The 45,111-nt window shown below is 37.4% G+C and carries 47 protein-coding genes and 1 pseudogene; 7 read left to right on the top strand and 41 right to left on the bottom strand.

Going from position 1 to position 45,111, the window contains the following annotated elements; genetic code table 11:
- Window positions 1–201 precede the first annotated feature (201 nt).
- The 16 genes from RR45_RS07765 to RR45_RS07690 form a co-directional block, all read right to left on the bottom strand.
- Window positions 202–813: a superoxide dismutase gene (locus RR45_RS07765; RefSeq protein WP_031366065.1), complete on the bottom strand. Its 612-nt coding sequence runs from the start codon at window positions 811–813 to the stop codon at window positions 202–204.
- A gap of 177 nt (window positions 814–990) precedes the next feature.
- A complete protein-coding gene (locus tag RR45_RS07760) occupies window positions 991–1,851 on the bottom strand; it encodes a transporter substrate-binding domain-containing protein (protein WP_031366066.1) in 861 nt (286 codons plus the stop codon).
- Window positions 1,852–1,993: 142 nt separating this feature from the next.
- A complete protein-coding gene (locus RR45_RS07755) occupies window positions 1,994–2,725 on the bottom strand; it encodes an amino acid ABC transporter ATP-binding protein (protein ID WP_031366067.1) in 732 nt (243 codons plus the stop codon).
- Complete coding sequence (locus RR45_RS07750) at window positions 2,722–3,399, bottom strand: amino acid ABC transporter permease (RefSeq protein ID WP_031366068.1); 678 nt, start codon at window positions 3,397–3,399, stop codon at window positions 2,722–2,724. The genes RR45_RS07755 and RR45_RS07750 overlap by 4 nt, the downstream gene beginning before the upstream one ends.
- Complete coding sequence (locus RR45_RS07745) at window positions 3,380–4,039, bottom strand: amino acid ABC transporter permease (protein WP_031366069.1); 660 nt, start codon at window positions 4,037–4,039, stop codon at window positions 3,380–3,382. Before RR45_RS07745 ends, RR45_RS07750 begins: the two co-directional genes overlap by 20 nt.
- 148 nt (window positions 4,040–4,187) lie before the next feature.
- On the bottom strand, window positions 4,188–5,024 hold the full coding sequence (locus RR45_RS07740) for a transporter substrate-binding domain-containing protein (protein ID WP_031366070.1): 837 nt from the start codon (window positions 5,022–5,024) through the stop codon (window positions 4,188–4,190).
- Window positions 5,025–5,144: 120 nt separating this feature from the next.
- Window positions 5,145–6,005 carry a 16S rRNA (cytidine(1402)-2'-O)-methyltransferase gene (gene rsmI / locus RR45_RS07735; protein WP_031366071.1) on the bottom strand — a complete coding sequence of 287 codons (861 nt, stop codon included), beginning with the start codon at window positions 6,003–6,005 and terminating at the stop codon, window positions 5,145–5,147.
- Window positions 6,005–6,343 carry an initiation control protein YabA gene (locus RR45_RS07730; RefSeq protein WP_003137577.1) on the bottom strand — a complete coding sequence of 113 codons (339 nt, stop codon included), beginning with the start codon at window positions 6,341–6,343 and terminating at the stop codon, window positions 6,005–6,007. Before RR45_RS07730 ends, rsmI begins: the two co-directional genes overlap by 1 nt.
- Window positions 6,343–7,113 carry a regulatory iron-sulfur-containing complex subunit RicT gene (gene ricT / locus RR45_RS07725; protein WP_031366073.1) on the bottom strand — a complete coding sequence of 257 codons (771 nt, stop codon included), beginning with the start codon at window positions 7,111–7,113 and terminating at the stop codon, window positions 6,343–6,345. The genes RR45_RS07730 and ricT overlap by 1 nt, the downstream gene beginning before the upstream one ends.
- A gap of 70 nt (window positions 7,114–7,183) precedes the next feature.
- Entirely contained in the window at window positions 7,184–8,047 is an 864-nt protein-coding gene (locus tag RR45_RS07720; RefSeq protein WP_031366074.1) for a DNA polymerase III subunit delta', read from the bottom strand.
- Window positions 8,034–8,681 carry a dTMP kinase gene (gene tmk / locus RR45_RS07715; protein ID WP_031366075.1) on the bottom strand — a complete coding sequence of 216 codons (648 nt, stop codon included), beginning with the start codon at window positions 8,679–8,681 and terminating at the stop codon, window positions 8,034–8,036. The genes RR45_RS07720 and tmk overlap by 14 nt, the downstream gene beginning before the upstream one ends.
- Before the next feature lie 13 nt (window positions 8,682–8,694).
- Window positions 8,695–9,426, bottom strand: coding sequence for a CBS domain-containing protein (locus RR45_RS07710; RefSeq protein ID WP_031366076.1), 732 nt, complete (start codon window positions 9,424–9,426; stop codon window positions 8,695–8,697).
- Window positions 9,427–9,458: 32 nt separating this feature from the next.
- Window positions 9,459–10,127: an amino acid ABC transporter permease gene (locus RR45_RS07705; protein WP_031366077.1), complete on the bottom strand. Its 669-nt coding sequence runs from the start codon at window positions 10,125–10,127 to the stop codon at window positions 9,459–9,461.
- Window positions 10,128–10,145: 18 nt separating this feature from the next.
- Window positions 10,146–10,829, bottom strand: a complete 684-nt coding sequence (locus tag RR45_RS07700) for an amino acid ABC transporter permease (protein WP_031366078.1) — start codon at window positions 10,827–10,829, stop codon at window positions 10,146–10,148.
- An 82-nt stretch (window positions 10,830–10,911) separates the two neighbouring features.
- The gene (locus RR45_RS07695; protein WP_031366079.1) at window positions 10,912–11,718 is read right to left on the bottom strand and encodes a transporter substrate-binding domain-containing protein; all 807 of its coding nucleotides are present in this window, start codon (window positions 11,716–11,718) and stop codon (window positions 10,912–10,914) included.
- Window positions 11,719–11,799: 81 nt separating this feature from the next.
- Window positions 11,800–12,540, bottom strand: coding sequence for an amino acid ABC transporter ATP-binding protein (locus tag RR45_RS07690; protein ID WP_031366080.1), 741 nt, complete (start codon window positions 12,538–12,540; stop codon window positions 11,800–11,802).
- 238 nt (window positions 12,541–12,778) lie between these two features.
- Between RR45_RS07690 and yycF the strand changes: the two genes are divergently transcribed.
- The 3 genes from yycF (at window position 12,779) to RR45_RS07675 (ending at window position 15,813) form a co-directional block, all read left to right on the top strand.
- Window positions 12,779–13,486: a response regulator YycF gene (gene yycF / locus RR45_RS07685; protein ID WP_031366081.1), complete on the top strand. Its 708-nt coding sequence runs from the start codon at window positions 12,779–12,781 to the stop codon at window positions 13,484–13,486.
- On the top strand, window positions 13,476–14,918 hold the full coding sequence (locus tag RR45_RS07680) for an ATP-binding protein (RefSeq protein ID WP_031366082.1): 1,443 nt from the start codon (window positions 13,476–13,478) through the stop codon (window positions 14,916–14,918). Before yycF ends, RR45_RS07680 begins: the two co-directional genes overlap by 11 nt.
- A gap of 88 nt (window positions 14,919–15,006) precedes the next feature.
- A complete protein-coding gene (locus RR45_RS07675) occupies window positions 15,007–15,813 on the top strand; it encodes an MBL fold metallo-hydrolase (protein WP_031366083.1) in 807 nt (268 codons plus the stop codon).
- Between the two features lie 49 nt (window positions 15,814–15,862).
- Here RR45_RS07675 and RR45_RS07670 read toward each other — a convergent pair whose 3' ends face one another.
- Entirely contained in the window at window positions 15,863–15,982 is a 120-nt protein-coding gene (locus RR45_RS07670) for a DUF4044 domain-containing protein (RefSeq protein ID WP_003137598.1), read from the bottom strand.
- A gap of 172 nt (window positions 15,983–16,154) precedes the next feature.
- Between RR45_RS07670 and RR45_RS07665 the strand changes: the two are divergent.
- Window positions 16,155–16,412: pseudogene (locus RR45_RS07665) on the top strand ((4Fe-4S)-binding protein); the annotation flags it as partial.
- Window positions 16,413–16,451: 39 nt separating this feature from the next.
- Window positions 16,452–16,742 (top strand): GNAT family N-acetyltransferase, encoded by a 291-nt coding sequence (locus RR45_RS07660; RefSeq protein ID WP_084463461.1) that lies wholly within the window; start codon window positions 16,452–16,454, stop codon window positions 16,740–16,742.
- A gap of 222 nt (window positions 16,743–16,964) precedes the next feature.
- Here the strand turns inward: RR45_RS07660 and RR45_RS07655 are convergent, their stop codons facing one another.
- The 6 genes from RR45_RS07655 to coaE all read right to left on the bottom strand — a co-directional run bounded on the left by RR45_RS07655 (window position 16,965) and on the right by coaE (window position 25,212).
- Window positions 16,965–17,846 (bottom strand): class II fructose-bisphosphate aldolase, encoded by an 882-nt coding sequence (locus RR45_RS07655; protein ID WP_003137602.1) that lies wholly within the window; start codon window positions 17,844–17,846, stop codon window positions 16,965–16,967.
- Between the two features lie 209 nt (window positions 17,847–18,055).
- Complete coding sequence (locus RR45_RS07650; protein WP_031366085.1) at window positions 18,056–21,469, bottom strand: pyruvate carboxylase; 3,414 nt, start codon at window positions 21,467–21,469, stop codon at window positions 18,056–18,058.
- Window positions 21,470–21,587: 118 nt separating this feature from the next.
- Window positions 21,588–22,847 (bottom strand): FtsW/RodA/SpoVE family cell cycle protein, encoded by a 1,260-nt coding sequence (locus RR45_RS07645; protein WP_031366086.1) that lies wholly within the window; start codon window positions 22,845–22,847, stop codon window positions 21,588–21,590.
- A 301-nt stretch (window positions 22,848–23,148) separates the two neighbouring features.
- Window positions 23,149–23,295, bottom strand: coding sequence for a 50S ribosomal protein L33 (gene rpmG, locus RR45_RS07640; RefSeq protein WP_072353592.1), 147 nt, complete (start codon window positions 23,293–23,295; stop codon window positions 23,149–23,151).
- Window positions 23,285–24,490 (bottom strand): multidrug efflux MFS transporter, encoded by a 1,206-nt coding sequence (locus tag RR45_RS07635; protein ID WP_031366087.1) that lies wholly within the window; start codon window positions 24,488–24,490, stop codon window positions 23,285–23,287. Before RR45_RS07635 ends, rpmG begins: the two co-directional genes overlap by 11 nt.
- Window positions 24,491–24,633: 143 nt before the next feature.
- Window positions 24,634–25,212 carry a dephospho-CoA kinase gene (coaE, locus tag RR45_RS07630; protein ID WP_031366088.1) on the bottom strand — a complete coding sequence of 193 codons (579 nt, stop codon included), beginning with the start codon at window positions 25,210–25,212 and terminating at the stop codon, window positions 24,634–24,636.
- Between the two features lie 90 nt (window positions 25,213–25,302).
- Between coaE and RR45_RS07625 the strand changes: the two genes are divergently transcribed.
- The gene (locus RR45_RS07625; protein WP_031366089.1) at window positions 25,303–25,608 is read left to right on the top strand and encodes a DUF1827 family protein; all 306 of its coding nucleotides are present in this window, start codon (window positions 25,303–25,305) and stop codon (window positions 25,606–25,608) included.
- 58 nt (window positions 25,609–25,666) lie between these two features.
- On the opposite strand, the gene gad is transcribed toward RR45_RS07625, so the two are convergent.
- The 6 genes from gad to RR45_RS07595 all read right to left on the bottom strand — a co-directional run bounded on the left by gad (window position 25,667) and on the right by RR45_RS07595 (window position 32,723).
- Window positions 25,667–27,070: a glutamate decarboxylase gene (gene gad, locus RR45_RS07620; RefSeq protein WP_031366090.1), complete on the bottom strand. Its 1,404-nt coding sequence runs from the start codon at window positions 27,068–27,070 to the stop codon at window positions 25,667–25,669.
- Between the two features lie 8 nt (window positions 27,071–27,078).
- Window positions 27,079–27,621, bottom strand: coding sequence for an RpiB/LacA/LacB family sugar-phosphate isomerase (locus RR45_RS07615; protein ID WP_072353591.1), 543 nt, complete (start codon window positions 27,619–27,621; stop codon window positions 27,079–27,081).
- Window positions 27,618–27,794 (bottom strand): hypothetical protein, encoded by a 177-nt coding sequence (locus RR45_RS07610; protein WP_179295335.1) that lies wholly within the window; start codon window positions 27,792–27,794, stop codon window positions 27,618–27,620. The genes RR45_RS07615 and RR45_RS07610 overlap by 4 nt, the downstream gene beginning before the upstream one ends.
- Before the next feature lie 64 nt (window positions 27,795–27,858).
- Window positions 27,859–29,223: a cell division ATP-binding protein FtsE gene (locus RR45_RS07605; protein WP_072353590.1), complete on the bottom strand. Its 1,365-nt coding sequence runs from the start codon at window positions 29,221–29,223 to the stop codon at window positions 27,859–27,861.
- A gap of 82 nt (window positions 29,224–29,305) precedes the next feature.
- Window positions 29,306–31,606 carry a formate C-acetyltransferase gene (gene pflB / locus RR45_RS07600; protein WP_031366093.1) on the bottom strand — a complete coding sequence of 767 codons (2,301 nt, stop codon included), beginning with the start codon at window positions 31,604–31,606 and terminating at the stop codon, window positions 29,306–29,308.
- Between the two features lie 202 nt (window positions 31,607–31,808).
- Complete coding sequence (locus RR45_RS07595) at window positions 31,809–32,723, bottom strand: magnesium transporter CorA family protein (RefSeq protein WP_031366094.1); 915 nt, start codon at window positions 32,721–32,723, stop codon at window positions 31,809–31,811.
- A 336-nt stretch (window positions 32,724–33,059) separates the two neighbouring features.
- Here RR45_RS07595 and RR45_RS07590 point away from each other — a divergent pair, with 336 nt between their 5' ends.
- On the top strand, window positions 33,060–33,980 hold the full coding sequence (locus tag RR45_RS07590; protein WP_031366095.1) for an LCP family glycopolymer transferase: 921 nt from the start codon (window positions 33,060–33,062) through the stop codon (window positions 33,978–33,980).
- 30 nt (window positions 33,981–34,010) lie between these two features.
- Here RR45_RS07590 and RR45_RS07585 read toward each other — a convergent pair whose 3' ends face one another.
- From RR45_RS07585 to RR45_RS07530, 12 genes are all read right to left on the bottom strand, one after another.
- Window positions 34,011–34,925 (bottom strand): phosphodiester glycosidase family protein, encoded by a 915-nt coding sequence (locus RR45_RS07585; RefSeq protein WP_072353589.1) that lies wholly within the window; start codon window positions 34,923–34,925, stop codon window positions 34,011–34,013.
- A gap of 148 nt (window positions 34,926–35,073) precedes the next feature.
- A complete protein-coding gene (locus RR45_RS07580; protein ID WP_143188738.1) occupies window positions 35,074–36,450 on the bottom strand; it encodes a lipopolysaccharide biosynthesis protein in 1,377 nt (458 codons plus the stop codon).
- Between the two features lie 24 nt (window positions 36,451–36,474).
- Window positions 36,475–37,584 carry a polysaccharide pyruvyl transferase family protein gene (locus RR45_RS07575; RefSeq protein WP_031366098.1) on the bottom strand — a complete coding sequence of 370 codons (1,110 nt, stop codon included), beginning with the start codon at window positions 37,582–37,584 and terminating at the stop codon, window positions 36,475–36,477.
- Between the two features lie 29 nt (window positions 37,585–37,613).
- The gene (locus RR45_RS07570) at window positions 37,614–38,576 is read right to left on the bottom strand and encodes a glycosyltransferase (RefSeq protein ID WP_244148296.1); all 963 of its coding nucleotides are present in this window, start codon (window positions 38,574–38,576) and stop codon (window positions 37,614–37,616) included.
- Window positions 38,577–38,794: 218 nt separating this feature from the next.
- The gene (locus tag RR45_RS07565) at window positions 38,795–40,213 is read right to left on the bottom strand and encodes a hypothetical protein (RefSeq protein WP_031366100.1); all 1,419 of its coding nucleotides are present in this window, start codon (window positions 40,211–40,213) and stop codon (window positions 38,795–38,797) included.
- Window positions 40,200–40,919 carry a glycosyltransferase family 32 protein gene (locus RR45_RS07560; RefSeq protein ID WP_031366101.1) on the bottom strand — a complete coding sequence of 240 codons (720 nt, stop codon included), beginning with the start codon at window positions 40,917–40,919 and terminating at the stop codon, window positions 40,200–40,202. The genes RR45_RS07565 and RR45_RS07560 overlap by 14 nt, the downstream gene beginning before the upstream one ends.
- On the bottom strand, window positions 40,916–41,419 hold the full coding sequence (locus RR45_RS07555) for a glycosyltransferase (RefSeq protein ID WP_031366102.1): 504 nt from the start codon (window positions 41,417–41,419) through the stop codon (window positions 40,916–40,918). The genes RR45_RS07560 and RR45_RS07555 overlap by 4 nt, the downstream gene beginning before the upstream one ends.
- The gene (pssD, locus tag RR45_RS07550) at window positions 41,419–41,868 is read right to left on the bottom strand and encodes a PssD/Cps14F family polysaccharide biosynthesis glycosyltransferase (protein ID WP_031366103.1); all 450 of its coding nucleotides are present in this window, start codon (window positions 41,866–41,868) and stop codon (window positions 41,419–41,421) included. Before pssD ends, RR45_RS07555 begins: the two co-directional genes overlap by 1 nt.
- A gap of 1 nt (window position 41,869) precedes the next feature.
- The gene (locus RR45_RS07545) at window positions 41,870–42,556 is read right to left on the bottom strand and encodes a sugar transferase (RefSeq protein WP_031366104.1); all 687 of its coding nucleotides are present in this window, start codon (window positions 42,554–42,556) and stop codon (window positions 41,870–41,872) included.
- A gap of 24 nt (window positions 42,557–42,580) precedes the next feature.
- Complete coding sequence (locus tag RR45_RS07540) at window positions 42,581–43,345, bottom strand: tyrosine-protein phosphatase (RefSeq protein WP_031366105.1); 765 nt, start codon at window positions 43,343–43,345, stop codon at window positions 42,581–42,583.
- Window positions 43,346–43,399: 54 nt separating this feature from the next.
- On the bottom strand, window positions 43,400–44,095 hold the full coding sequence (locus RR45_RS07535; protein WP_031366106.1) for a polysaccharide biosynthesis tyrosine autokinase: 696 nt from the start codon (window positions 44,093–44,095) through the stop codon (window positions 43,400–43,402).
- Between the two features lie 9 nt (window positions 44,096–44,104).
- A complete protein-coding gene (locus RR45_RS07530) occupies window positions 44,105–44,884 on the bottom strand; it encodes a Wzz/FepE/Etk N-terminal domain-containing protein (protein ID WP_031366107.1) in 780 nt (259 codons plus the stop codon).
- Between the last annotated feature and the right edge of the window lie 227 nt (window positions 44,885–45,111).

The following is a 45,111-nucleotide window of genomic DNA, read 5'->3' as shown; positions in this document are numbered from 1 at the left end:
GGCTTGCCCTCCTTTTCTGTCAAGTTTTTACCATCTTATTTTCAATCAATCATATTTTTATCATTTAACGATTATATACAATTTCTTTATATTATTATTTTAACATAATTTTCATAGTTTTTAAATAAATATAATAAAAACACCTAAAAAAGCACACTCTCATTTATCTGAAAGTGTGCTTTATTATTACTGATTAGCGATTTACTTAGCTGCTGCGTAAAGCTCGTTGACTTTATCCCAGTTAACAAGTTCAAAGAATGCTGCGATGTAGTCAGGGCGAACATTGTGGTATTTGAGGTAGTAAGCGTGTTCCCAAACATCCAAACCAAGTACAGGTGTTTCACCATCTGTAATCGGATTGTCTTGGTTTGCTGTTGATATCACTTTAAGTTCACCATTAGCATCTACTACCAACCATGCCCAGCCGCTACCGAAACGACCTGTTGCAGCTGTTTTGAAAGTTTCTTTGAAGGCATCAAAGTCACCAAATTTAGCGACAATAGCTTCTCCGATGGCACCAGTTGGTGCACCACCAGCATTTGGTGCCAAGATTTCCCAGAAGAAACTATGGTTGACATGACCACCACCGTTGTTTTGAACAGCAGTACGGATATCATCAGGAACTGAAGCCAAATCTTTCACAAGTTCAAATGCTGATTTATCAGCCAATTCAGGATGTTTATCAATTGCAGCGTTCAAGTTAGCAACGTAAGTTGCATGGTGTTTGTCATGGTGCAATTTCATCGTTGCTTCATCGAAAAATGGTTCAAGTGCATCGTATGCGTAAGGTAGTTCTGGAAGTGTGTGTGCCATGTTGGTACCTCTTTCTTTAATTCTCTGATTGATGAGTTATGTTATACCTTCATTCTACCTCAAAACATAAGATAGCGCCAATATTTAGATTGAAAATTTTTGCTTATTAAGACTGTTAAAATAACATAAGAGAAAGACATTTCATCTTGCATTTTTAAACGATTTTAGGCTGCTATTTTACTGTTCCTTGCCTTCAAGGACTATGTCCTGAGCTGTAATATCACTGCCAAAGAAATCTTTCAAGGTTGCAGCATAATCTTTGGCAAAAAAGCTATCTTCCCCAAGTTTTTCAAGTTCCTGATTTGTCCAGTCAAGCAAGGATTGATTCCCTTTTTTGATTCCCGGGTTAATCGTTGAGACGTCACCTAGTTCTTTAATACCAACTTCGAACTCTGGATTTTCTTTAACCCAAGCGTACAAGTAACTATTATCATCTGCAATTGCATCTGCACGACCATCTTTCAGAGCTTGGAATTGTTGTGTTTTAGATTCGTACTTTTCAAGTATCACATCTGGTTGTTTGCTTGTAAAATAGGCTTCTGCTGTTGTCCCTTTATTAACAATGACTTTTTTACCTTTAAGCTGTGAGACTTCTGTAATAGGCTTTTCTTTAAGACTTGCCACTCCGATTGCGACTTTCATGTAGGGATTAGCAAAATCAATCACTTTTTCACGTTCAGGTGTTTTAGTAAAATTAGCAAGGACTAAGTCAACTTTATTAGACTTGAGGGCATCCACACGTTCTTCCGCATTGACAATGACATATTTCACCTTAACGCCTAAATCTTTTGCAATTTGATTGCCGAGATAGACATCATAGCCCTGATTCTTACCGTCAGCATCCAAATACCCATAAGGTGATAAGTCGCCAAATACTGCGATTTTAATTTCACCACGTTTTTTAATAGCATCGACACTTGAGGGATTCTTATCCTTCGTAGCATTGTCTTTTTTGTCTCCAGATGTACCACACGCAGCAAGCGAAAGAGCTACGCCTACAACTGCTAAAATACCGACTGCTTTTTTCCAAATTTTCATAATCTGATTCTCCATTTAAGATGTTGAGGCGACCGTTTTGAGCCTATGAAAAATAGGAAAAGGCGTAAGCGAACGAAGTTCGTGCGCACTTTTATCTTTTTTCATAGTCTCAAGGAGCCGAAACTCAATTTATATATTTTTATTAATAGGCTAAACTAGATAAAAATTGTTTAACACGAGGGTTATCTTCTGTTGTGAAGAAAGCTTCTGCATTCGTCTCTACGAGAATTTGACCTGTGTCCATAAAGATAACACGGTCAGCGACTTGTCTGGCGAAATTCATCTCATGTGTGACAATCAGCATGGTCATGCCTTCTGAAGCTAGCCCTTGAATCACGCTTAGGACTTCTCTCACCATTTCTGGGTCAAGGGAGGCTGTCACTTCATCAAAAAGTAAAACTTGTGGTTGCATGATAAGGCTCCTGACAATGGCTACTCGTTGTTTTTGACCTCCGGATAATTCACGGGGATAGCTTTCAGCCTTATCGGCTAGTCCAATCCGTTCCAAAAGGGCAATGGCTTCTGATGTGACTGCTGTTTTTTCACGTTTCTGAACTTTTAGGGGGCCTAATAAAATATTATCTAGCACGGTTAAATTTGGAAAGAGGTCATAGGACTGAAACACCATCCCAATCTCTGGTCTAATTTTCTGCCAAGCTAGCTCATTAAGTTCTAAAGTTCTATCGTTGAAACTAATTTCTCCACTGTCAATTGTCTCTAAACCATTGAGCGTACGAAGTAGCGTGGATTTGCCACTGCCGGAGGGACCTAGTAAAACGAGTACTTCTCCCTTGTCAATGGTTAGCGATACGCCTTTTAGTATGTCGTTTTTGCCGAATTTTTTATGAATATTCTGAGCTTCTAAAACACTCATGTGCGTGCCTTCCTTTCTAGGCGTTTAGCTAGTACTGATAAGGGCCAACAGAGGATAAAGTACAAGAAGAAAATGAAACCATAGACCCACAGCGAGGCTGTCGGAATTTTAATCGTGTAATTTTCTATGACTTGTTGGCCTACTTTAATCATTTCTGGGACGCCAATTATCAAAAGAATAGAGGTCGTTTTAATGACGCGTGTTACAAGATTCAGGGTTGCAGGAATTACAAGTGGTAAACCTTGAGGTAAATAAATATAGCGGTACTGTTGTCTTTTAGACAAACCAAGTGCACGTCCTGCATCGATTTGTGCTTTCGGAATGCTAATCAAAGCTGACCTAACGACATCACTCATTTCGGAGGAAATCCAAAGGACGAAGACGAGTACAGAAACTGTGAACTGGCTGATATCCGAATTTAAAGCTTCTGGTAGGATGTAGTAAAAAACAAATAGTAAAACCAGTAAGGGCATCATCCGAAAAATTTCCAAATATATCTTGAAAATCAATTTAATCACTCTTAAATTTGAGGTTCTGAGTATGCCAAATAGCACACCTAGTAGTAGACCAATAACCAGAGAAACAACTGAGATTTTAGCAGCTAACCACATACCACCCAAAATTCGGGACAAGTTGTTACCATCAAAAAAGATATTAAGACCCGAAGATGCCATGGCGAACTCTCCTTTCGATATAACTGATAATGAGTGACAAAGGCATTAAAATGACCGCATAAGAAATAACCAACATCAGTAAGTATTCTCGAGTCAAGTAATACATACCAATCAAATCCCGTGTCACATTGGTCAAATCCATAATCGCAATAGCTGAAAATACCGACGTTTCTTTCAGCAAGAAGAGCGTATTCGCACCAACAGCTGGGACACTATTGGCAAATCCTTGCGGAAAAATAATGAAACGTGCCAATTGTACTCTTGTCAACCCAAGCGCACGACCACTTTCCACTTGAATCCTTGCAACTGATTCAATCCCTCCTCGAAAAGCTTCACTCATATAACCACCACCTAGAAAGGCTAACCCGATAATGCCAACTGTTTCTTTTTCTAATTGAATGCCAATACGTGGCAAGCCATAATATAAGAAAAAGAGTTGAATCAATAAAGGTGTATTACGTGATATTTCTGTATAGGCACTGGCAATTTGCCGAAAAATTGGTAATCTAAAATAGATGACAAAACTCGAAATCAAACCAATAATTAAAGCAAGTACAATACCAATGCTTGCAAGTTTTAACGTGACGCCCATTGCATGTATATACTGTGGTAAAGCTTCGGACATCATTTGACTAGCCATATTCTCTCCTTAAACAGCATCATATTTTTACCATATTTCTCTTACCATTTTAACGCTGAATCAATGACTTAGTCTTAAAAATAGCAAAAGATCGTGATAGGAAATCCTAATCACGACCTTTTGCTATTTAACGCAAGTAATTCTTAACTCATTTCAAAGCTTCTACAGACGGTGTGTAATCGCCACCGTAAAATTTATCAGACAGTTCTTTCAAAGTGCCATCTTCCGATAAGGTTTTAATGGCTTTATCCATTTCACCTTTAAGTTTTTCTTGTGTGTCATCCAAGATGTAGTATTCATAGGTTTTAAATGTCGGATACTCTTTCAAATCAGGAATGTTGCTAGCAACTGTGACACCATGTGTCTTAGCTAAGTTTTCCGCTGCTGATTTTGAGGCGAATAGGAAGTCAATTTGCCCCGACTCAACCGCAGCCAAGCGGTCAGCTAGTGAGCGTTCTGAATAAGTCACTTCAATTTTTTTATCTGGGTATTTCTTATTCCATGCTTCAAAAATAGCACCATAGTTAGTTCCTGCAGGAATCTCTGTTTTTTTACCAATTAAATCTTTAATTGATGTGTAATTATTTTTCGTGCTTGAAAAGATAGCATTGACATTTTCAGAAATCGGATAAGTAAATAAATATTTCTTTTCCCGTTCAGGTGTTTTGCCAAAGTTATTGGCACCAATTTGACTACGGCCTGCATCTAAATCCGTTAAAATTGCTTCATCGGATACAATTTTATAGTTGAATTTGTAATCAGGCAATTTTTTATCAATGGCTTTCAACACCTCAATATCAAAACCTGTCAAGGTATTGCCATCTTTATAAGCATAAGGCTTAGAGTCTGCTGTTTGCGCCACTGTAATTGTTGTCGCTTTTTTAGATATATCCGTCGCATCCTTATTTGACTTACCACACGCTGCCAAAAATGCAACACTTAGTAAGCCGACAGCAGCAAGCGCTGCTACTTTTTTAAATCTCATAATCAAAAATCCCCTTTTCAAATTGATAAACCTCATTTTACCATAAAAATCATAAAGGACTGCTTTTAAAAACTGTATGACGACTTTTAAAAAAGAAATGACCAATTTTGATCATTTCCTTTATAAATCATGATAGCTTTGATAGAGTTCCTGACGAACCAAACCACGTATTTTTGCAACCTTTTTAATAGCTGCATTAGGTTTTTCACCAGTTTGAATCAAGGCCTCAACAGCCTCTAAATCTGTTAAATCAGATGTTTCATCCTGTTTGACCCCATCAGACCCACTCACAATAATTAAGCATTCACCCTTAATTGGATGCCTCTCTAACGATGCCAAAACTTCAGAAATACGACCACGTCGATATTCTTCGAAAAGCTTCGTCAATTCCCGCACAAAAGCCACCTCACGGTCACCGTAAACAGCCAATAAATTAGTCAGCGTTGCAGCCACTCGATGAGGCGACTCATAAAATATCTGACTTTCTGGATAAGCCTTTTTTTCGGTTAAAAAAGCGACTTGTTCTGACTTTTTACGTGGTAAAAACCCGTAAAAAATATGGGGTTGTGGTGCGATACCAGAGGCAATCAAGGCTGTAATCCCCGCACTTGCACCCGGCAGAGCAACGACATCAATCCCCTCAGAGATACAGGCTAAAACCAAGTCATGTCCTGGATCAGAAATTGAGGGTAAACCTGCATCAGAAACCTGAGCAATAGCTTTACCAGATGCTAAAAATTGCACCATTTTCGAAAGCTTCAAACCACTATTATGCTCATGAAAACTCTCTTGCGGTGTCTCAATCTCAAAATGATTGAGCAATTTTTGTGTATTTCGCGTATCTTCCGAGGCAATCAAATCAACTGTTTTCAAAATTTCGACCGCTCGAAAAGTCATGTCGTCCAAATTACCGATTGGTGTCGGCACGAGATACAGCGTCCCAGCTGATTTTGCACCCTTAAAACTTTGCTGAAAATTCATCATCTATATAAAATCTCCGCGCAATACAGACACGTCTCCCCTGGTTCCAAACGCTGACCATAAAAATCCCGACAAACATGAAAACCATCTTCGTAAATTTCTTGCAAATTTGACATAGGTACTTTTTTGGTCAATTTTTCATTCTTGTTTTCTGGACTATGTGGCTCTGAAAATTCAGTCAAACGGTCACGCAATCGCGCATTTTCCAAGCGTAGGCTTGTATTCTCTGTTAATAATTTTTGATAGTTGGTTTTAATATCACTGACTTGCGTGAGTGTTGCTACCAAACCTTCTTCAAGTTCAGATAGATGCTCAAAGAAAGACATTTTATCTGTCATCAAACCACCTCAATTTCTGAAACGTCATAATCCTGAATCTGATTATCCAACCGTGCCTTGACTGTATTAGATAAGATATTCAGACCGATTACCCGTGCTTGACCATCAACCGTCTTGATTGTATCTCCAAAATCCGGGAATTTTTTCCGTGCCTGACGGTAAAAATCATCTTCATAACTCAAGCAACACATTAAACGGCCACATAGACCATTTAACTTGCTCTGATTGAGCGATAAAACCTGATTCTTAGCCATCTTAATGCTGACGTTGGGAAATTCACCCATAAATTCTGAACAGCAAAGAGGACGTCCGCAAGGACCAATGCCGCCAAATGTTTTGGCAACATCTCGTGAGCCAATTTGACGCAATTCAATCCGAGTTTTAAAACTACTGGCTAAATCTTTTAAAAGCGCTCTAAAATCCACCCGATGTTCAGCCGTAAAGCTGATATATAATCGTTTGTAGTCAAGCGTATACTTGACTTCTATGACTTTCATATCAAGACTGTGATCTTGCACCAAACGCTTCACTGTTATCTTAGCAGCATCAGAATCCTGGGCAACCTTTTCAGCTAATTCAAAGTCTAGAGCATTAGCTTGAGAAACGATATAGCCATCACTTAATAGCTCAGGCGAAACCTTACGTACAATACGTCCCATCACCTTATATTTTTCAGTTTTAATCACTACAGTGTCAGCAATCTCATAATGACTATTACTTGAGACAAAAAGATTGTCCTCACCATGTGTCAATTTGATTTCGTAATTCATAATTTTCTTTCTTAATGCCCCAAAGCATTGTTAAATCATAAAATAAGAAACAACTACCTAGTCGTTCACCTTATCCTAAAATAATTTTTTCAAGACTGGCTTGAAAATTCACATTTGCACGCCAGTATTTTTGCGCCGTAAACACATTTTGCGCCCATTTAGGTTGGCGTCTTTTGACAAAAAAGATGGCAAGGATATTGAATGCCAAGCCTTGCAATCTTTTATCTTTAAACAAAGGCGCTAGCTGCATGATTTGCAGCAAAGCTTCATCAGCATCACTAGCCAAGGTCTTAGTGAATTTATCTAATTGCTTGACACTCTCTAAAAAAACCTTATCCGCTGCCAACGCTTCAGCCTCAGGCAAAGATGTCACAACCTCTGAAATGATACTAGCATCTGTCTTGAGTGTCCCTTTTTGCTCCAAATAGTTTTGAATCAACTGAGATTGACTTGGAAAAGTAATGATTTGGGCACGCGACTTAATGGTTTCAAGCACCATGTTCTCAGATGCTGTTAAAAGAAAGATGTAAATTTCAGACTCTGGCTCCTCAATAGACTTGAGTAAAGCATTAGCGGCATTTACATGAAGTTTTTCAGCCCCATCTATAATCACAACTTGGCGATTCGTTTCAAAACCAGACTGTGAAAAAGTAAGTAATAACTCTCGGATTTGCTGCGTTTTAATCGTTTGCCCATCAGGACTTACAAGATGTAAATCCGTAAAGTCATTAGCCGCAACAAGCCGACATTCTCGACACTGACCACAAGGTAGCCCATCTTTCAGGTCACCACAAAAGCGAGACTGAGCTAACCAGATTGCCATTTCCATAGCACCAAAGCCACCTGAAAACAAGAAAGCATGATGTAACTTGTTGTGCTTTAATACTTGAGAAAAACGAGCAAAAAGTTCAGGTTGTAATTCAGAAATGACCATCAAAAATCTCCGGGAACCTTATTTGTAAAGTGGATAATGTCGCTGCCACAACTTGATCAATCGCTTGTGAGGCATCTATCGTCACAATACGTTTAGGATTAGCTTTAGCAATGGCTTGATAACCAGCACGTACTTTTTGATGCATCTCTTGCGCTTCTAAATCAAGACGGTTAACTTCACGATCACCTGACATAACACGTGAAAGGCCAATCTCTGTATCAACATCAAAATACAGGGTCAAGTCTGGCAAGAGACCATCCGTTGCAAAATTGTTAATTGTTTCAACATCCGCTACGTCGATCCCACGCGCATAGCCTTGATAGGCCACTGATGAATCAATGAACCGATCAATGATAACGATTTTGCCTTCAGCTAAGGCGGGGCGTACTTTTTCATTCAGATGTTGTCTACGTGCAGCAGCAAATAAGAGCAACTCTGTTTTACCATCAATCGCAGTGTTTTCAGGTGCCAGTATAATTTCGCGAATATTCTCTGCAATCCGAATACCACCTGGTTCACGCGTCGTTAAAATATCAACGCCCATTTGTGTCAGTATCGGTAAAATTTGATGTAATATCGTTGTTTTTCCAGCGCCCTCGGGCCCCTCCAACGTGATTAAAATTCCTTTGCTCATGGTTTAAATTATATCATTTTTTTGCCAAAATTTGGGGCAAATCCGTGATATTGATTAACCCAATCACATCTACTGGGCGCACTTTATTATAGTCCGTTACCTTGGTAATCAGTAATACGACAGATTTTTGCCCGAGTTTCATTTCGTCAAGCAGTATTTTTTCTGCTTCAAAAATTGAGGCTGACGCTGGGATAAACCTCACAATTGCTTGCGATTGAGCTAACATATCTGACACTGACGGTTTTTTTGATAACGTTAATGCATGGACTAAGGCATTTGCCGTGATGATTTTACGCATGACAAATTTACCATTTCGAATGACTGGAAACTGTGTATGATGGTGGCGCTTAATCAAATCCATCACGGTATCAAAATCAGCAAATTCTGGCACAAAGATTACCTCTGATGCAAAGAGCTGGCCAACTGTTATCGGTTTAGTCAGGACCTCATAAACGTGTTGAATCAGTGTCACGACTTCTGGTTGAATGACAAAATAGTTGTTCGATAGCTTATGTTGCATCATGTTACGTAAATTATTAAACAATTCAAAGTCCATTGCATACTCACGCGCTCCGGGCATATAGGCCATGATGGCATCTGTTAGCTGGGACATCGGCATATATTTACCTGTTTTATTGAATTTTTTGTTGGCAAAAGCCTCTATTTTTTTATAAATTGCTATAAATTGTTCATTCAATGTGTTAGGTGTCGACTCTAGTTCCGACGGCATTTGTTTTTCTGTCATATAAAAAAGAACCTCTCGGTTCCATTTTAACATTATTCAAGTGAATTCGCCCAAGATTTCTGGAGCTTGCGTGATAATTGTGAAATCGCAAAATTGATAACGAAATAAATTAAAGCCACAAAGCCATAAATCATGAAAACTTGGCCAACTTGGAAATACTGCCCCATGAGAATCTGTGAATTACCGAATAACTCTTGTAAAGCAATAACTGAGTATAAAAACGAGGTATCCTTAATGACCGTCACAAACTGTGAAATAATGGCGGGCAACATTTTACGAACAGCTTGAGGCAACACGATATAAGTCAAAATCTGAGCATCTGAAAATCCTTGTGACTTACCAGCTTCAGTTTGACCTTCTGGCACACCATTCAAACCACCACGGATAATCTCCGCAAGGGCAGCTGTCGTAAAGACCGTAAAGGAAATAATACCCGCTGGCACTGACTTGACTTGGAAAATCAAGAAAACTACAAAAATCCATAACAGATTGGGGACATTTCTAACCACCTCAATATAGACACTCGCAATCAATTTGAAAAATGGATTTTTACCATTACGCATAACTGCTAATAATGTCCCAAGAATCGTTGAAAGAAAGATAGAAATAAAGGCGATAAAAAGTGTCAAGCTTAAACCTTGAAAGAGAAATCGAATATTGGTCGCCGTGAAAACCTGCGCCGCTTCTTGTGCTAAACTCATATGTCATATCCTCTCTTTCTAGCCGACACTATAGGCATTTTTATTTTTTTCTTCCATGCGACGCGCCAGAGTTGCAAGCGGGAAACATAGAGCAAAATAAAGCACACCAACTCCAACAAAGGCTGGAATATAGTTAACATTCATTGACGACCACGATTTAGCCGTAAACATAAGGTCAGCCCCTGAGATAATCGCAACTGTCGACGTATTTTTAATCAAGTTGACCACCTGATTCGTCAATGGCGGATAAATCATCCGAATAGCTTGGGGCAAAATAATCAAGCGCATGGTCCCACCGTATGTGAAACCTTGTGATTCTGCAGCCTCAGTCTGACCTTTAGGAACTCCTTCAATACCAGAGCGGATAACCTCTGCGATATAGGCACCGTGATATAGACCGACACAAATAATGGCTGTCCAAAATGCGGAAATAACTAAATCTTTATTTAGAAGTGGAAAACCATAATAGACCACAACAAATTGAATCAATAAAGGCGTATTTTGATACACCTCGACATACACTCGACTGATGCCACGTAAAATCTTATTTCGTGTGGCAGATAGCGAGCCGAATACCACACCTAATATCATGGCGAGTAGTAAAGCACCAATAGAAATCTCCAACGTATAGAGAAAACCATTTGCAAATTGACCAAAATCAGCAAAGAATGCCTGCCAACGTTCTAAAGCAAAAGGACTCATATTACACCTTTCTTTAATAAAAAAGCATTAAGCATGCTTTTTAATGTTCTAACCCATAATACTATCACACTTCAAACATCACTTATTTAGCGGTTGCATCTTTCAAATCATATTTATCAGTCATTTTTTTAAGCTCACCGTTTGCTTTTAGTGTCTTAATTTCTTTATCAAGATAGTCTGCTAATTCAGTGTTTGATTTTTTAGTTGCAATCCCGTATTCTTGACTAGCAAAGCCATCTCCCATAATTTCAGTCTTACTATCAACGTAGCCTGACAAAATTGATTTATCAACTGAGAAAGCATCAATACGACCTGATGTTAAAGCAGTTTTCAAAGTTGGATAATCAGACAACTCAGAATATTTGAAAGAGAGACCTTTTTCTTTACCCAATTTTTCAAGTTCAGTCTTAGTAGAGGCAGACTGTGCTACACCAATTGTCTTACCATCTAAATCATTAACTGACTTAAAGCCTGAGGCTTTATTCACTAAGAAGCCAATCTCATCTGTAAAGTAAGGTTTTGTAAAGTTATATGACTTTTGACGTTCAGGCGTAATCGTGAACGTAGCAATAACAGCATCAACTTGTTTATTATCAAGCAAAGGGCCACGTGTTTGAGCAGTAACTGGTACAAATTCAGCGGTCACACCAAGATCTTTAGCAATTTTTTTAGCTAAATCAATTTCAACACCTGTAAATTTATTTGTCTTAGGATCTTTATAACCAAAGTTAGGCACATCTTGTTTGACACCGATCACAATCTTGCCCTTTGATTTAATGTTATCTGTCGCAGATTTAGAACTGTCATCTTTTGATGCACCACATGCTGCCAATGTGACAGCAGCAAAAACGGTTGCGAGCATTGCTAATAGTTTAATTGATTTTTTCATTATAATTCTCCCTTTTTATCCCTTTTTTATTGGATTAAGTGACTTGTCTTGTATGACCTTTTAAAAGAACAAATCTCAAGTCTAATGGTTAATAATTTTACTCAGGAACTGTTTGGCGCGTGGTTCTTGTGGATTGTCAAAGAAACCAGCAACATCTGTCGTATCTTCTAACACTTCACCTGCATCCATGAAAATAATACGGTCAGCAACAGAACGTGCAAAGCCCATTTCATGTGTGACGACAATCATGTTCATACCTTCTTTAGCAAGACCTTGCATAACAGATAAAACATCACCAATTGTTTCTGGATCGAGTGCTGACGTTGGCTCATCAAATAATAAGAGCTTAGGATTCATAGCTAAACCACGTGCAATCGCAACCCGTTGCTTTTGACCACCTGACAATTGACCTGGAAAGGCATCTTTTTTATCCCACATATTCACAAACTTCAAATATTTTTCAGCGGTGACAGTCGCATCACGCAATTCGCGTTTGAGAACTTTTGTTGGTGCTAATGTAACATTTTCTAGCACGGTTTTGTGAGGATAAAGATTAAAATGCTGGAAAACCATGCCAACTTCTTTTCGAAGTTCAACGAGATCTTTTTTTGTCGCATGATCAACATGGTGACCATTCACGATCAATTCCCCAGATTCAATCCCTTCTAAAGCATTGATTGTTCGAATCAAGGTCGATTTCCCAGAACCAGAAGGGCCTAATAACACCACGACTTGTCCTTCTTCAATCTCTAAATTGATATCTTTCAGAGCATGATAATCGCCGTAATATTTCTGGACATTTTTAAACGCTATAAGCGGCATTTGAGACTCCTCATCTATCTATATTTTAGTTGTTTTTTGCTATACTCTGTGATTTTATAAAATCGACAATGAGATAACATGTCACAACTTATAACATGTGACTATTTTACCACTTAATTTCTGAATTGTCAAACAATTCTATTCATAAATTCCTCAAAAGCAATCGCACTATAGCCTCTTTTGATTGCTGAAATGATTAAAAAACGTTATAATAAAAGTAATAATGGAGAAATTATATATGAAAAAAATTCTTGTTGTTGATGACGAAAAGCCAATTTCAGATATTGTCAAATTCAATCTGACCAAAGAGGGCTACGAGGTCTTGACTGCTTTTGATGGTGAGGAGGCACTTGAAATTTTCGCTGCTGAACAGCCCGACCTCATTTTACTTGATTTAATGTTACCCCAAAAAGACGGTCTTGAAGTGGCACGCGAAATTCGAAAATCTTCAGAAGTACCGATTATCATGGTTTCTGCCAAAGACAGTGAATTTGATAAAGTGATTGGTTTAGAGTTAGGTGCGGACGACTATGTCACCAAGCCTTTTTCAAACCGCGAACTTTTAGCTCGCGTCAAAGCTAATTTACGCCGTTCCAATGTAGCGGCTGAGACGACATCAGCTAATGCTGATAAAAAAGAAATTCGGATTGGTAACATTACCATTGCACCAGAGAAATATGCGGCTTACAAAAATGATAAACATATTGACTTGACACACCGCGAGTTTGAACTTTTGCACTATTTGGCCCAACATGTCGGTGAAGTCATGACGCGCGAGCACTTGCTTGAGACGGTTTGGGGTTATGATTATTTCGGCGATGTTCGCACAGTTGATGTAACAATTCGTCGGTTACGTGAAAAAGTTGAAGATACACCAAGCCGTCCTGAGTACGTTGCGACACGCCGCGGTGTCGGTTATTATTTGAGTAATCCTAATGAAAAATAAACTCCCTTTTACAAGCACTATTTTATTTAAAGCGGTAATCTCACATTTACTGCTTTTTTCAGCTTTATTTGTTTGGAATGCGCATGGTTTTCTGACACGTGAAGCATCTTTTGTGCGGTTTAGTGTTTTTTACCTCAGCTCACTTCTGCTATTGGTCTGGTTTGCAACACGAATTTCCATTGGTTTAAATCAGATTTCTGATCAAATTGATGACTTCACCGAGCAAAAATATACTGTCAGGAAACAAATTCCCGGTCATACCGAAATCAATCAGCTCTATGATAAAGTCGTTAATCTCGGCGAGAAAACTGAGCATGCGCAAGAAAGACTAGAGTCTTCTAGTACCCGACTGAACGGTATCCTGACTTACATGACGGACGGCGTCATCGCCACAGATCGCCGCGGTAAAATCGTCCTCGCTAACACAGCAGCCCTAGAATATCTTAACGTCTCAGAAAAAAATCTTCTTTCTCGCAAAATCATTGATGCGCTTGATATTGCCTCTAACTATACCTTCCGAGATTTGCTTGAGAGTGAGCCTGAGATTATTATTGACTCCGAAAACGCCATGGGTGAATTTACGACACTACGCATTAAATTTGCTCTTTTCCGCCGGGAATCAGGGTTCATTTCTGGGGTCGTTGCTGTTTTACACGACGTCACTGAACAAGAAAAAAATGAGCGAGAAAGACGTTTGTTTGTTTCTAACGTGTCACATGAGTTGCGGACACCTCTAACCTCTGTTAAATCTTATCTGGAAGCGCTTGATGAAGGTGCTATCAATGACCCAGACATTGCTCCAGGCTTTATCAAAGTATCACTAAAGGAAACGGATCGAATGATTCGTATGATTCAAGATTTAGTGACCCTATCTCGTATGGACTCCGATACGATTGCCCTTGAAAAAGAAGTGATAAATTTCATCGCCTTTCTTCATTATCAACTCAATCGTTTTGACCAAATTGTCGGCAATAGTGATGAAAATGAAAAGCAGTTTAAGATTGTCCGTCAAATCCCACTACAACCAATTTGGATGGAAATTGATACCGATAAAATGGGGCAAGTCATTGATAATCTGATGAATAATGCTATCAAATATAGCCCTGCTGGTGGTCAGATTACTGTCAGTTTGGAGCAGACTAATACGCAAGTTCTCTTGCGCATTTCTGATGAAGGGCTTGGCATACCTAAAAAAGATCTCCCTAAAATTTTCGACCGTTTCTATCGTGTTGATAAAGCACGTAGCCGCGAACAAGGCGGTACTGGACTTGGTCTTGCAATCGTTCGTGACATCGTGAAGATGCACAATGGTTTCGTTTGGGCAAAGTCCGACGGCGAAACCGGTACAACTTTCACTGTCGTTCTCCCTTATGCACCACTTGAGGATGAGACTGATTCAGAGGTAGACGATTGGACTGGATTGACAGACTAGTCTGTCCTATACAAAACAAACAAAAAAACTACCATGATTCTTAAAAACACGTGAATCATGGTAGTCTACTTTTAGCAAGGATACGAAATTGACAAAAGAAAATGGATTTAAATACAGTATATTAGCCAGCGGTTCAACTGGTAATGTTACTTATATCGAAACGCCAGAGCGTAAAATTTTAGTTGATGCTGGACTTTCCGGCAAAAAAATTGAAGGTCTCATGAATGAAATCGGCAGAAGTTTAAGGGATGTCGATAGCCTACTTGTAACACATGAACATAAGGATCACGTGGCAGGGCTAGGTGTGCTTGCCCGCAAGTATAAAATGAATCTCTATGCTAATGAGCTAACTTGGCAAGCCATTGGGGATGCCTGTGGCAAGATTGATACGACTCAAAAACATATTTTTGAAATGGGCAAAATGCTAACATTTGGTGATATTGATATCGAAAGTTTTGGGGTTAGTCATGATGCTGCTGCGCCTCAATTTTACAAATTTATGAAAGATGGTAAAAGCTTTGTCATGTTAACAGACACTGGCTATGTGAGTGATCGGATGCGGGGAACAATCGAGAATGCAGATGCTTACCTGATGGAATCTAATCACGATGTCGAAATTCTGCGGATGGGTAACTACCCTTGGCGGTTAAAACAACGGATTCTTTCAGATCACGGCCATTTGTCAAATGAAGATGGGGCAAGTACAGCGCTCTCTGTCATCGGGACGCAAACTAAGAAAATTTTGTTGGGTCACCGTAGTCAGGAAAATAATCTGAAAGAACTGGCTCATATGACGATGGAGAATACTTTGATGCAGCATGACATCGATGCAAAAAACGATGTACAAGTTTTAGATACGAGTCACGTTGAAGCTAGCCCTCTGTATCATATCTAATTTTCTAAGATGATTGATACCAAATAAAAAAACTCATCCAAAGATGAGATTAGATGAAGACTGAAATTGCTGCTGCAACTGCTGCAAATACAGTTAAAATTAGCATCAACCAGACAATGAGCATGACAACTTTTTGAAAAGTTGTTTTTTGTTGTTTTTTATAAGCCATACACAAATTCTACCGCAAAATGCGATGTTTTTCAAGCACTTAGTTAAGAGATAAATGATATAATAAGTTTATCAAAATCTCTCCTAAAATTAAAAAGCGCGAACATCAATTCATTTTAATGCAGACTTTAATATCAGAGTGTATTTAGATAATACTAGAAAAAGAGGCGATTATGGAAGGTAATAAAATCAACGGAAAGACAGTCACTGAGTCAGAATTATTAGCGCTCGGCTATCGGAAGTATTATTCTGACGACCTAGATGTTTTCTACAATAAAGCTATTTGTGCTCATGTGGGTAATTGTGTTCGCGGAGACTCCAATGTCTTTGAGGTAGGCCGTAGACCTTGGATTATCACAAGCAATGCTGCTTCCGTTGAACAATGTATCACTGTCATTAACTCTTGTCCAAGTGGTGCTTTAAAATGGCTCTACCACAGTCAAGGTGATTTAATCAAGAAGGAAATTGCCATGCCAAACTTTACATTTGAGGATCAAGGGGATCAAATTGTTTTGATCAACGCAGACACGCAGCAACAAGCAGGCGAAATTGCCTTTATGGAAGCGGAAGATACCCTTATCATCGTACATACTGGTGTTAATCCTGAATTTCGGGGCAACGGATTGGCCGAACAACTTGTCGCTAAAGTTGTCGAAAAAGCTCGGCGTGAAGATAAAAAAATCTTCCCAATCTGCCCCTTTGCCCAAAAGGAATTTAAAGCCAAACCAGAATATTCAGATGTTTTACGTCAGGATGTTTAAAACTGAACTTTAAAAGTGTCACCTATTAACGATAAGAGTTTGCTTTGATATTTTCACAGTAAGCTTTTTTGATACTTTGATAGCTGATTAAATTCATTAAGAAAAGACCTACCAATATAGTAGGCCTTATTTTTATATTTACCGATTTGATTAAGCTTTGTTTCAAATAATTTCTTTGAAATTGTTCTGGGCACAATCAAAGATTGTTTCGCAGAATAAGGCTTAAGCTTTGTTTGCTGAACCGAAAACGTCGATACGTTCTTCAACTGCTGCTTGAACTGCGTCAATACCTGGTTTAAGGAATTTACGTGGGTCAAACAATTTTTTAGCTTCGTAGTCAGCTTCGTTAGCATCATAGTCACGTGCAAATTGACGAGTTGCTGCTGCAAAGGCTTGTTGTGATTCAGTGTTAACGTTAACTTTAGCAACACCCATTTTGATTGCTTCGCGAATTTGGTCATCAGGGATACCAGAACCACCGTGAAGAACGATTGGGAAACCAGGAACAGCTTCAGTTAATTTTTTAAGGTGATCCAAGTCAAGACCAGTCCAGTTAGCTGGGTAAGGACCGTGGATGTTACCGATACCAGCTGCAAGGAAGTCAATACCTGTTTTAACCATTTCAACTGCATCTTCGATTGGTGCTAATTCACCAGAACCGATGATACCATCTTCTTCACCACCGATAGTCCCAACTTCAGCTTCGACTGAGATACCTTTAGCATGAGCAAGCTCAACGATTTCTTTAGTTTTTTCAAGGTTTTCAGCGATTGGAAGGTGTGAACCGTCAAACATCAATGATGTGTAACCAACTTCAATAACTTCTTTAGCGTCTTCATAATGACCGTGGTCAAGGTGAATTGCAACTGGTACAGTGATGTTCATTGATTCCACAAGGTTTTCAATGATGTATTTAGCTGTTTTGTAACCACCCATGTATTTACCAGCGCCCATAGACGTTTGGATAAGTACTGGAGCTTGTTTAGCTTGAGCTGCACGCAAGATAGCTTGTGTCCACTCCAAGTTGTTTGTATTGAATCCACCGATTGCGTAGCCATTTTCACGAGCTGCTGCAACGAATTTTTCTGCTGAAACGATTGCCATTTCTTAAGTTCCTCCAAAATTTATTTAACGTGTTAATTATACCACTTTGTGAAGGATTATTCTAGTTTTTAGTGGATTTATTTTATTTTATTCAATTTTTACCACTTATTTACTGAAAATTACAGATAAATTTACAACATTTTTACTCTAGCAAAAAAACTTACGCATCCCATTAACTATCTGGCATCGTAAGTTTCATTGTCTTTATTTTATTTCATTTCGATTAATAAATCTTGTGTAGCAATTGCTTCTGCTGCCTTCACATTAATTCTCTTAATTTCACCATCGAATGGCGCCTCGATAGTTGTTTCCATCTTCATCGCTTCTGTTACCATGAGTGGCTGCCCTTTAACAACTTTCTCATCTGGTTTGACAAGGACTGTCACAACTGAACCAGGCATCGTCGCACCGATATGGTGCGGATTAGACGGCTCTGCTTTCTCTTTGACAATCGCTGTTGATTTAATCGACGTATCCTTGACAATTACCTCACGGCGTTGACCATTGAGGTTAAAGAAGAGCGTTCTGTTACCTTCACTATCAGGCTCAGAAATGCTATCCAAATGAATCAGTAAAACCTTACCTTTTTCGATTTCAACTGAAATCTTTTCACCTACACGCATCCCGTTAAAGAAGGTCGGTGTATCAAGTAACGTCACACTACCAAATTCATTTTGCATTTTTTGGTAATCAAGAAAGACTTGCGGATAAAGAATATAACTCAAGACCTCATGCTGACCAGGTTCATAGCCTAACTTCTCAGTCAACTCAGGAACCACATCATCAAAATTAACCGGTGCTGCGTGCAAACCAGGACGATCTGTGATAAAAGGTTTATCCTTTAGAATAATTTTCTGTAATTTTTCTGGGAAACCACCAACAGGTTGACCTAAATCACCTGCGAAGAAGCTAATCACCGACTCAGGGAAACTGAGCGTGTCACCTTTTTCGTAGATATCTTCCTCAGTGAGGTCATTTTGCACCATGAAGAGTGCCATATCGCCAACAACTTTAGAAGAAGGTGTCACCTTGATAATATCACCAAACATCATATTAACCGTATGATACATCGCCTTCACTTCGTCGAAGCGTAAGCCCAAACCAACAGCCGTTGCTTGTGATTGGAGGTTAGTATATTGACCACCAGGCATTTCATGCGAGTAAACTTCTGTTTGCGGACTTGTTAAACCTTTTTCGAATGGCGCATAGAATTTACGAACATCTTCCCAATAATGGTTGATTTGTGTCGCATTATCAATATCCAATTCAGGTGCCCGTTTGCCATTTTCCAAAGCATAATAAAGCGATGACATACTTGGTTGGCTCGTTCCTGATGACATGGCTGCAGTCGCCACATCGACAATATCAGCACCTGCCGTTACCGCTGCAGAACAAGTAATGATCCCATTACCGGAAGTATCATGCGTATGCAAATGCAACGGAATATCAACCGTTTCTTTCAATTCTGAAATCAAACGATAAGCCGCTTGCGGTTTAAGAATCCCCGCCATATCTTTGATAGCTAAAATATGTGCACCCGTCGCCTCAAGCTCTTTAGCTAAATCTTTGTAGTATTTGATGTTATATTTTTGACGATTATTGTCTAAAATGTCACCCGTATAACACATAGTCGCTTCAACAATTTTACCCGTATCACGAACAGCCTGAATTGATTTTTCCATCTGAGGTAACCAGTTAAGCGAATCAAAGACACGAAAAACATCAATTCCTTCTTGCGCCGCAATCCTAATAAACTCCTGAATAACATTATCCGGATAATTTTGGTAACCGACCGCATTTGACCCACGAAAGAGCATTTGGAACATGGTATTTGGCATTAATTTGCGAAGTTGACGCAGACGATACCATGGACTTTCATTCAGAAAACGATAAGCCACATCAAAGGTTGCCCCACCCCACATCTCAGCAGAAAATAGATTTGGTAAGCCTTGATCCACTGCTGATGCGACTTGTTTCATATCTTGTAAGCGCACACGAGTTGCCAAAAGACTTTGATGGGCATCTCGGAAAGTTGTATCCGTCAACAGCACTTCCTTACGAGATTTGACAAAATCAACAACGGCACTAGCACCTTGCGTATCTAGGATATTCTTAGTCGTCAACGTATCGATTTTCTTCACTTTTGGATAGCGTGTTTCATCGAAATATGGCTTAACCTTCTGATCAATCCCAGGGAAACCATTGACTGTGATATTAGCGATGTATTTCATCGTCTTGTTACCACGGTCTCTCAAACGTGGTAAATTAAAGAGTTCCGGTGTACTATCAATAAAGGTCGTCTTGGCATCTCCCGAAATAAATTCTGGGTGATTCAGGACATTTCTCAAGAATGGGATATTCGTTTTAACACCACGGATTCGGAATTCTCGTAGACAGCGGTCCATCTTACGAACTGCTTCCTTGAAATCAGTCGCATTCGTAATCACTTTAACAAGTAAGCTATCAAAGTATGGTGTTACTTCATAACCAGAATAGGCATTTCCGACATCAAGACGGACACCAAAACCACCTGGTGAGCGATACGTATCAATTTTACCTGTATCAGGTAGGAAATTATTTTCAGGATCTTCCGTCGTAATCCGACATTGAATAGCAGAACCTATTAATGGTATTTTATCTTGTTCAGGAATCTTCACATCTTTATGAAGGTCAGCACCTTCAGAGATTAAAATCTGAGCTTGTACGATGTCAATACCTGTGACAACCTCTGTAATCGTGTGCTCAACCTGAACACGTGGATTTACTTCGATGAAATAAAATTCGTTGTCCTTCACCAAAAATTCAACAGTTCCGGCATTAACATACCCCACATGTTGGCAGAGTTTAACTGCTGCATCACAAATACGTTGACGCAAGTCATCAGCCATACCAACGCTCGGTGCAACTTCAATTACCTTTTGATTCCGACGTTGAACAGAACAGTCACGTTCATATAAATGCACCACATTACCATGAGCATCACCAAGGATTTGAACTTCGATATGTTTCGGATTAGTAATATATTTTTCGACATAAATTTCATCAGAACCAAAAGCTGATTTAGCTTCTGATGCAGCACGTGCATAACCGTCACGCGCCTCAGATTCATTATGCGCAACACGCATCCCACGACCGCCACCACCAAGGGCAGCTTTAATCATGACTGGATAGCCAAAAGTGCGACCAAATTCGAGAGCACCTTCTAAGTCTACTGGACCTTCAGTTCCTGGAATAGAGCCAACACCAGCTGCAATAGAAGCCTCTTTGGCCTTGATTTTATCACCAAAAATATCTAGATGATGCAAAGTTGGTCCAACAAAAATCAAACCAGCTGCTTCAACCTTACGCGCGAAGTCAATGTTTTCTGATAACAGACCATAGCCTGGGTGGACAGCCTCAGCACCAGATTCAAGTGCAATACGCACGATATCATCAATATCAAGGTAAGCATCAATCGGTTTCTTGCCAGTACCTACTTGGTAAGCTTCATCGGCTTTAAAACGGTGAACAGAATACTCATCTTCTTTTGCATAAATCGCTACGGTTGAGATACCCAACTCGTTACAAGCACGGAAGACACGGATAGCAATTTCGCCACGGTTAGCAACTAGTAGTTTTTTCATATATAAAACCTTTCAATTTTTTACAGAAACAAAAGTTATCTTTAAAGACTGTGAGTTCACGGTCTAGAAAAGTTGTCGCATTAAAATTCAAAAATACCTGGAATGGGCACTTGCATGATTAATTATCACGCAAAGCGTTTGGCGAGAGCTCAGAAAAATCGTATTTAGCAGTCATTTCCGCTAGCTCTCGCCGTTTTTCATCTGCGGAAATATTGAGTATAAAGCCTATTCCAACGGATAGGGTTAGCAGCGAATTCCCACCCTGACTCAGGAAGGGGAAGGTCACCCCAGTAGAGGGAATCAAACCTGAAATGCCGCCGATATTAACCAAAACCTGTGAAAAGAGAATGGTTCCTACACCAATTGATAGCATACTATTAAATGGGTTCTTAGCTCGAATACCGACAATAAAAATACGCATGATCAAGAAGAAAATGATCCCTAGGATAATAATCCCACCAATCAAGCCTAACTCCTCAATCACAATCGCAAAGATGAAGTCAGTATGCGCCTCTGGTAAATACCCTTTCTTCTCAATTGAATTACCTAAGCCACGACCGAACCAACCACCATTTGAAATCGCATAATAACCGTTAATGAGTTGGTGTCCTGAATCGCCTGTATCCTGAAATGGATTGGCAAAGGCGATGAATCGCTTGTTCACATAGGCAATTGAGCCAAAGAAACTTGGAATGATATTACCACCCGTAATTTTGAGTAGAGCTAAAATAGCAAGGGTCAAGGAACCAAAAATCTTCAGAAAACCAGTCCCCCAACGATATGAAATACCGCTAGCCATAATAACCGCAGCTGACGGAATCATAATAAGTAAGGCATTCCCCATATCTGGCATAATGACAACAGCACCAATCATTACCAACAGCCAAAATCGCCAACCACTGAGGAAGTTAACCCAGAATTGATTTCTATCAAAAAGGGCATTGATGTCATAGGTCTGAATTTTTTCTTGTTTACTAGCAAAGGTAGCAGATAGAAACCAGACAGATACAAATTTTAAGTATTCTGCCGGCTGGATACTCCCGATACCAGGGATAATAATCCAACCATGTGCGCCATTTACTGTTGGCACCAAAAATCTAGCAATAAATAGCAAGACAAGCATGACAGGAATTAAAATCCCAAACCAATTACGACTTCTCAATTTATCAACCTTGATGCGGTAAATGACCACAATCATGATTAATGAAAAGGCAAAGAAAATGGTCTGATTTCGAAAGAGCTGATAAGGTGGTAAACCAAGCTCTATTTGATGAGGAACAGTAGCTGAGAAAACCATAATCAGGCCTAGCACCGATAAAATCAAATAGGGGATAAGTATTGAGTAATTTAAAAAGTGTCTTTTTTTGAGTTCTTTCATAGTCATATTATTGAGTTATTCACTCAACTGTTATCCTTTAATTAGGCAGAGTCTAGCAGTCATCTTGAATAACTACTAGGCAGTGCTTAGTAATAGCTACTAACCAAAACATGAAAGTAAATCATCTTCAAGATGAGATGGCTTCATTGTCAGTTGACTATTATTTACAGTGATTAAGATACATTATATCATTTTTTTAAATAAAAAAAAGAAAGTAGTTGAAATTTTCTAACAACTTTCTATTAATGTTCGGTTTATACCTCTTCACGAACTGATTTTTAAACTTATTTTGTCATATCGTTCAGGTTTCGATATGCATGATTACTTTACGATCTTTTGGACAATATTTTAATACCTGAACTTTATCTGGATGTGTCGCTTTATTTTTGGATGAAATATAATTTTGCTGACCACATTTCGTACATTTGAGGTTGATTTTAACTCGCAATGTCTCTTACCCCTAGTAATTTTCTAAAATTGAATAGCGACCAGATCAGGTTAAATAAAACAAAACAGCTCGTCGTCAAGAAAACAGCGCGGTAACTGATATAGCCTGCAACAGCACTTCCTAAAAGCGGACCAGCTACTTGACCAAAGTTTGTAAACATTTGGTTAAAACTAAAAATTCTTGAGATACCTTCTGGTGGTGTAATTTTTGAAAGTAAGGAATTAACTGATGGCATCAAAGCACCTGAGCCAAATCCTAGCATGAAACGTAAAATACCGAGTTGCAATGGTGTCTTAACAAATGCCATTGGCAGATAAATCAAAAAGCTATAAATCAAGCCAATGATGATCAAACGATGGCTACCAATTCTATCACCGATTCTACCCAAGAATCCAGATGACATCATGGCTGATAAGCCAACTGAAGACACGATGAATCCTGAAATCATCATCACATTACCAGAGTGACCATTAAGCTCTCGAATATATAGTGTTAGGATAGGTGCAACAGATTGCACCGTCAGTTGTAAGATAAAACTGGTGATGAATAAGCCAAGTAAAATTTGGCGATTACTTACACGGGCAAAAACTTCTTTTGTCGGCAACAAATCATGTTTTTCAACGGGTATAAAATCTTCCTTTACTAAAAAGATAGTCAACAAGGTGACAAGTAATAAGACAGCACCTGTGATCAAGAAAACATTTTCCATGCCTACTGCTTGGGCTAAAAAGCCACCGATAGAAGGACCGATTAGGACACCCGCAACCATACCCGTGGATAAGGTACCTAGGGCATAGCCGCTTTTTTCTCTGGGTACTTGGCTGGCAATCAAGGCTGTCGAATTTGGGATGTACCCTGCAAATAAACCATTCAACAATCGCATGACTAAGAGCCACCAAACGTTTGGTACAAAAGCCAAGGCACCCATGGTGAAGGTCATCACAACAGATGCTCGCACCATCATCACGCGTCGACCGCGTTGATCAGCCAGTCGTCCCCATATTGGGGCAACAAGTCCACTCGCCAAGGCACTTACTGCTACCGAAAGTCCTGCAAATATGGCAACATCACTGCCTCTTGCGCCTAATTTTTCTACATATAAAGGCATAAACGGCATGACGAGTGAAATACTCGCCGCCGTGAAAAACGTTCCTAACCATGCAATGAATAAATTCCGTTTCCAATTGATTTTTATAATCTTTACTTCCTTCTAAAGTTGATGTTAATTGAAATTGATGTATCAACTCAAATATATTATGATATGATTATCTCAAAAGTGATAATTTTTCCAAGTTCAAAGCGCTGCAAAAAACGAACACCGTCAGTTGACAGTACCCGCTAGATCTCGCTTATTAAACTTGCTAATTGATTTTCCAGTACCTCTATTGTATCATAATTTTCGATAACTCGGGTCGCTAAACTACGTTTCTCATCAATGGGCATTTGTGCTTTGATGCGTAACAGAGCCTCTGATTCAGACAAATCATTCCGTTCCATGAGGCGTTTAAGTTGGACATTTTGGGGTGCATAGACAAGCCAAATCTCATCAAATCCTGTATATGCTTTTTCAAATAACAGTGGAATATCCATAAAAACGAGATCAGACTGACTGCTCGCACAACGTTTGAAAAGTTCTGTACGAATAATCTCATCCTGTACAGTTGATAATTTAGCACGCGCTTGTGAATCAGAGAATATCAAAGCGCCAAACTTGGCACGATCCAAATCACCATTTTCCAAAAAATAAGCCTCTCCAAACGTGTCACGAATGGCAATATATAAGGCTCCGCCTACTTCTTGTAACTCTCTTACAACAGCATCCGCATCAATCACCTCATAACCATGTGCCCGCAAATATGAGGTAACAACCGACTTGCCGGTAGCTATGCCACCTGTTATCCCGATTACTTTTTTCATGTTACTATTATAACATTTTTTATTCCTATATTTTTAATTTTCAAACTAAAAGTGCTATAATGTAATTGAAGAACAATATGGAGGAAAGCTATGAAAATCATCAATGTCACTAACAACTACCCTGATCTTGTACGAGAGCAACTTAGAAACACCGATGCTTTGACGGTTGAGGTTTACTCTGCCGGCAACACGACTGTTATCTTTACAAGGGCTCCCAAGCATTATGAACTCATCGTAACGAATAAACACCGTGCAATTCGACCTGATGAACGTGAAGATATTCAAAAGTTTTTCCTCAAAAAAAGACTTGATCAGTCGATTATTGATCACGATTTGGTTTCAATCATTGACGAACCACGACTATTGGAAATTTCCTATCCGATTATCACAAAATAAAAAGCTGCTCATGATTAGCAGCTTTTTTATTTTACTCAGAATTGATTGTCTCAATATTTTAGTGTGTGAACCCCTGTACGCCCTTGTCCTTATCTTTTTGTCTCAAAAATCGTGAATGATCTAATTTGGCAATAGCCCATTTGAAATCTTCCGCAAATTCTTCTGCTACATTCATGCTTAAATCAGCACGCACAACGTAGCGTTGAACCACTATATCAGTTAAATGCTCTGGCAGCGGATAAGCTGGGACTTGCCACCCTCTCATCTGTAACATATCCGCTAATTCGTATAAGGTCCATTCTTGCTCAGATTCATCTTTTAACTTGTAGCAAACAATCGGTAGCTGCTCGCCTGAATTGTAAAGAGTGAACCGACCGGTAGATGCGACAGTCTTTGCTAAGAAACGGGCAACATCATGCGTACGTTGATGAATGGCTTGATATCCGTTGAAACCAAAGCGCATGAAATTATAGAATTGTCCGATGATTGGGCTGGCACTCCGAGAAAAATTAATTGCCATGGTCGGCATATCACCTCCCAAGTAGGACACGCTGAAAATCAATTCCTCAGGTAAATATGTTTTATCGCGCCAAACTACCCAACCGATGCCTGGATAGACAAGCCCATACTTATGACCTGACGTATTAATCGAAACGACATTATCGAGCTGGAAATCCCACTTGAGCTCTGGTGACATGAAAGGGGTATACATGCCACCAGATGCGGCATCGACATGAATCGGGATGCTGATTTTTACGTTTCTATTGTAGTCGTTTATTATAGCATCTAGGCCTGCGATGTCGTCATAGCAGCCAGTATAGGTGATGCCAAGAATACCTACGACGCCAATTGTATAATCATCAAAGTAGCTAGTAATATTAGAAATGTCGAGGCTCATGTTGTCAGCTGTCATCGGTACTTCACGCAGCTCAACGTCGAAATAAACGGCAAACTTTTCCCAGCAAACTTGATAACCAGAAGAAATGACCAGGTTAGGTCGTTTACCTAAGATATCAATACCTGCTGCTTTAGCGCGTGCTCGCCAGCGAAACTTCATGGCCATGCCACCCAGCATGCATGCTTCCGAGCTACCTACAGTTGAGGTGCCCATATAAGTTTCTTGCTCAGGCGCATGCCAGAGGTCTGCAATCATGTTGACGCAACGGTTTTCAAGTTCTGCTGTTCGGGGGTATTCACTTTTATCAATGGCATTTTTCTCCAAGGTCTCACCCATGAGCTTGGTCGCTTCAGGTTCCATATAAGTTTGACAAAAAGTCGCTAAATTTTGTCGTGCTGCACCTTCATCTAAAAGCTCATCTTTAACCAATTGATAAGCAATTCGTGGTTCAATCGGGTGTGTGCCTAATTTGTACTTAGGAACATCACGATCTGATGCGGTTGATCCGAAAATCGGTTGCAAATAGGTAGAGTTTTTGGTTTGATCTTTTTTTCCGTATAACATACCTTACCTCAATTTCTTATATTTTGATAGACTTCAGCAAACGCTTCAAAATCAATTTGTGCTGTTTTTTTCAAATCTTTTAGTTTTTCAGTTGCTGCGATTTTTCTTTGTACTTCTTCTTTTGGCACTTTTGGATAGGGCAAATCATTCAATCCCTTAAAAAGCGCATGTAGTACAAAGCGATATTTTTCCTCTGATGCCCAACCCCAGTTTAGAGAAAAAGGGTAAGAAAAAGCATTGCCTTGATTAATACTTGCAAATAAGTTAGCCTCTATTTCACTTGTGCCATAGCCACAAATGAGATTAGGCACATAGTTACAAGCAAGTTGCATACCTAAACCTGAGCTGCAACCCGTCAAAATAAAATCAACTTCTTTTTCATTTAAAGCATAACCACATCTTATAGCAACATCAATATAATCTACTGTTTGCTCTGTCATTGTCAACGCAATAGCAGTGTGATCATGTGCAATTGCAACATCTTGAATGATATTAAATAACATTTCACGTTTGTCGGATAAAGAACTCGCAACTGCAAAACCGATTTTCATCCTATGCTCCCTTCATCAATCAACTCATCCTTAATCAGCTGATAAGCAATCCGAGGTTCAATCGGATTAGTCCCTGATCTGTATTTTAGAATATCACGCTCTGATGCGCTTGACCCCAAAATTAGTTGTAAACAAAGGGAGTGTTTCGATTGGTCTTTTTTTCCATATAGCATGATGTCCTCCATTTTTGGGATACTTAAAATTATATCAGAAAATCACCTTTCTGAATGCTGTCACCTATTTTCTGCCAAATTTCCTAGCAAACTGTCGCATCAACTGATAGATAATCCCAGTATAAAGGAGCCCCGTCACCAGAGGTATCCCGAGAACTGGCAAGAGACTTAGGTGCTCTAGCTCATAAAATGTCATGATACGCCCTAGGACAAGCGTTTCTAAGCCAAGGGATAGCAAATAATTAAGTGGTGCCCCGACTAGCAAGATGAAAAAAGCGCTCAAGAAAAATTCCCGATAGACCGCCTTTTCATCCAAAACAAGCTGGTATCTGGCTTGTAGGGAGGATTTCTCAAGCAAAGTCAACTGCCTCATAACCGTTCTCGTATGTGCCCAAAGGAAAATAAGCGTTGTCAAGACAAGTCCAAGACAAACCATGAACAAAACAAGATTGAAATAGCGGAGCATCTGAACTGTTTGAACTCCCTGAAAAAAAGAATTGCTCGCCTGTTCTTCTTGTTCAAAAATCGTCAATTGACCAAAGATTCTTGGAAAGTTGACAAGCATTGACAAGAAAAGATTCAGCAGGATAAGCGCCAAAAACATGGGCAGAAGACTCATGAAAAGGAGTTTGAAACGCCTAAGCGTATAGTGCCAAGCGGTTCTCAACTCACGGTACTGAAAATGGCTTGATAGTTCTGTATCCTTTGATACACGTGCACACATGGGGTCACTGACAAACTTTTTGGCTAATAAGTTAGCTTGACTTTCACTGCCAGATTGCTCATATAAATTTCCCTCGCGCACGACCACTTGCCGATGTGGAAATTTCTTTAGAATATGTGCATCATGCGTTGCTAAAATGATGGTAACACCTCGGGCATTCATCTGTTCTAGCAAGTCCAGCACCTGATCACTCATTTTCGGGTCAAGATTTGCTGTCGGTTCATCTAAAAGCAAGATGCTCGGTTCCGTTGTCAGCATCATCGCTAGTGCCAAACGTGCCTGCTCACCACCTGAAAGTTCGTCTGGAAAATGCCGGGCAACATGAGACAGAGAGAAATCCCTGAGCAAGTGTGCTACCTTATCGGCAGACACCTCTGAGGGCAAACCTTTAAAGTTATCATAAATGGCTAGATTTTCAAATACCGTTTTAGAGGCATCAAAAAGTAAGTCCTGCGAGACGTATTTGACCTGCTGTTGAAAGGCTCGTAGGTAAGCCAGATGTTCAAACTGAACTTCTTGACCTTGAAAGCTAAAGTCGCCAGTAAAAGCTAAGTCGCCATGCAAAAGTTTAAGCAGGCTAGATTTACCAGCACCACTCCGCCCTGTCACATAGACAAACTCACCTGACTGAATGTCAAGTTGCACATCACATAAAATTCTATCACTATTTTTAAGGCTAAGATTAAGCGCATTCAAAGTTATCATAGCTTGATTATATCATAATGACAAGCTCATACAAAAAATCCCGCCAGATGACGGGATTTTAGGAGAATATATATCTAAAATTTTAAACGTCCATTGACAAAACTTCGTGGAAGACACGGTGTGTTAATTCATGTTTTTGTTCTTTTGTCAGGTATTTAGTGTTAACGCAGTAGCCAGAGATACGAACGATAACATCTTCACCGTTAAGGATTTTATCTTTAACGTCAGCCAGATCCATAACATTCAAGTTAACATGTTGACCACCATCTTCAAAGTAGCCGTCAAGGACATCGACCAAGTTAGCCACTTGTTCATCACGTGTTTTACCAAGTGCTTTTGGTGAAACCTGTGTTGTCAGAGAGATACCATCATTGGCATGTTTGAACTCAAGTTTTTCAAGTGTACGAAGGTTTTGCAACCAACCACCCTTAGCTTTGTTAGAAGGGTTAGCACCTGGAGAGAAGAATTCAACTTTGCTTGTGTTTGATGTGCCATCTTCGTTCAAGAAAACACCACGGTGAACTGGTGAGTTACCAGTTTGTTTAGAATAAGCCACGTTAGATGTGATGGTCAACAATGACACAGTAGCTTCTGCATCCTTGTGCAATTGATGGCTAGCCAAACGATTATGGTATTCTGCCATCAACCATTTTGCAATGTCATCAGCACGGTCATCATCTTCACCATAACGTGGGAAATCACCGATTGTTTCGTAATCGTAGATATAACCATTTTCGTCGCGGATTGGTTTAACAGTTGCGTACTTGATAGCTGACAAAGTATCAACAGTGTTTGCGAAACCACAAATACCAAATCCCATGTTAGCACGTTGGTGACTTGGCAAGAATGCCATTTGAACTGCTTCATAGTTATATTTGTCAGTCATGTAGTGAATGATATTCAAAGCATCCACATACGTGTCTGTCAACCAGTCCAATGATTTTTCAAAGTTAGCCTTAACTTCATCAAATTTCAAAACATCAGATTTGATTGGGTCAATGTCGAATACCTTGTAGTCTCGATGCACATCATCATAACCACCATTAATACCCGTCAAGAGAGCTTTCAGTACGTTAACGCGTGCACCAAAGTACTGGATGTTGTGACGCCCTTCTTCATTTTCAGGATCAAGTGGTGATACACAACAAGAGATACATGACATTTCGCCATAACCATCTTCAGCCATTGTTTTAACACCTTCATATTGGATTGAAGAATGTTTGTGGCTCATACTCATACAGTAGCGTTTGAACGCATATGGCAATTCTTTAGCCCAAAGTACAGTCAAGTTTGGTTCAGGAGAGTTACCAACGTTATCTAAAGTGTTCAAGAAACGGTAATCCATTTTTGTCACACGGTGTTGACCATCGTTACCCACACCAGCCATTGACGTTGTGATGAAAGTTGGGTCACCTGAGTAAAGCGCATCGTATTCTTTCGTCCGTGCAAACTTAACCGTACGCAATTTCAAAACGAAATCATCCACAAATTCTTGGATTTCTGACTCAGTAAATGTCCCACGAGCCAAGTCACGTTCAGCAAAGATATCCAAAACGATTGGCACACGACCAAGAGATGTTGCTGCACCATTAATCACACGGCTAGCAGCCATGAAAGCAATGTTAGTCCATTGAATTGCTTCTTTAACGTTTTTAGCAGGTTTGCGAACATCTACCCCGTACAAATCACCAAGTTTCGCCACTTCACCAAGCGCTTGATATTGCATATTGATTTCTTCACGGAGGCGGATTGTTTCTTCATTGATTTCTTTAATCGCATTCCAGTCAGCGAATTTTTCTTTCATCAAGAAATCCGCACCATAAACCGCTAGACGCGTATAAACTCCAATAATACGACCACGTGAGTAAGCATCGGGCAAGCCAGTTACCGTGTGAGCATGGCGCGCACGACGAATATTAGACGTATACGCACGGAAAATTCCGTCATTAACAGTCGTGACATGCTTAGTATAAATCTCATGCATGAGCGGATCAGGCGTGTAACCATGCTCTTTGAGCGCAGTTTCAGCCATCCGAACACCACCTTTAGGCATGAATGACAAGCGGAAAAGCTCAGAATTTTGAAGCCCATAGATTAGTTCATTTTCTTGATCAATGTAACCCGCAGGGATATCAGCAATTGATGCTACACGATCAGTATCCATAGGGAACTGAGACGCTTCATAACGGTCTTTTGTTGACTCGATAATCTCTTTGATTTTTAAAGAACGCTCTGTTGGCCCTGCAAGGAAAGATTCATCCCCATCATAATTTTTGTGGTTAGCTTTTACGAAACGAGAAATACTAACTTTCTCTTTCCAGTCCGTTCCCTTAAATCCTGCCCATGCTTCTTCAAAAACGTTTTCAGTCACTTCTGTTTTCATGTTTTATTATCTCCTGTTATTTGACGAGAAAGGCAACATTCCCTTGTTACCTGTTTTATACTACACTACTATTCTATCATACAGAAAACGGTTACACAAGTTAAAAACGAAGGTTTTATAACTTTCTCTTATGTAACAGATTAATAAATAATTAAATCTGTACCACTTTAAGACAATAAGTGTATTAGTTCACAAAGTGATGTTAAAACATCCGTTTTCGCCACATGATTCGGAAAACAAGCCACGAAATCAATGTCGCTCCCACCACAATCAACCAAAAAGCATAGGAGATATTCTGAAAAGGTAGTTTAACATTCATACCATATAAACCCGCAATAATTGCAGGAATTGTCATGATAAATGTTGCACTTGTCATAATCTTCATAATGATATTCAAGTTATTGGAAACAATATTCGAAAAGAGTTCGCTCAAATTCTCTAGCAATTTCAACTGTATCTCAGTCGTCGTCAAAGCCTGATCCGCCTCAACATAGATATCAAAGATCCGATCCGAGAAACCATTATCTCCACGTTCTCGTAAATATGCCATCAGTTTTTGATAGACTTCAATATTATCCTCAAGCGCGGCCTCAAAGTAAATTAAACTTTTTTGAGCTCGAATAATTTCCATAATTTGTGCATTTTCCTGAGAAAGTGCCAGTTCTTTCTCAATGACTTTCATCCGCTTCTTATACTGAGCCAGATAATTATTAAAAGAGCGCCCAAGTGTTGACATGATCTGAAAAATTAGATCATGTTGGTAGTGTGTCGTATCATATTGATGCGCAAAAATAGACGTCAAATCATAATCGCGGTTCAAGGATAGAATCACGATATTTTTCTCTGGATTAACGATTAAAGAAAAAGGGTAAACATCCGCAGCGTCATCCTCAATACAAGGATACTGCAGTAAAAATAAAAGATTATGGTGATCATCCAGCTCAAACCTGGCATTTTCATCATCATCCAGAATCCCCGCAATATAGTCAAATGGAAAGTCATAAGTAGTCACGAGATGCCCAATCTCTTCTTTCGTCGGCTTGATCACTAGCTTCAAATCAATCGTGTCAGACGACTGAACCAGCATATTTTTTTCTAGTTTATAGTTTGTAATCATAGGACAATTATAACACGTTTCTGTCCTCTTATATACCCCTTATACGCTTTAAAGGTAGTAGTTACAAGGGTCTCAACTATTTGAAAAACTCTTACTGATACTTCCCTTGAGAATCAGAGTTATTATATGTCATTGCCCAATAGCTATTCAGCTCTCTCAGTAATATGGCATAGCATTTCTTACAACTATTTATAAATAGATGAACCTCTATTCTAAGCCTAATGATAATTGATCAAACTGATATTCATTTAATACCTAATTTTTCCGAATCTTTATTCTCTTTTTCTTGTAAAATATGATATAATTTATAATATTTGATGAATACACGGAGACATTATGAAAAAGAAGAAGCATTCCTTAAAAAATAAAAGACATTCTCGTCGCAAGAAAAAACATACTCTCTTAAAAGTTTTTTCTATTATATTTTTGCTAATCATTATCGCTATTGCTTCCATCACATATGCAACTTATAGAAATATTGAATCAACATTTTCAATGTCATACATGAATTTCCCAAAAACAACTCATGTAGACCTAAAAAAATCTAAACCCTTTACGACACTAATTATTGCAACTGGTAAAAATAATTCTAAAAATATAGCTTACGCCTCCGTTTTAGCTTCAACAAATGCAACTACAAATCAGACTACTTTCATGAACTTTCCAGTCTTTGCCGTAATGCCAAACCAAAAAACAATCACGAACGTTTATGATACTAGTGGAAATAATGGGGTTCTTCAACTAGTTAAGGAGTTACTCAACATATCGGTTAACAAAGTTGTTCAAATTGACGTTAATAAAATGGGATCACTTGTTCAAGCTACGGGTGGAATCACCATGCAAAATCCAAAAACATTCAATGCAAATGGCTATTCATTTAAACAAGGGAATCTCAATTTGCAAACTTCTGAACAAGCCCAAGCTTATATGACACAAATCGATGATTCCGATCTTGATGCATCAATCACTCGAATCCAAAATGTGTCGATGGAACTATACGGAAATATTCAAAAAATTGCGCACACAAAGAAAATTCAAAGTTTTAATTACTATCGTGATATTCTCTATGCTTTTTCAAACACAGTTAGAACCAATGTGAATTTTGATGATGCAAAAACCATTGGGATGAATTACAATAAAGCTTTAAGTAATACTAGTAAGCTCAATCTCCATACTACAGATGAAAATGGAGCTAAGATGGTTTCTCAAACAGAATTAGATTCAGTTAAAGCACTTTTTGAAAAAACTTTAAAATAAAAAAGGACCCTAGGGTTCTTTTTTTCTCTCTTATTTCATCACAATATAATCTGGTACTGCCCGATCATCTTGGCTAGCAACAATTATTTTCCCGCTGACTGAGAGTTGACTTGAGCCACCACTATCAAGCATTAACATGTTTTCGAGGTTCAAATTCGACACTGCCTTCATAATATTGTCGTAGCCCGCGTTTGTATCACTTAAAATGGCATAAAGATTATTTTTCTTATCATTCGCAATAAAAATATGAATCTTCCAGTCTACTGAACCATCACTCGGTTGAATTTTGCCATCACGAATAATTGCAGCACCAAAATCATAGGACTGCTGCCCTCCATTTTGAATAACAGTTGCAGCTGGTGTACTTGAATCATAAATTTTGCATGAACCATCTTTGTTAATAACAAAGGCATATTGAACCGTTGTACCTGGACTCCAGTCTTGAATTAATTTTCCATTATTAATTTGAAAACCGGTCACTTGACCTGTCTGCATATTAAAGGCAGAAGCATTCATAATTAGCGCATTAGGATATTTAGCTATGACATCGGCCATTTTCATCCGTTGATCTGTAAGATTGGTTGAGGTTTTTAAGACTTCTGGATTATTAATCCGATAAATGGTGATACCATTCGTAGATAAATCAGTAAATTTATCTAAATTCACCGTTGAGGGAACTTTAACCCATTCTGATGTACTAGCATCATCTTCAAGTGCCATACTGCCAGTGGCTGCTTCTTCCCCTTTTTGTTCAACATAACCGTTCGACGCTGATGTTTTCATCGGTTGATCAGAACTACTCGTCGTTGTTTTATCAGCAGGAGTAAATAATCCTCGCAAGGCATAAGCCGCCACCCCTAAAAGGGCAATAAAAATTAAGATAGGAACAATAATTGCCCAGATATTCATTTTCTTCTTTTTTTGACGTTCCAAGATATCCTCCATTAATAAAGATATTTAGAATAATTTAAAAATACTTTTATCTATTACTTTAAATAAAAAATATACTTTGAATATTTTATCGTAATATTAATATTATTAGTCAAATTATTCATTTTAATTTTTAAAATTAATTACCTAATATATTTCTAGTCTATAGATTTTTTCTACTTTGAATCTTCTTGATATATCTAAATAAAAGAATCATCATGATCATTATAATAGTAACTTTAATAATAATCAAGCTAAAATTAATATACGCTATAATTGTTAAAGTTACATATCCTAAAATTAATAATCCCTGTAACTTCCATTCAACTTGTATTTTGATCCATTCAGAAGTTTGCTTCAATCTCAAAATACTAACAATAAAAAATCCCACAGCTCCAGATATTCCAGCTCCATTTATCCCTATTAGTGGTACTAATGCAAAGCTTAATGCTATGTTTATAATAGTCCCCCAAATTGTTGTTGTAAATAATCCCGTTGTTTTTTTTGCTACAAGGTATGTTGTCCCAAAAAATGCCGACATATTCGAGAAAAAAGAGGTCATGAGTAGAATAGGAACAATCTTCCAAGCTTCATAAAATTTATCTGAAACATAAAATCCCATAAACCATTGTATGAAAATTACTACAATTGCACTTATAATGAGCAATCCTCCAAACATTAAATTAAATGTTAATGAATATAACTTATTAGTATAACTTTTCTCTTTTTCCTTTACTGCTGTCATTTGCCAGGCGTTTGAAAACATGCCAAATATCGTAGTTACCATTGTTGGAATCTTGTTAGCAATTGCAAAGATACCATTCGCACTGGGACCTACAAACGCCAGAATAATTAATTTATTAGCGTCATTAGTTAACCACCATGCAAAACTATTTGGAATCATTGGTATTGAATATGTCAACAACTGCTTAGTACTTGACCAAGATTTTTTTTTAAAACTAATATGAGTATGCAGTTTATTATTTAAAAATAAGAAGATTGTTGTTGTCAATGCGGAAATTATTAATGAATACAAGTACCCTTTTAATCCAAATTTAAATACCCACATTAAAATAACGTTTGACAATACATTTGATAATGTAGCAATTATTCCAGATATTGCAAAGCTTTTAACTCTATTTATACCTCGTGTGAAATTTTGAAATAAGTTTAATAATAATGTTATTCCTAAGTAGACACCAACTAAAAAGGAATAGTTGATTCCAAATAATTCTAAAATTACAGATAACACTAAACTTAAACCTCCACCAATCAAGGATATTAATAATCCATTCGTGAATATTTCAGTACGATTTTCATCATCTAATGCGAATCTAAATATAGCTGAAAATACATTTAATGATACTAAAGGAACCAACATTGCAGTTGTAGTTGTCAGGATATCAGATACACCAAAATCTGCAGGTGATAAAATTGTTGTATAGAAAGGTACCATTACAAATGTTAACAAAATCGATACACTATTTCCTATTGCAAATATGATGGTATTACCAGCTAAAGATTTAAGTATTGTTTTCAAAATTATCTTTCATTGTTAATTATATTATTTAATAAATGATTTTAAAGTTTCAACCAAGGGTTCATATTTAGTGGCAACATCAAACTGAGGAACAGATTTTCCCATAAGATTTGACACCATAGTCATAATTTTATTTATGTTTACTTGGTTACGTGGGTCAACAAATACGATGTTATCTACATCATAGAGCCAATACTCACAAGTCATTTTGATTTTATTATTATAGTTATCAAATACGATACATGGGATTCCCGCAATTTGAGAAAAAATCATTCCGTGGAGTCGGTCGGTGATTACAACTTTACTTTGTTTTATTTCATCCCATTTGATGTTAAGTTCTTTTAAACGATGATCTGGAGTAACATCATATGAATTATCGTTTTCATGTACGGTAACTTTGTGTTTCGCTTTTAAAGCATCAATCATTTTTGATTGAGTATCAAAGTCAAGAACTTTTTCACCAGCATCACGCATGAGCATAAGGACATCTATTGTTTTTAGTTCTTGTTCATCGGATTGGTTTCGAGTATCCAAGCTTAAGACAATATCTGGAGTTGTAATAACATTATTTTCAGGGAATGTCTCTTTGAATAGTTTTACACTTTTAGATTCACGTGCTGTAATTGTAAGATTTTTCCCTGATGCCGCAAATACTGCTTTTATTTTGTTCATCAGTTTATCACTATCACCCTCTTCATTGAACGTATACGATTGTGGGAAAAAGAGTTTTTGATTGTTTGGATGATTCTTGATAATTGGGAGATAGATATCGAGAAGAAATCTATATTTAGTTCCAAGGTTCCCGCCACCTGTGAATAAGATCACATCGTCATTGTTAATGATCTTTTCGATATGGCGGACAGGTGTACGTGATGTAACTTCAACAATTTCATATCTAGAGTCTCCACTGCTCTCAAGAATTATTTTTTCTAAAAAAGTTCGTTGTGCTTGAGCAATAGCATGGTCTCCAAGGTTGTCATAATCAGCAACACCCATAATCAAAATTTTATTTTTGTTTTTAAGGCTTGGGTCTAGTTTTGATTGTTTGAAAAGTGATTGCATATTTCGTTTTTTTGCGCTAAGGTCGGCCCATGTTTCAGTTGATACAGTGTTTTTGATAATGGATTTAATCATTTCGATTGTCAATCTTTCTATTATTATAATTATATTTTAATATTTTTTAGTCTAATGATGATAACCTTTATATTGAATTTTAACTTCTCTTTTCTAGGTCTACTTGACCGGATGACTTTTGTTTTCAGTAGCCCATCTTCAAAACAACTAATATTTCGATTTAAAATTACATTGTTATTGACAAGGATTCTAGTCCAATCACGCATAAACGAATAAATCGATTTTTTTAAAATAATACTTATTTGATCTGATTTTGTTATCGATAACTCATTAATAAATTTTTTAATAATAATTTCTTCAGATTCCGACATCCGTTTAGCATTATTAGAGGTTAAAATACTGCCTGGTCTAATTCTATATTGATAATCAGTATAGTCAGTTGTTAAAACCTTTCTAGCTTTTAAATATGACCGAACAGTGAAATCACCATCCTCAAGTAAGATTCCTGGCGTAAATCTAAGATTGTGTAAATTAAGAAATTCTGTCCGATATAGACTTGACCACACAACAAAAGAAGTATTATTATCAAGGAACTTATCAAGCGTTTCTATACCACCTTGTGGTTCTATCAAAAAATCAGCAATCCATCCGCTAGGTATATTACCTTCAAAATCTCTGAATGATCCCCTAACAATATCTGCATCTTGACTATCTGCCACATCAAATAAATGCTTAATAAAGTCTGGTTTAATCTTATCGTCCGAATCAATCATAGCCACATACTTGCCAGTCGCATTTTCGATCCCTGTATTTCGAGCTGCAGATAGACCTTGATTAACTTGCGAAATTAGCCTTGTACGTTTATCTTTTAATAGATCTTCTATCTTCGCAATCGAATTATCAAGCGTGCCGTCATTCACAATAATTACTTCAATATTTTTATAAGATTGATTAAGAATTGATTCAAGACATTCATGAATATATTTTTCAACATTGTAAACGGGGACAACAATACTTATAAGTGGTTTCATGATAAACCTCGCTTTCTTCATTTATAATAAACCTATCACCCTTTTTTATTGAATCTTTTAAAAAACGGATAACTTTTCTCGTGTTATACTGATTTTATATATGAGCTCTCCTATCCTTTGGAACTCACAATTCAAATATATTCAAGTACAAGGAAATAATTAAGATATCTTTTGCTTACTTCAAGTTAACCGAACTAATTTTACAATTCCCGTCTGTTATAATTTTTTCTTTTATAAACTTATTTAGTATAAAAAGTTTGGTAACCCGTGTAACCACCTAAGGAAATCATCAATAAGCTAATGCATTGTGGATTAAAGGTATTATCTTGATAAAGACTTATAAAAATTAATAGCATTGGGATATAAATTAAAAATCTGTTTTTGCCATTCGTTTCCTTTTTAACTTTATTCAATACTTCGATAGAAATAAAATAAAAGACAAGAAATAAAGCTAAAACCCCCTGAATTCCAATTTGATAAGCGAAAGATAACAATGCAGTTTCAGATCCTGTTGAAAAATCAAGCCCCTCTCCGCTAAATAAAGCTGCCGCATTCCCTCCAGTTCCTAATCCAAATCCAATTGGGTGACCCAAAATAGTCTCCCAGGTTTGTTTAATTGCATAAAAATGGTTCCCAACTGCACCTCCAAATTTTTCAAAATATATATTTGCCGATACAAATAAACTGATCACCAAAAACAAGAATATTCTTTGAAATAGTTGTCGTTCATTTATATTTTTAGAAAAATTACGAAAAATTAGATGTATTAGTCCAGCTACAAAAACTCCAATTGACATGAGCATGGCTCCTTTTCCAAAAGTGAGCATAGCCCCCACCAGTATGATTAACCTAATTAATGACAAACCCTTTATTTTTGATGAAAGAGGATAAATAAAGGAAATAATAAATATAGACCACAAAAGATAACCTAGGTTGATAGGCTCATAGTATAGTGAACCTATCCTAGTTACAGAATAACCAAAAAGATCTGTACTAAACCTCGGGTCAAAATAATCAGTTAATAAAGTAACACCTTTTGCCAAATAAACTTCATTAATACCTAATAATTTATTTAGCGGGTACCCTCCCATATGCATAACAATCCCACAGAGAACAACAAATACCCCTAATTTTAGAATTCTTTTAATAAAAATAAGGAATTCTGATTTGGTCGTAATAAATCTTTTCCCTATTCTGTAACTAAAGTAAAAAGTTGTAAAAGATCGAACATTTGCTAGTATAGATTGTATGGGACCATGACCCAATATTAGTGAAAACACTATTGCGAATATTAATAATAAAAAAGATTTATCTACTTGTGATAATTTCCATTTTCTTTTGAGCATCAGATTAATTACCCAAATATAAACTGTCGGGATTTGTGTGAGGATGGTTAAATTGTTAATATTTCCTCCCAAGTGTGCCCCAATACCTAATAAAAAATTTTGAAATATTAGGACTAAAATCACACTAAAAGGAACGAAATGAGAATTTTGAAGTTTGACAGCAATTATACCAGCAAATATTCCAAAAATCAGCGAAATCCATCCCCATCCAGTAGCGGATCCAATAAGTATTGAAGAAAAAAGAAACATTATAATAATTATTTTATACGTAAATATTTGTGAACTATTAACACATATATCATTTTTTTTCAAATTTCTTACCTTTTATGACATTTTTTAAAATATCATATTTTCCATCTCCTAGCCATCTTCTCATTTTAATTTTTAATTTCAATAGATAGTCTTTCCTATCTTTCCAGCTCATATCATAGTGATGAATAGAATATGTGTTCTCAGTTATTTTTAGTCTATTAGTTTCAAGGATCAACGGGCATAAATACTCTGTAGGCAAGACAAGTATAGTTTCTAATTGTTGAAGTTCATTCCTATTTCGTAAGCCATATCTTTTTAACATATTTGTTGTGTAAGTCACACAGGTTATATTGCTCACAAAAGGAATATCGGCATATAAATTAAGGTTATCTTTCACAAATTTATGCTTTGGTTCTGCTCCAAAACCTAACCCAGTATTCACACGACCAGTTGTTTCCATCCCTAAGTACAAGCTATTATCCAGTAGTTGATCCAGCGATTTGATAATTTCAACATCTGTATCAAGATAGATGCCACCCTCATGATAAATAATATCAAGTCGTGCCACATCTGTTACAAAAGCATATTTTTTTTCTTGATATGCTTCTTTAACATATTGAATTTTATTTATATCATAATTTTCTTCAGACCATTGTTTAATTTCATAATCTGGGCAAAACTTTTTCCAACTTTCAATACATTTTATTGCTGATTCTGGTAAAGGATTTCCTCCAAACCAACAATAGTGAATTACTTTAGGAATCATATTTTCTCACTTTTCATAACTAATTGATTTATTTCAATGTTAAATTTTTTGATAAATTCGTCATTATGGCTATTTATAAAAGTATTATTCATTTTCCGAGACTTTTCAATATCTGTTAATAGGCTCTCAATATCTTCACAAATTATCAATGGGTAGTTTTTATCTCTTACCTGTTTACTCACCCACAATTGATGGTCATTGACATGCTCGCCAAACTTTTCTTGTCGTGGGACGACTACCGGAATTTTCCCTTCTTCTAAAACTTGCATATAAGTAGACGGTCCGCCATGTGTAATCACAACATCTGACTTCTTGAGATAGTCAGCCATCTCGTCATAACCAATAACTTTCTCCCATTTAGTATACTTGGGTTCGTAGGTTGAATAACCAATTTGCATAAAAACTTCTTCTTGAATTTCGCCATCACGGATGAGTTCATCAACTTTTTGAATCAGTCTATTAAAGGGTTGTTCATGAGTTCCAACTGTAATAAAAATCATCAGAAAATACCTCCTAAATTTATAGCTTTAGGATAAACTTTCTTTAATTCTTCCCATTGAACGATAAATTTATCAGTTACCGGGTAAACCAATTTACCTGTTAGAGTTGGTTTATCGATTCGATCAAATATCTCAATATAAACCGTCTTTGAGCCAAATAGTTTTCCTAACCAGAAAAATGGTACGGCTACTGCGGCACCACTCGAAATAATCAAATCAGGTTTTTCTTTCCTAAGTATTTTGAAAGCTAAAATAGTGTTTTTTAGTGTGTTTTTTACGTTTCGATTTGTGGGGTAATAACAGGGATAGAATACTTCATCTTTTAATATTGATTGTGCATCTGTTTTATCAAAAGTAACCCAGAATCTATCCTCGTTCTTCCAAAACTTTTTTAACAAGTAAAGGTGTGCCAAATGACCACCGCTTGACCCTACTAATGCAATTTTCATATTAATACGCATCCGATACGTTTATGATTTGTCCAATTGTGAGTGCAAGAAGTTTGATGTCGTGCTTGATGCTATGGTATTGGAGATAATAGAGTTCCAAATCTGCTCGTTCTGGGAAAAGAACTTTACTTCTGCCATGTGTTGTCCAATAACCTGTAATCCCTGGTTTACACATGAGTAAATAAGGAAGACGTTCCCCATATTCTTCAGCTTCAAAGAGCAAAATTGGTCTTGGACCAACTAATGACATATCCCCTTTAAGCACATTGATAAATTGCGGTAATTCATCAATAGAGTGTTGCCTGATAAATGACCCAATCTTTGTCACACGGGGATCGTTTTCTAATTTATTACCATTGTCATGGTACTTGGACTTAACATCTGGATGAAGTTCCAGGTATTCCTCAGCATTAACAATCATTGTCCTAAATTTCAAAATATAAAAGATTTCACCTTTTTTACCATATCGTTTTTGTTTATAGAACATTGGTCCATGATCTTTTTTTGAGCAGATTCTATAAGGTACATAGAGTAAAGTTGCTACTATGACAAATAGGAATGAACCTACTAAACTACCTAGAATATCAAGTCCCCTCTTGATCATTCTTTCGCTAAGTGAAAATTTTTTAAACGCTACTAATCTTTCCTCTTCTAATGCATGTGTGTAAACATCCTTAAGAACTTCCATTTTTTCACCCCCCTGATAAATTCTCTAAAACAATCCTAAAAATTTCGTTCTTTTAATTCGTGTTGGGCTTCCTTCATAAACGCTTTTATTTAAAATCACTGATTGAGCATTGTCTTTAAACCTTTGTGATAGATCAGATCCATATCTCTCTTCGATAATTTCAAACGCTTCCTTCATCTTAAATGCACGTGAAGTTACATTATGTGCATCTGAGGCGACAAAGTGTGTCAGATGATTTTCAATAATTTGAAACGTTAATTTCTGTATCTTTTTACCAAAATGACCCGTTATACTTGATGCTGTTATCTGACTAAGCACTCCTTGCTCAATAAAATTAAATAATATCTCCGGATGCTCGATGATTTTAGTATTTCTCTCAGGGTGAACCAAAATAGGTTGAATCCCTTGTAATTGCATATGATAAAAAAGTTCTTTAGCATATTCTGGAACGTGGTTCGAAGGAAATTCAATGAGCATGTAATTAGACGTTCCCGCTACGGTTAGTAATTTACCCTGAGCAAAATCTTTCAATAAATCACCATATATTCTAACTTCTTGCCCTGGCAAAATTTGAATTGGTAGGTGATACGCATCAATAAGATCTTGAACTTCCTCAACTTTTTTCAAAATCAATGGAGATTCATTATTAAATTCAGGATTATGATGTGGCGTGGCAGTAATAACTGTAATACCTTCATCAATTGCTGATTTCAGCATTGTTAGAGTATCTCTAGAAGTTTTAGCGCCATCATCTATACCCGGCAAAATATGACAATGAATATCAATCATTTTAGCACCTATACCTTAGTTCCTATCACTTAATGTGCACTTAATTTGTATCAATCATTCTACCCCATAGTAATAGTAAGAATTTGAATCAGACATCTCAGCACCATGTAAGACAACTCCCAAAATATTAGCCTGGACTTGATTAAGTAGCTTTTTGGTTTTCAATAAGCCATCTTTTTTCGTTTGATTAGCTTGAGCCACAATTACTACTCCTCCGACATAGTTACTCAAGACCTGAGCGTCTGTCACTAGAGAAAGAGGTGGTGTATCTATTAAGATAACATCGAAAAATTCCGTCACTGATTCAATCAATCTCTTCATTGCAATAGATCCTAATAATTCCGAAGGATTGGGTGGAATTGGCCCAGAACTAATTATAGTAAGGTTTTCGGAAACTCTTGTTCGTTGCTGAGCATCTGTAATTGAAGATTGATTCATTAAAACATTAGTGAGACCTACTCTATTTTGTACCTTAAATGTCAAGTTGACTGTTGGTTTACGAAGGTCAGCATCGATTAACAGTACCTTTTTACCCTGTTGTGCAAAAGTGATTGCTAAATTGGCAATTGTTGTTGACTTACCAGCAGAGGTTTCTGAAGATGTTACCAGAAAACTTTTGATACCTTGATCTATCATTTTAAACTCAATAGTCGTTCGAATTGTTCGGTATTGTTCAGAAATAGGTGATTTAGGGTTCATACTCGTAATCGTGTATCGATTGTCACCTATATTTTTTTTATTTTTAGACATCCTAAACTCCTATCTCTTTTTTCTCTTTGATAATCTACTTAATTCCTGCTCACCAGGTGACATTGATGTATCGCTATCCAATGTCTCTTTTTTATAATTAGGATTACTAAAATCACTGGTCTGAGCGTACGCTGTCACCCCAAGTACTGATAATCCCAAAGCCTCGATATCTTCTTCTTTATTGATTTTATTATCAAATACTTCTTTTAGCAGAGCTAAAGCTAGGCCTAAAATTAAACCGATAACGATAGATATAGCCAGATAAAGCTTGGGTTTAGGACTAGTCGGTGTTGACTCAACCTTTGCTTTGGATAAGATATTAACATTCGTAACGTTCAATAAATTAGCTGCTTCCATACTAAATATGTTTGCAGTCTCATCTGCAATCTTTTGAGCAACATAAGGATTAGAATATTTAACAGTAAGTGTGATAACTTGTGAATTTGTTAGAGTTGTTGCTGTAACTTGTTTTTGGAAAGCATTACTAGGTAGATTTAAATTACTCTGAACTTTATCAAGAATAACCGGGCTTACAATGACTTGGTTAATTGTATTGGCCATCTGGATATTCCCAGCCACTTGTCCAGCATAGGCTGACGAATTATCTGAATTTGGTAGTTTTACAACAAGTTGAGTTGTTGCTGTGTAAACAGGTGTGGCTATAAAAAAAGTATAAATGCTTCCTAGTACTAACACTACAAAGGTACTAAATAATATTAAGCCTAGTCTTTTACGAATAATGTTAATGATCCCTCTTAAATCAATCGTTTGTTCCTGTGTCTCCTGCATATCTTCTCCTATATTTNTGCAACTATTTAATTAAATAGTTGCAAAAATAGTTAGTGATTTAATCTCCTCATATCTTAGCACCAGAATTATTCAATGTACTTATATATATGCCATCTTCAACTCAATTATTTATTCATATTTTTGTAATTTTATAATCTGGCAGAATTTTGAGTTTTTTAATTTTTCATTTTAATTATACGCGAATTGTAAAATTAAGTTAGAAAAAT

Source organism: Pseudolactococcus chungangensis CAU 28 = DSM 22330 (assembly GCF_002441885.1).
Taxonomy (GTDB): domain Bacteria; phylum Bacillota; class Bacilli; order Lactobacillales; family Streptococcaceae; genus Pseudolactococcus; species Pseudolactococcus chungangensis.
Note: the sequence above shows the minus strand (reverse complement) of the source record. Positions and strands in the feature narration are given on the sequence as shown.

Excerpts from the sequence above, each read along its gene's own strand:
- RR45_RS07740 (WP_031366070.1), bottom strand. The coding sequence starts at position 5,024 with ATGAGATTTAAAAAAGTAGCAGCGCTTGCTGCTGTCGGCTTACTAAGT.
- RR45_RS07585 (WP_072353589.1), bottom strand. The coding sequence starts at position 34,925 with ATGGAGGATATCTTGGAACGTCAAAAAAAGAAGAAAATGAATATCTGG.
- gad (WP_031366090.1), bottom strand. The coding sequence starts at position 27,070 with ATGTTATACGGAAAAAAAGATCAAACCAAAAACTCTACCTATTTGCAA.
- RR45_RS07540 (WP_031366105.1), bottom strand. The coding sequence starts at position 43,345 with ATGATTGATATTCATTGTCATATTTTGCCGGGTATAGATGATGGCGCT.
- RR45_RS07750 (WP_031366068.1), bottom strand. The coding sequence starts at position 3,399 with ATGGCATCTTCGGGTCTTAATATCTTTTTTGATGGTAACAACTTGTCC.
- RR45_RS07545 (WP_031366104.1), bottom strand. The coding sequence starts at position 42,556 with ATGGAAGTTCTTAAGGATGTTTACACACATGCATTAGAAGAGGAAAGA.
- tmk (WP_031366075.1), bottom strand. The coding sequence starts at position 8,681 with ATGAGCAAAGGAATTTTAATCACGTTGGAGGGGCCCGAGGGCGCTGGA.
- RR45_RS07765 (WP_031366065.1), bottom strand. The coding sequence starts at position 813 with ATGGCACACACACTTCCAGAACTACCTTACGCATACGATGCACTTGAA.
- yycF (WP_031366081.1), top strand. The coding sequence starts at position 12,779 with ATGAAAAAAATTCTTGTTGTTGATGACGAAAAGCCAATTTCAGATATT.
- RR45_RS07730 (WP_003137577.1), bottom strand. The coding sequence starts at position 6,343 with ATGACAGATAAAATGTCTTTCTTTGAGCATCTATCTGAACTTGAAGAA.
- RR45_RS07535 (WP_031366106.1), bottom strand. The coding sequence starts at position 44,095 with ATGTCTAAAAATAAAAAAAATATAGGTGACAATCGATACACGATTACG.
- pssD (WP_031366103.1), bottom strand. The coding sequence starts at position 41,868 with ATGAAAATTGCATTAGTAGGGTCAAGCGGTGGTCATTTGGCACACCTT.
- RR45_RS07590 (WP_031366095.1), top strand. The coding sequence starts at position 33,060 with ATGAAAAAGAAGAAGCATTCCTTAAAAAATAAAAGACATTCTCGTCGC.
- RR45_RS07705 (WP_031366077.1), bottom strand. The coding sequence starts at position 10,127 with ATGAGTTTAGCACAAGAAGCGGCGCAGGTTTTCACGGCGACCAATATT.
- pflB (WP_031366093.1), bottom strand. The coding sequence starts at position 31,606 with ATGAAAACAGAAGTGACTGAAAACGTTTTTGAAGAAGCATGGGCAGGA.
- RR45_RS07595 (WP_031366094.1), bottom strand. The coding sequence starts at position 32,723 with ATGATTACAAACTATAAACTAGAAAAAAATATGCTGGTTCAGTCGTCT.
- RR45_RS07625 (WP_031366089.1), top strand. The coding sequence starts at position 25,303 with ATGAAAATCATCAATGTCACTAACAACTACCCTGATCTTGTACGAGAG.
- RR45_RS07720 (WP_031366074.1), bottom strand. The coding sequence starts at position 8,047 with ATGGTCATTTCTGAATTACAACCTGAACTTTTTGCTCGTTTTTCTCAA.
- RR45_RS07680 (WP_031366082.1), top strand. The coding sequence starts at position 13,476 with ATGAAAAATAAACTCCCTTTTACAAGCACTATTTTATTTAAAGCGGTA.
- RR45_RS07710 (WP_031366076.1), bottom strand. The coding sequence starts at position 9,426 with ATGACAGAAAAACAAATGCCGTCGGAACTAGAGTCGACACCTAACACA.
- RR45_RS07760 (WP_031366066.1), bottom strand. The coding sequence starts at position 1,851 with ATGAAAATTTGGAAAAAAGCAGTCGGTATTTTAGCAGTTGTAGGCGTA.
- RR45_RS07615 (WP_072353591.1), bottom strand. The coding sequence starts at position 27,621 with ATGAAAATCGGTTTTGCAGTTGCGAGTTCTTTATCCGACAAACGTGAA.
- RR45_RS07660 (WP_084463461.1), top strand. The coding sequence starts at position 16,452 with ATGCCAAACTTTACATTTGAGGATCAAGGGGATCAAATTGTTTTGATC.
- rsmI (WP_031366071.1), bottom strand. The coding sequence starts at position 6,005 with ATGAATTTTCAGCAAAGTTTTAAGGGTGCAAAATCAGCTGGGACGCTG.
- RR45_RS07555 (WP_031366102.1), bottom strand. The coding sequence starts at position 41,419 with ATGATTTTTATTACAGTTGGAACTCATGAACAACCCTTTAATAGACTG.
- RR45_RS07570 (WP_244148296.1), bottom strand. The coding sequence starts at position 38,576 with ATGAAGAAAGCGAGGTTTATCATGAAACCACTTATAAGTATTGTTGTC.
- coaE (WP_031366088.1), bottom strand. The coding sequence starts at position 25,212 with ATGAAAAAAGTAATCGGGATAACAGGTGGCATAGCTACCGGCAAGTCG.
- RR45_RS07755 (WP_031366067.1), bottom strand. The coding sequence starts at position 2,725 with ATGAGTGTTTTAGAAGCTCAGAATATTCATAAAAAATTCGGCAAAAAC.
- RR45_RS07560 (WP_031366101.1), bottom strand. The coding sequence starts at position 40,919 with ATGATTCCTAAAGTAATTCACTATTGTTGGTTTGGAGGAAATCCTTTA.
- ricT (WP_031366073.1), bottom strand. The coding sequence starts at position 7,113 with ATGAATTACGAAATCAAATTGACACATGGTGAGGACAATCTTTTTGTC.
- RR45_RS07745 (WP_031366069.1), bottom strand. The coding sequence starts at position 4,039 with ATGGCTAGTCAAATGATGTCCGAAGCTTTACCACAGTATATACATGCA.
- RR45_RS07650 (WP_031366085.1), bottom strand. The coding sequence starts at position 21,469 with ATGAAAAAACTACTAGTTGCTAACCGTGGCGAAATTGCTATCCGTGTC.
- RR45_RS07690 (WP_031366080.1), bottom strand. The coding sequence starts at position 12,540 with ATGCCGCTTATAGCGTTTAAAAATGTCCAGAAATATTACGGCGATTAT.
- RR45_RS07700 (WP_031366078.1), bottom strand. The coding sequence starts at position 10,829 with ATGAGTCCTTTTGCTTTAGAACGTTGGCAGGCATTCTTTGCTGATTTT.
- RR45_RS07610 (WP_179295335.1), bottom strand. The coding sequence starts at position 27,794 with ATGCTATATGGAAAAAAAGACCAATCGAAACACTCCCTTTGTTTACAA.
- RR45_RS07655 (WP_003137602.1), bottom strand. The coding sequence starts at position 17,846 with ATGGCAATCGTTTCAGCAGAAAAATTCGTTGCAGCAGCTCGTGAAAAT.
- RR45_RS07670 (WP_003137598.1), bottom strand. The coding sequence starts at position 15,982 with ATGGCTTATAAAAAACAACAAAAAACAACTTTTCAAAAAGTTGTCATG.
- RR45_RS07695 (WP_031366079.1), bottom strand. The coding sequence starts at position 11,718 with ATGAAAAAATCAATTAAACTATTAGCAATGCTCGCAACCGTTTTTGCT.
- RR45_RS07605 (WP_072353590.1), bottom strand. The coding sequence starts at position 29,223 with ATGATAACTTTGAATGCGCTTAATCTTAGCCTTAAAAATAGTGATAGA.
- RR45_RS07530 (WP_031366107.1), bottom strand. The coding sequence starts at position 44,884 with ATGCAGGAGACACAGGAACAAACGATTGATTTAAGAGGGATCATTAAC.
- RR45_RS07575 (WP_031366098.1), bottom strand. The coding sequence starts at position 37,584 with ATGATTAAATCCATTATCAAAAACACTGTATCAACTGAAACATGGGCC.
- RR45_RS07645 (WP_031366086.1), bottom strand. The coding sequence starts at position 22,847 with ATGAAAGAACTCAAAAAAAGACACTTTTTAAATTACTCAATACTTATC.